Genomic DNA, 56,652 nt, shown 5'->3' on the forward strand with positions numbered 1-56,652 from the left:
GCTTGGCTGCTCGTCCCTTCCGTAATTGCACATGGGCTCTTCTCACCATTCTCCTCCGTTCTTGTAACGCGTCACAATAACTGTATGTTCAACAACCATTCCATTACACGGGATCCGACCGAAGGTGAACATGCTACTTTCGGACGTAGAACAACCTAAAATCGCAAAAATAGAGCGCGCCGTGCCATCTGGTCTACACGCACAGAACTTACTGCTTGCCGCGATCCGTCGGATTAGGTCCCGTTCCTTTTCCGCCACAAGGAGCGGACAACATGTGCGGGCGTGCCGATGGAGCGAATATACCAAAACGGTTTTCGTTGTTCCGCGGCAGTAGTATTGTCCATCATTCCGTCCATAGCCTCGGGTTTGTCCATATTGCTCCATTATATGGGGCTTCGCATTCGGTTGACTTCCACGAAGTCCTGGTCCGGGTGTTTGACCATCTTGGCTCCCCCCCAATATAATTTAATGAGTATCTAGTAGATTATTATTATGCGGGACAAGCAAGGCTTCAACGAGCAATAATGGCGAATGTGTCGGTTAACGAACACGTTTGGTCAAGGTGTCGGGTAAAATTTTCCGGGAAAATCGAGGGGGATTCGGATGATCGGGAACACGGCCGATCTGCGGGTGGTCCGCAGCAAACAGGCGATTCGGGATGCGCTGGTGGAATTGATCGAAGAGAAGGGTTTTGAAGCGGTTACAGTCAAAGACATTACGACGCGGGCCAGAATCAACCGCGGCACGTTCTACGCCCATTACCAGGACAAATACGACCTGATGGCCAAATGCGAAGAAGAGATCATGGTCGGGATGTCCAATATAGCGAAGAAGATTTTTCCATCGTTGAAAACGGAACTGCAGCAGTCACCGTCCCGATTGGCGATTTATCCGTTCGTTGCAGCCATCTTCGCTTTCATGAACGGGCACAGCCGATTCATGAAAGCGGCGTTGGGACCAAAGGGAGACATGTCTTTCCAGATCAGGATCAAAGCGTTCATGCAAGAGACGATGCTGGGGAAAAGCCCGGACGTGCTGATCAATGAAGAAAAAAGCCTCGTTCCGGCAAAGTATTTTGCTACGTACGTGGGATCGGCGCACCTCGGCGTGATTCAACAATGGCTGGAGAGCGGCAGGCAAGAGTCGCCCGAGGAAATGGCGCGCATCCTGACAACCATTCTGGTGCACGGTCCGTTGTATGCGGCCGGATTGAAGAAGCTGCCCGAGTCCTGAACGCTCGCTGCCGAATCTTACAATTTGGAGCACATCGATGGCGACGGAAAGTGGGCTCTCTCGAAGATTTCTGAAATATGGCTCATTCATTTACCCCCTGTTGATTAGAAACTCGCCGAACGCGAAAAAGCACACCCTCGCGTCCCCAAGACGCTTCCGGGTGTGCCTCACGACCGGCATTATCGAAAGATACTGCCATTATTGCGGATGGCAGACGGTTCTGTCAATCCTTTTCATTCGGGCAGTTCCACCGACACCTCGCGCCGATGCTCGGCCGAGCGCAGCACGCCGTCGATGACCGCCTGCTGAATCAAAATCTGCTCGCCGGGAATCGGCGCCGGGCGCCCGTCGCGCACCGCTTCCGCGAAATCGCGGACCTTTTCGTCGAACAGGTTGAGCGAATGGCCGATCAGCGGGACGGGCGTGTGCGTTTGGCCGCCGAAATCGTCATGGTAAAGCGTCATGCTGCCGATCGAGCCGTCCCACACGCCGGACCAAGGCCCGGTTCCCGCCGGCGTGACCTTGAGGCCGGCATCCGTGCCGAGGAACATCGTCGCGCCCAGCGTATCCATGTGCATTGCCCAGGAAATTTTGAACTGCAGGACGATGTCGTTTTCGAAGCGGACCATCGCCACGCCGAAATCTTCGACCTCGAAGCGGCTCGCCTCCGGATGATACAGCGGATTGGTGCCGAAATGATTCGACGTGAACGCCGAAACCGTCAGCGGACGCGGATAGCCGAGCGCGTTCAGCGCCAGATCGAGGGAGTAGCAGCCGATGTCCGCCATCGCGCCCGCCCCGGCCAGCTCCTTGCGGATGAAGGTGCCTCCGGGCATGCCGCGGCGGCGGCCGCCGCCCGTTTCGGCGTAATACACTTTGCCCAGCCGGCCGGACTGGACGATTTCCTGCAGCCGCTTCATGTTCGGGTCGTAGCGCGGCTGGAAGCCGATGCTCAGCATGGCGCCCGTTTCGCGTGACGTCTGCGCCATTTCGATCGCTTCCGCAAGGGTGACCGACATCGGCTTTTCGAGCAGCACCTGCTTGCCGGCGCGCAGCGAGTCGACGCTCGTCCGATGATGGGAGACGTTCGGCGTGCAGATGCTGACCGCGTCCAGATCGTAGGCGAGCAGGTCCGTGTGGCTGTCGAACGGAGCCGCGCCCGCCAAATCGTTCGCTTCCGCGAATTCGCGCGCCTTGCCGGGAATGACGTCGGCTACGGCGACGATGTCGACGAAAGGCAGCTTCCGGTAAGCGGAAACGTGAGCGCGGGCGATGCCGCCGGTTCCGATAATGCCGACTTTAATTCTTTTATCCATAATGCGTCTTCCTCCCCGATTGGAGCCCTTTCGGCCGGCCTTGCTTAAGGAACCGCGCGCTTATGCTTGCGGCGGTAGGCCGAGGGCGTCATGCCGAATTTATGCTTAAACACGGGATACAAATAGTTCGGATTGCCGAAGCCGTAGCTCAGTGCGATTTCCTCCACCGGCCGGTCGCTCTGCAGCAGCTCCGCGCTGATGCGCGAAAGGCGGGCATGCTCGACCCAATGGCGAAACGTCGTCCGCCCTTCGCTCCTGAAAATGCGCTGCAGCTGTCTCGGGCTTACGTGAAGCCGATCTGCCACCTCTTCCAGCGTAATCGTCCGGGCGCAGTTGTCGTCGATATATTGCGTGGCGAGCCGGAACCGGTGATCGTTCATATCCCGCTCCGGGATGCCCCCGTTCGCGTCGGACGAGGCGAACACGCGCGACGAACGGAGCAGGATTTGAATGACGATCTGCTTCATCGTCGTGTAAAACCCGGTAGACTGCTCTTCGAACATCCGGTACGCCTCCAAAAAACGGGGCATCGCATCGTACCGGTCCGGCACCGGAACGCTCGGCATCGAACGCAGCAAACGCACGCATTCTTCCGCCTCCCGCGCCTCGAGCTCATCGCCCCAGCCTTCCCGCGTTTCCCCGGTCAGCTCGACGATTTCGCAATGAAGGCACAGCTCGTGCATCGGTTCCTCCTCGTCCGACCGCTGCTCGTGCATGACGTCCGGACCGGTCAGATAGAACATGCCTTCGCGCAGCGGATAGACGGCGTCCCCGATTTTGACCGTGCCTTTCCCTTTCGGAATAAAGTGAAACTCGAATTCGGAATGCTTGTGCATCGGAATCAAATTTCCCGGGGGAAAGGAAGCCAGGTGGCAGCGCAGCACCCGGACGCCGAACCGCCCCCACCGGAATTGCAAGTCCAACCGGTCCATTCCGTAGCGTTTTTCTTCCATCCGCGCGTAGGGGAACGGAACCGTCGCTTTCCGTTCGTGCGCGTTCGGGCGCTCTTCCGCCTGCATGCCGCTTGCCCTCCCCCCGTTTTCGAATTCCGTTCCATTCCGACGATCGCCCGTCAGGCTTCCAGCTCCTCGATCCGGACCTGCCGCCTTTCCTCCCAGGAACGATTCGAAGCCTCCATCAGCTTCGTCAAATCGAGGGCAAGGGCGACGTTTTCTTCGGCTTCCGTGCCGTTTGCGATATGGCCGACCCACTGACTGTAAGCGGAAGGCAGCGTTTCGTTCCGCTCGACCTCGTACCAGCCGTCGCCCTTCCGGCTGCTGCGGACAAGCAGCTTTTCCTCCGGGAAGCCGAACAGAAGAGAACCTTCCGTGCCGTGCAATTCGATGGAAAACGGCGAATGCGGATTGACGAAGCCAGCCTCGACGACGCCGATCGCTCCGTTTTCATACTGGAGCACGCTGACCGCGTTGTCTTCCACCTCGCGGCCCGTTACGAACCCGAAGCTGACGGTTACCGCCTCCGGAAGCCCCAGGAACAGCCTCGTCAAATACATCGGATGGCAGCCGAGATCGATAAGCGCGCCGCCGGCGCATTGCTCCTTCGAATAAAAATGATCCGGGAGCCACCCCGCGATCGCCCCTCCGTGCGAAAGCCGCACCCGGGCGAGCGTCAGCTTGCCCAGCGTTCCTTCGGCCAGCACGCCGCGAATCGCTTGCGTGTAGCTGTCATACAATCGCGGCAGCGAGACGGTCAGCTTGACGCCCGCTTCCCGGACCGCGCGCAATATTTCATTCGCTTCCTTAAGCGTGGGAGCGACGACTTTTTCCGTAAAGATGTGTTTGCCGGCTTTGGCGGCCTTCACCATCACGTCCCGGTGAAGATTCGTCGGAGCGTCGACGACGACCGCGTCGAGATCTCCCCGGGCCAGCAGGTCGTCCAAAGATTCGTAAAACGGAACGCCGTACTTGGCCGCCTTCTCCCGTCCCCGTTCCGGCTGTTCGTCCCAAATCGCGGCGATTTCCGTACCGGGATGCTCGAGCACCTGTTTCGTGTAATCCTCCGCGTGCACATGCCAGTAGCTTAACATGCCAACCCGAATCATCTGCTTCGCTCCTCACTTTGAATATACGACACAAATTGAAGATACCATACTATTTTAACATGCATGAATGCATTTACGCGCCAACCTTACTATAAAAATACGACACCTTCGGGAGATGCGCCAGCGGAATCGTCCAAAAAACGAATTCCGTTCGAAATTGGAAAAATAGGCGGAACCTCCCTGTTGGAAAGAGCTCCGGCTTCCGATATATAGCGTAACTTCATGCCTGCGTTCGCTTACATCATTCGAGGAGAGTGGGTCCCCCGCATGTTCAGTCTCTCGCTTCGCGCGAAATTGCTCTTGATTATCGTGTTGCCGATTCTGTTTTTTGCTTTGTCCGTTATTTTTCTGATCAACATGAACTCGTCCAACATCGAAAAATTAAAGACGACTCTATATGAAACTTCATATCAAGTGACTTCCCACGTTTTGAACGCGGACCGGGATATGTACCAGGCGCTCGACGCCTACAACCGTTTGCAAGCGGAGGCGCTTTCGGAAGAGGAACGGAGCGCGATTTATGCCGAGTTCCAGGAAAACGTTCAGCAGGCCGTCGAACGAATCCAGAGCGCCGGCGGCATTTTGAACGCGGAACATACGGACAATTTGACGCACGCGGAATCCGGGACGCCCGTTTCGCAATACATCCAGGGATACCAGAACGATTTCGACAAATGGGTGCAGCTGGCGGAGAGCCGGATTCAAGCCGGACAATCGACGTCCGAGCAAACGAAAGCGCTGTTGGACCAGTTCAACGCGAGCCGAGATGAAATCGATTTGATCGGTCAAATCGTCAGCCAGTACGCGGAACGCGAAATCGAAGCCATTCTGGCAGAAAGAACGCAAACGAACTGGGCGCTGGGAATCGTTTTCGTTATCGAATGGATCGCGCTGATCGCGTTCGGTTCTTTCATGATCCGGAGAATCAGCTCGACCGCCTGCAAAGTGCTGGAGAAGACGACGCGGATTTCGGAGGGCGATTTGAAACATACGCCGGAATCGAAATATTCGAAGGACGAGCTGGGACAAATCGTTCACGCCGTCGATCTGATGACGATGAAAATCCGGGGATTGGTCGAGGAGATCGCGTCGTCTTCCAAAGCGGTGGCGGGCTCGGCGCAGGAACTGTCGATCGGGGCAAAAGAATCCGCCGCGGCGACGAACCATGTAGCGGAAAATATTCAGGACGTCACGTTCCAGATCGAGCAGCAGACGGCGATCGTGGAGCAATCGAGCACCGCGATGGACGAGATGGCAATCGGAGTCGGCAAAATCGCGGACAACACGACGGCGATATCGGAACAATCGTCCATTGCCTCCGGGCAGATCGACCATGGAAGCGACCGGGTTCAGTCGCTCAAAGAGCAGCTCGGCAATATAGGGGAAGCGGTCGGCATGCTGTCCGAGATCGTAAAATCGCTGACGGACAAATCGGAAAAAATCGGCGCCATTACCGAAAACATTACGGCGTTCGCCAACCAGACGAACATTTTGTCCTTCAATGCCTCGATCGAGGCCGTGCGGGCCGGGGAACACGGGAAGGGCTTCGCCGTCGTCGCCCAAGAGATCCGAAAGCTTGCCGAAAGCTCGCTCGAATCGGCCGACGTCATCAATCAGCTCGTCGCGGAAACGCGCAGCGAGATCGGAAACGTTTCGGAAAATATGCAATCGACGCTCGCCCAATCGCAGCAAGGCATGCGGCTCATGGAGGAGGTCGACCTCGCGTTCGCCGCGATTTTGCGGTCGGTGAAACAGGTCGTTTCCCAAATTCACGAAACTTCGGCCGTCACCGAGCAAATGTCCGCCAGCTCCGAGGAAATATCGGCCAGCATGGAGCAGGCCGCCAGCACGGCCCGCGAAGTATCGGGCAAAGCGCAAACGGTCGCGGCTTCGACGGAAGAGCAGCTTGCCCTGGCCGAGAATATCGCGACCGCTTCGGATCGCCTGCAGGAAATCGTCGCCCGGCTCAATCGTTCGGTCGGCTCGTTCAAATGGTAATTCCGAAACGCGAGAAAGGCTCCCTTGCGGGAGCCTTTCGGTTTGAAGCCGAGTCTTACATCATGTCCATGCCGCCCATGCCGCCCGGCATTGCCGGAGCTGCTTTTTCCTTCTCCGGTTTGTCGGCGATAACGGCTTCGGTCGTCAGGAACATCGAAGCGACGGAAGCGGCGTTTTGCAGCGCGGTGCGGGTCACTTTAACCGGATCGATGATGCCGGCGTCGAACATGTCTACCCATTCGCCGGAAGCCGCGTTGTAGCCTACGCCTACTTTTTCTTTCTTCAGGCGCTCGACGATGACGGAGCCTTCTTGGCCGGCGTTTGCCGCGATCGTGCGGATCGGCTCTTCGAGCGAGCGAAGAACGATGTTGACGCCGGTCTTTTCGTCGCCTTCCGTTTGGATGGAGGCAACGGCGTTGTATACGTTCACGAGCGCGGTGCCGCCGCCGGAAACGATGCCTTCTTCAACCGCGGCGCGGGTTGCGTTCAGGGCGTCTTCGATGCGCAGCTTGCGTTCTTTCAGTTCGGTTTCGGTTGCGGCGCCGACTTTGATCACCGCTACGCCGCCAGCCAGCTTGGCCAGGCGCTCTTGCAGCTTTTCGCGGTCGAAATCGGAAGTCGTTTCTTCGATTTGCGCCTTGATTTGGTTAACGCGCGCTTTGATGTCCTCGGAATCGCCGGCGCCGTCCACGATGATCGTGTTTTCCTTGTTGACGCGCACTTGGCGAGCCGTACCGAGTTGTTGCAGCGTCGTCGATTTCAGCTCGAGACCCAGCTCTTCGGTAATGACTTGGCCGCCCGTCAGCGCCGCGATGTCTTGCAACATGGCCTTGCGGCGGTCGCCGAAGCCCGGAGCTTTAACGGCTACGCAAGTGAACGTGCCGCGCAGACGGTTGACGACCAGCGTCGCTTGCGCTTCGCCTTCGACGTCCTCGGCGATGATGAGCAGCTGCTTGCCGGATTGAACGACTTTTTCCAGCACCGGCAAAATTTCTTGGATGTTGGAAATTTTCTTGTCGGTGATGAGGATGTACGGATTGTCGAGCACGGCTTCCATTTTGTCCGTATCGGTAATCATGTACGGAGAAACGTAACCGCGGTCGAATTGCATCCCTTCGACGACTTCCAGTTCCGTTTGGAAGCCTTTGGATTCTTCGACGGTGATGACGCCGTCTTTGCCGACTTTGTCCATCGCGTCCGCGATCAGTTGGCCGACTTCGTCGTCAGCGGCGGAAATCGCAGCGACTTGTGCGATGTCGGTGCTGCTGCCGACTTGCTTGGAGATCTTTTTCAGCTCTTCGACGGCGGCGCGAACCGCTTTGTCGATGCCTTTGCGAACGACCATCGGGTTTGCGCCGGCGGTAACGTTTTTCAGGCCTTCGCGGATCATCGCTTGGGCAAGAACGGTAGCCGTCGTCGTGCCGTCGCCGGCAACGTCGTTCGTTTTCGTGGCGACTTCTTTAACCAGTTGGGCGCCCATGTTTTCGAACGCGTCTTCCAGCTCGATTTCCTTCGCGATCGTCACGCCGTCGTTCGTGATCAGCGGAGAGCCGAATTTTTTCTCCAGTACGACGTTGCGTCCTTTCGGGCCGAGCGTTACTTTTACGGCGTTAGCCAGCGCGTCTACGCCGCGCAGCATGGAGCGGCGAGCGTCTTCGCTAAATTTGATCTCTTTAGCCATTCTTTAATACCCTCCTCGAGTTTTACGTATCCTTCGTTCCCTTGCTTATGTCGATATATCTCGCGTTCGCCGTCCGAATCAGCCGACGATGGCGTGGATGTCGCTTTCTTTCATAATCAAATACTCTTTGCCTTCATACTTAATCTCGGTGCCCGCGTATTTGGAGAACAGCACCCGGTCGCCGACCTTGACTTCAAGCGCGATACGCTCGCCGTCTTTCGTCAGAGAGCCGCTTCCGATTGCGATGATCGTTCCCTCTTGCGGCTTCTCCTTGGCCGTGTCCGGCAGCACGATGCCGCTTGCGGTTTTTTCTTCCTTGGCACTCGCCTCGACAAGTACGCGATCGCCCAAAGGTTTGATCATGAAAATAGCCTCCTTCTTAAAACGTAGCATAGTTTTGTTTGTTGTTAGCACTCAATTGTCTATAGTGCTAACAGCCAATTATTATGATACTGATTTTACCCCTGCTTTTCAAGTCCTTTTGCGTTAAAAATAGCGAATCCCTTTGTGTCGAAGGCGACAAAAAAAACGAAGCCGTTCCGGTTGCCGGAACGGCGCGAAAGCATGCCATACAGGATTTCCGACTGCGGCCAAGATCATTCCCGCGCGCTCCATTCGGGCTCGCGCGAATAGAAAAAGCGTCCTTTCAAGCGCGGTAATTGGCGGTCATCCCTTTGAGCCGGGAAGCCATGGAGCTCAGCTTGTGGGCCGTCCGGGCCATCTCCTCCGTCGAGGAAAGCTGCTGCTCCGTCATCGCCGACATCTGCTGCGAGAACGAGGCCGTTTCCTCCGTAATTTGCGCGATGTCCCGAATCGATTGCAGCACGGTCTGGCCTCCCGCCGTCATCTGTTCGACCGCCGCGGCCGCTTCCGTAATGTTTCCGCTGAATTCGCCCACTTCCGCGACGATTTCGCGGAACGCTTCCTCGGCGGTGCGCATGCCCGAAACGGCGCCGTACACTTGCTCCGCGCTTTGTTCGAACATGGCGGCGACGGCGCCGATGTCGCCCGACATCGTCTCCAGCGTATTGCCGATTTGCACGGCGGATTGCTGCGTCTGGTCCGCCAGCTTGCGGATTTCCTGGGCGACGACCGCGAAGCCGCGCCCGTGCTCGCCCGCCCTCGCCGCTTCGATGGCCGCGTTCAGGGCGAGCAGATGGGTTTGATTCGACACTTCCGAAATATAACCGATGACTTCCAGCACTTGCGAGGATTTGTGATTCAAGCCTCTCACCGTTTCCTGCAAGGAGCGAAAAGCCGATTCGACCTGCACGACGTCGGTCGCCGCTTTGCGCAGCAGCTCGGAGCCGCCTTCGGCGCGCGTTCGGGTCGACAAGGCCGACTCCGATACGCCGGTCGTCGTCCCGGCCACCTGGCTCAAGCCGTTCATCGTTTCCTGCATGACCGAGGAAATATGCTGCGATTGGTTCACCTGCGTTTCGGAACCGGCGGCGACGCGTTCGACGGCCCGGGTAACCTCCGTGCTCACCTTCGCGTTTTCGTCCGCCCCCTGCTGCAGCAGGATCGCCGCGGCCGCAAGCTCCGCCGTACTGTCCCGCAGCTCGCGCATCATGTTTTGCAAGCCGTCCAGCATATCGTTAGCCGCCCGAGCCAAATCCCCCACTTCATCCTGCGAACGAAAATCGATTCGCCGGGTCAAATCGCCGCCGGATCCGGCGATATCCTTCAAGGTCGAGGTCACGCGCCCGATCGGCTCGATGACGGTTCGGTTCAAATAGGCGATCCCGTAGCCCAAGGCGATGAAAAAGACGATTTCGATCGCAATCACCCCGACGATCAGAAGCTTATGCTCGGCCCAATCCATGCCGATCAGCATCAGGACAAGCGCGAACGCTTGCAACAATGCCGCTCCCCCGCCGCCGAACAGTCCGAGCTTTTTCCCCAATGTGTTCCCCGCATTCCCCATAGACATGGCTCCTTCCTCATAGGCAACTTGTCGAAATAAGGATGGGTTCGGGTCTTTTCGCTTATGTAATCGCTTCCATTCCTTATAGTTCAAGTTTACCATATGCGCCCGGATAAAAACATCGGGGCAGCGCAAATTTTTGTCGCTTTTCGCCCTTGCTTTTTTCGATTCGGCTGTTCCGCCGCTCCGACCAGCTCGCCTTCGTTCGGTTCGCCCAGCTCGCTCGCCTTCAGCGTCTGCGGCTCCGGAGCCGCGCAATTGTCGCCGGAAAGCGCCGTAACCGTGAACGGTTGTTCGAGGAATGTCATTGCAGCATCGTTTAGAACCTACAAAAAAGGAGCCGCTCTCTCAGCGACGCCGAGAGCGGCTCCCAACCGAAATAAAATTTCCCCGTGCGGCCGTCCTTCGCAATCACGATCCGCTTCCGGCCGCGCCGCTCGGCGCCTCGTTCTCCCACTCCCGCTCCCATTCCCGCTGCTTGGCCAGCCGCTTCCGGTAAGCCGCGGCGGACAGCATAATGCTCAGTTCGTAAAGCACGATGAGCGGCACGGCGACGAGAAGGTCGGAAATGACGTCCGGAGGCGTAATCACCGTTCCGATCAGCACCATGAGAAACCACGCGAAGCGGCGAAACTTCTTGAGAAAGCCCGGATTCAGAATGCCCAACTGGGTCAGAAACAGGATCACGAGCGGAAGCTCGAACAAAACGGCGAGAGGCAGCACAATATTGAACAAAAAAGAGAAATACTGCGCGGCTCCGTACGTTTGCTTAAGTCCGAGCGTCTCGGTCATATTTTCCGTGAACGAATAAGCCATCGGAAACACGACGTAATAACCGAACGCAATGCCGGCTACTAGCATAACAAGAGCTGCCGGCACGTACCGGAGCGTCGCTTTTTGCTCCTTTTCATGGAGGCCGGGACGGACGAACAGCCAAAGCTGAAGCATGGTAAAGGGGATCACGACGACAAAGGAGACGACGAAGGCGAATTTCATATACAGACCGATCGCATCCCAAGGCGAAAAGGTGTTCAGCTCGATGTTGTCCGCCGGCGCCGCGGCGACGAGATACTCGAACAGCGGCTTTGCGCAAAACAGGCCGCCGGCCAAACCGAGCACGAGAACGATCAGAATGTAGATGATGCGTTTCCGGAGCTCTCCGATGTGCTCCAGCAGGGGCATCCAGCCTTCGGGAGGAGCCGCCTCCCCCGGTCCTCCGGCGCGGTCGTTCCGATTGGCCATGTTACTCCGGCAAACGCCTTTCGGCCTTCGGCTGTTCCGCCTTCGCCTGTTCCGCTTCGGACGGGCTTACCTCGATCCTGCGCCCCTGGCCTTGGCGGTCTTGACCGTCGTCCATCAAATCGTTGGCGCCTCTTTTGAATTCTTTCAGCGTGCGGCCGAAAGCCCGGCCCAGCTCCGGAAGCTTGTTGGGGCCGAACAGCAGAAGCGCGACCACCACGAGCAAAATAATTCCTGTAGCGCCGATGCCTGACATCGATACGCCTCCTTCGCGAAGTAAAAATTTCCGTTATCGTTTCCGCTAACACGGGAAGCCGCCAAGCGTCCATGCCGTTAGCCGCGATGCAGCCCGCCGTATCCCATTCCGACGATATCTTCCTTGCCGATCGTATCTCCCGCGAGCACGCGGGCAGCAAGACGTCAAACGAAGTATAAGGGTCGTGCATGACGCACCCCGGCAAGCCGAAGATCGGCACGCCCTGCAAGTAGCCGAACAGAAGCATCGAGCCCGGAAGCATCGGCGTTCCGTAGCTGACGATATTCGCGCCCGCATCGGCGATCGCCCCCGGCGTGCGGTCGTCGGGATCGACGGACATCCCGCCGGTCACGAGTATCATATCATAGCCTTGGCGATGGAAGTAGAGAATTTCGTTGACAATTGTTTGTCGGTCGTCCGGCGCGAACCGCTGTTCGGCGACCTCGGAGCCGAGCGCCTCCAGCTTGGAGGCGACGGCGGGACCGAATTTGTCGGCGATCCGGCCGGAAAACACTTCGCTTCCCGTCGTCAGCAGCCCGGCTTTAAGCTTGCGCAGCGGGCGCACGCGAACCGGCGATTCGCCGTCGTGAAGCTCGCGGTACCGCTCGGCAATCCGCTCGACTTCGGTGACCTTCGCTTCGGGAACGATGAGCGGTATCGCCCGGGTAGCGGCCACCGCCTCGCCTTCGCGCACGACCGAATGGGTCGTCACCGTCGCAAGGGCGATGTCGCCCAGCGCGTTGATCCCGTCGACGACCTCTTTGGATATCGAGGCGAGACCCGTAATCGCCGATTTGAGCGTCACCTTGCCTTCGTGCGGCTCCCCGAACCGGGTCTCGCTTCCGCTTAACGCCTGCGCCATGCGGAGCGCCGCGTCGTCCTCATGCAAATCGCCCGGTCCGACTTCCATTACGTACAGGTGCTCCTTGCCGATATCCTTCAGCTTCGGGATATCTTCCGTCGTCACTTTGTGCCCTTTGCGGAACAGGCGGCCCTTGAACCGGCCCGGGACGATTTGCGTCAAATCGTGAGCGAGCAGCATCCCGACCGCGTCCTCGACCTTCACTTCGCGAAGCAGCGACGCGTTGCCCGCTCGGCGAATCGAATCGTCAGGCTTATTCGGCGGGTTCGTCATTCCTCCAGCTCCCTTCTCAGCCCTTTGACCTGAAGCAGGGCGAACGGGAGCTGATCGATAATGCCCATGAACAGCTTATGAAGGGCTTTCGGCTCGCCGGGCAGATTGACGATCAGCGTTTGCCCGCGGATGGCGCACACTCCGCGAAACAGCATCGCCCGGCGGGACCAGCTCATGGCCGAAGCCCGCATCGCTTCGGCCATGCCGGGAACGACGCGCTCCGTCACCATCATCGTCGCCTCGGGCGTGACATCGCGAAGGCCGAGTCCCACTCCTCCCATCGTAAAGATCAGGTCGGCCTGATAATAATCCGCCATTTCGATAAGGGCGGCGCGGATCTCGTCGTGCTCATCGGGCACGATCCGGTAATCGACGATTTCCCCGCCGAGTTCTTCTTCGACCAGCTCGCGGATCACCTGCGCGCTCGTGTCTTCTCTTTCTCCGCGCGAGCCCTTGTCGCTGGCCGTCAGCAAAGCCACTTTCCAACGCATGTCCATTCCCCTCCGCTCCCCACTCCGCCTTCTTGCCCAACTGTCAGGAACCTTGGTCTTCCTTGTCCGCCGCGGCGTAGTCGCCGTTTTTCCCGCCGGTTTTGGAAACGAGCCGCGTCGGGCCGATGACCATGTCTTTTTGCAGCGCTTTGCACATATCGTAAACGGTAAGCGCGACTGCGGAAACGGCGGTGAGCGCCTCCATTTCCACGCCGGTCTTGCCCGTTGTTTTGACCTCGGCCGCTATGTAGAGCGTGTCGGTCCCGTTATCCGCGAACGTTACGTTAACGCCGGTCAGCGGCAGCGGGTGGCACATCGGAATCCAGTCGGATGTCCGCTTGGCCGCCTGAATGCCGGCCACCTGGGCGACCGCGAGCACGTCTCCTTTGGCGACGGATCCTTCGCGAATCCGCTTCAGCGTTTCCGGGGCCATCGTCACCCGGGTTTCCGCCCGCGCCGTCCGCGCGGTGACGGGCTTGTCGGACACGTCGACCATCACGGCCCTGCCCTGTTCGTTGAAATGGGTGAGCCGATCCTCCGCGTCGTTCATCCGGTCTCCCTCCTTCCAAACCAGATCAGTCCGTTCTCGGTCGCCAGACCGTCCATCTCCAGATCGTGGCGTTCCTTCGGCAATGGATCGTCCGCCACCTGCAGTTCGAATGCGAAGCCGATCCAGAGCGAAGCCTGTCCGGCGGACGTTCTTGCGGCATACAAGCGATCGTAGTACCCGCCGCCATAGCCGAGCCGGCCGCCTTGCCGGTCGAACGCGAGGCCCGGAACGAGCACCGCGTCGACCGGCTCGCCGGGGTCGAGCGCCGGACACCGTTGCGGATCCGGCTCGGGCACGCCCCACCGCCCGGTCTTCCAGTCCGCCCGCGAGGCGACGGCCCGCAGCTCGAGCCCGCCTCCGTCATCCCGGACGCGCGTCGCCGCGATCCGGTGGCCGCGTTCGGCGCACCAGGCGGCGATTCCTTCCGGGTCCGCTTCGGAACGAAACGCTCCGTACGCGCAGACGGTAAGCGGTCTCGCCAGCTTCGCTGCCAGCGGCTCAAGCGCTTCCCGTAAGACCGCCTCGCACAATTGCCGCGACCTGCGCGCGCGTTCCTCCGGCGGGAGAGCGTCCCTTGCCGCCCGGAAACGCTCCCGCCATTGCCGTTTGTCGATCGTCATCTGCGCAAGCCTCATCTCCTGCCGGCCAACCGATTTGCTTTTTCGTTTAAAGTTAGCTCCAGTTTATCATTTTTCTTGATTTTCGCCAAACAACGCGCGCGGCATCGGACTTTACTTTCAATAAAATAGATTTCGCGGCGATCGCAAAGCGATGAAAGGAGAACCGGCGCGTTCAGCGAGCTACTGCGTGCAGACATGGCGGGCATCTTGACAAGATTTTTCGCCGCTCGGGAAAGCTTTGTTGAATTTTGTCCAATCAAGTTTCGTTACCGGTTTTCCTATGGAGCCGCCTTCCGCCCTTGGACGTTGCCGCCGATTTGCGATACACTTGAGAAAACCTGAGTTACCGCAACAACAGACGAGTCGGAGGGATTCCTCTTGCTTTTGCAAGCATCGGGCATTACGAAATTTTATGGCACGACTCCCGTGCTGAACGGAGTCGGCATTCAAATCAACGAGCGCGACCGCATCGGTCTCGTCGGCGTCAACGGCGCCGGCAAATCGACCTTCCTGCGCATTCTGGCGGGAGAGGATTCGGCGGATTCCGGCTCCGTGTCCAAACCGCGCGAGCTGCGCATCGGCTATTTGGCGCAAAACAGCCGCTTCGACGAGCAGATGACGCTCCAGCAGGTCATGCACGCCGCGTTCGGGCCGCTGATCGAGCAGGAACGGGAGCTGCGCGAATTGGAGCGGCGAATTTCGGATCCGGCCGAGCAGCGGGACGCCGCCCGGTACGAAGCGCTGCTCGGCCAGTACGCGGAACGGAGCGACCGTTTCCGCGAGGCGGGCGGCTTCGAGATGAACAACCGCATCCGCAGCGTCCTTCACGGCATGGGCTTCGGCGATTTCCCGCCGGAAACGCCGGTTTCCGCGCTGAGCGGCGGCCAGCGCACGCGGCTCGCGCTTGCGAGGCTGCTCGTCGTGCAGCCGGATTTGCTGCTGCTGGACGAACCGACGAACCATCTCGACATCAAAACGCTGAGCTGGCTGGAGCAGTATCTTCGCACCTATGCCGGAGCGATGGTCATCGTCTCCCACGACCGCTACTTCCTGGACGCGACGGTCACGTCCATTATCGAAATCGAACGCCATTCGGCGACCCGTTATACCGGCAATTATTCCCGTTTCATGGAGCTTAAGGAAGCCGACTTCGCGCAGCGCGTCAAGCTGTACGAACAGCAGCGCAAGGAATTGTCCCGGATGGAAGAATTCATTCAGAAAAATTTGGCCCGAGCGTCGACCACCCGCCGCGCGCAAAGCCGGCGCAACGCGATGGAGCGGATCGAACGGCTCGAAAAGCCCGGCCACCTGAAGCAGGCCAGCTTTTCCTTTACGACCGAGAGGCGGACCGGCAAGGACGTGCTGCAAGTATCCGACGTCTCGGCCGCTCCCGCCGCGGAGCTCGGTCCTTTGTTCCGCCAAGTCTCCTTTGAAGTCAAGCGCGGAGAGCGGATCGCCGTGCTGGGCCCGAACGGCGTCGGCAAATCGACGCTGCTGCGCGCGCTCGTCGGGGAGCTGGAGCTGCGAGGCGGAACCGTCCGTTGGGGGACGGGCGTCATGCTCGGCTACTACGACCAGGAGCAGCGCCAGCTGAACCCGGCCAACACGGTGCTGGAGGAGGTGTGGAGCGCCTACTCCCAGCTTCCGGAAGCGGAAATCCGGACCGTGCTCGGCAACTTCCTGTTCAGCGGCGACGACGTAAAGAAATCGGTAGGATCGCTCAGCGGCGGGGAAAAAGCCCGGGTCGCGCTTTCCAAGCTGATGCTGCGCAAGGCGAACGTGCTCGTATTGGACGAACCGACGAACCACTTGGACCTGTGGAGCCGCGAGGTGCTGGAAGCGGCCCTGGAAGAATACGAGGGAACGCTTCTGTTCGTCTCCCACGACCGCTACTTCATCAACCGCCTCGCCGACCGGATTGTCGACCTGCATCCCGACGGCGTCCGACATTTCCTGGGCAATTACGACGACATGCTCGGCAAGCAGCAGGAAATGGAAGAATGGGACAAACAAGCGGAAAAGGCTCCGTCCGGCGCCGCCGCCTCGACTCCCGCGAGCGACTACGAAGCGGACAAACGGGCAAAACGCGAGGAACGTTCGCGGCAGCGCAAGCGCGAGCAGGCGGAAGCCGACATCGAGCGGCTGGAGACGGAAATTGCCGCTTTCGAGGAAGAGATGGCCACGGAAGCCGTGTTTACCGATTACGTGAAGCTAAAAGAGATTCAGACGGCCGTCCAGAAGCTCCGCGAGGAACTCGAGGCCGCCTATGCCGTCTGGGAGCAATTGATGGAGTAATCGTCAGCGGACGCATGGCTTCCGTCTGGCCGGCATCGCCCGGCCGGCGATTGTTTCGGTCATGCATCTTTTGATGCGATATCGGCAAACGAATAAGCCGCACGAGCGAGGTGTCCGCATGAAAAACGAAAAAACCGCGGAAGGGCCTGACGAACGCGAGGAATCGAGCATTTGCGAAGTCCTGCGCATCCTTGGAGCCAAATGGGCGTTTTTGGTGCTGGACGAACTGCTCGAAGGGCCGCAGCGCTTCAATCAGTTGAAACGGAACATATCCATTGTCAAAACCCAGTCGTTGACGGACACCCTGCGCCATTTGGAACATAACGGGCTGGTGCGCCGTCAAGTATTTCCGACCGTCCCGGTAACCGTCGAATATTCGCTGACCGAGAAAGGAAGCGATTTTCAACTGGCGCTGAAGGAGATGGAAAAATGGGGGCAAAAATGGGGAGCGAAGGGTCATGCGGCCGAGACGCGGGACGCCGCTCCTTAAGAAGCTCGGGCGCCCGCGCAGCTGCGATCGTTTCGTCCTCTCCGCCCCTTCAAGCCTGAACCCGATCCGGATCCAGCGGGATCCAGCCCGGAACGCTCGTCAGCAATTCCAGCAGCGGATCGGGAATGCATAACTCCTCCCTGTTCTTCAGCGACAGCGCCGTTCGAATCTTTTCTTCCCGCCCTTGCCTGATCAGCTCGCTCCAATCCGGCTCCATGATCAGTTCCCGGCCGAGGGCGATCAGGGGAATGCCGGACCGCAACGCTTCGAGGGCGTCTTCCGGCGTATGAATGCTTCCCACGCCGATAACGGCCAAACGCGAGCCGACGCGCTCCTGAATGATCGCGAGCCGGGAGCGGCGATCCTCGACGCCGCGTCTAGGGACGGACCGGAAGTCTTTCACGGAGACGTGAAGGTAATCGAGCCCCGCAGCCGAAAGCGCGTCGATGAAAGCAAGCGTATCCGCCATCGTGACGCCCGGCGTCTCCGGCTCCTCCGGAGAAAGCCGGAAACCGACGATAAACGGCTTTTTCGCCTTCCCGCGAACCGTCCGGAGCACTTCATCCACAACGGTCAATGCGAGCTTCATCCGGTTTTCAAGGCTGCCGCCGAAAGAGTCCGTTCGCCTGTTCGTATACGGCGAAAAAAACTGCTGCAGCAAATTTCCGTTCCCGCCGTGAATTTCAACGCCGTCAAACCCCGCTTCGACGGCCCGTCCCGCCGCTTCGGCATACGCGCGCACGATTCTGTCCATTTCCGTCTCGGCCAGCGCGCGCGGGATGGCCGCGCCTTCCTTGTCCTCCGGGATCGTCCCGCTGCTTACGAATTCGCCCGTCCTTGAATTTTGTCTGCCCCCGTGAAAAATTTGCAGCACCGCCGCCGCTCCTTTAGCACGGATCGCCGCCGCGAGTTTGCCCAACCCTGGAATCAGCTCGTCCCGGTCCGCGCCGGGACCGCCGAACAGTCCGCCTTCCGCCGATACGTAAGTCGCGGCAGTAATGACCATGCCCGCGCTCCGGGCCCTGCGGGAGTAATAGCGAATTTCCTCCTCGGAAATCGATCCGTCCGCGTTCGAGCTCATATGCGTCATGGGGGCCATCACAACCCGGCTTTTCAGCCTGACGCCGGATTTGAAGGCAAAAGAATCGAAAATCGGCCGATACGCTTGGTTCATTGTTCTCAGCTCCTATGTTTGCCGGTTTGTAAAACCGATTATAGGGGAAGAAGAACCGTTGCGTAAGAACGCAAAATGGCCGGATCTAATCTCGTCATTTTGACTTACTTACTTTTTATCACCCCAAAGGGTTATCCACAGCTTTTAAATAATCGCACATCCGATCGGAAACGGGCCTCATGCGCTTTTTTTGGCGATCTGGACGCCTTTTTGTAAACCCAACATCATTGGAATATTAATATCCCCGATTTTATCCACATTGTCCACAAAATCCACAGATCGCCTGTGAAAAAGTAATCCCCGTTTCATCGAAACGCAACCCGAAGTCCCCCAACGGTTTCGCCGTTTTACCCACAATATGCACAACGGGTGTGGACAACTTTGTCCACACCCGTGACGACCTCTCGATTTACCTTTGTTGTCCGACGGGATTCGCCGCGGCGCTCTTTGTCGCCGGGTTCCCGTCATGCTCTCGCTGCCGCATCCTTGCGGTGCGAACGAAAGCCCGTTATTGACCGGCGGCGGCCTGCTTGCCCGGGCCCTGCGCCGCGCGCGCAGCCATGATGGCGCTGTTGCATGCCGACACGTAGGCTCTGGCCGCCGCGAAAATGATATCGCGGTGAATCGCCGTGCCCCGGTACCGCTTGCCCTGGAACACGACCGTCACGACGGCCTCTCCGAAGGCGTCTTCGCCCGTAGACAACGAGTGCAGCTCCAAATCCTCGAATTGGGCGTCGACCGGCATCGCCTCGCGGATGCAGCCGATGACCGCTTCGAGCGGCCCTTCCCCCGCTCCCGTATACGTCCGTTCGGCTTCGTCCGCCGCGGTCCGGATCGTGACGGAGGCGATCCGAGAACGATTGGAGCCCGCCAGCACCTGCAGCTCCGTCAATGCGTAAGGCTCGACGGACTGTTCGGTCGATTCGCCGATCAATTGCAGAAGCACGTCGTCCGTGACGACCTTCGTCTCGTCCGCCTTCGCCTTGAACCGTTCGTACACTTCGTCCAGCTCGCGGTCCTGCAGCTTGATGCCGTATTCGGAAGCGCGATGCTTGAGCGCGTGCCGGCCGGAATGCTTGCCCAGAATGATCATGCTGCGCGGAATGCCCATCGCTTCCGGATCCATGATCTCGTACGTGTTCCGGTTTTTCAGCAGGCCGTCCTGATGGATGCCGGACTCATGCTGGAAGGCGTTGCGGCCGACGATCGGCTTGTTGAACGCGATCGGAAAATGCATCGCCCGGCTGACCATCCGCGACGTCTCGAATATTTCCGAGGAGCGGATGTTCGTCGCAAGCCCGAGCGCCTCGCCGCGCGTTTCGATGACCATGACCAGCTCCTCCAGCGAACAGTTGCCGGCCCGCTCGCCGACGCCGTTGACGCTCACCTCGATTTGCGTCACGCCGTGGCGGATGGCCGCCAGGCTGTTGGCGACCGCCAGCCCCAAATCGTTATGGCAGTGCGTGCTGTAGACGACGCTGTCGCCTCCGCGAACGTTTTGCCGAATCCGCGAGAACAACGGGCCGAATTCCTCCGGCAGCGCGTACCCCATCGTGTCCGGAATGTTGATGATCGTCGCTCCTTCTTCGATGGCGGCCTCGACCATCCGGTACAGAAACTCCTCGCTGGCGCGCGAGGCGTCCATCGGGGAAAACTCGATCTGCTCCACGGATTGCTTGCCGTATGCGATCATCTCCCGCATCAAGGCGATGACCTCGTCTTCGGATTTGCGCAGCTGATGCTCCAAATGAATTTGCGAAGCCGATATGAACAGGTGCAGCCGGCGGCGGGCCGCATCCTGCGTGGCGGCGACGGCGGCGTCGATATCGGCCTTCACGCAGCGGGCGAAACCGCAAATTTCAACCTCCTGCAGCTCGCGGGAAATTTGCTGAATCGCCTGGAACTCGCCGGGACTGGAAATGGCGAAGCCCGGTTCGATCGTATCGACGCCCGCGCGCGCCAATTGTCTGGCGATAACGATTTTTTGCTCCGGTCTCAGCGATGCGCCCGGGGCTTGCTCTCCGTCGCGCAGCGTCGTATCGAAAATTTTAATTTGCTTTTTCATATGGATAACCTCCCTGATCTGTTGGCGAAATAAAGGGAAACGGCGTTGTCGTTTGACTTTGGCATCGATGCTTGCTCGCATTCGCAAAACGGTGCAGCCCGGTTCCACTTCCGGTGCCGCCCGACCCGATTTTCGAGACGGCAAAAAGCCCGCCGCCTCTTGTTCTGCAAGAGACGACGGGCCGTTTTCAGCCGCCGCGGTACCACTCCGCTTGGAGCCGCTTGCCGTTCGGACGGCAAGCCGCGCTCCCCCTTATGCGCCGGCGCCCGCCATCCGAATGGCGAACCCGGCGAGCGCCCTGTATCGGGGGCCGGCCGTAACGACGTACGCGCACCCGCCTTGCCGTGCGTTCCGCCGCTCCGCTCCCGGGCGAGTTTCGGATTCCCTTCGACTGCGTCGCACCGTCCCGCAGCTCTCTGTTTCCGGGGTGTCGTCCTACTGCTCCCGTTCATCGCGTTAGCTATTATTTATTCGTGATCTGCGAATGGTTCCGGACGGGCCGCTCAAAAATATAAAAGCCCGCCGTCTCCGTTAAGAGACGGCGGGCCGATCGGCCTTCCGCGGTACCACTCTTGTTGACGATCCCTCACCCTGCAACCCGGGAGGGAAGGTCCGCTTTACGCGACAGCGCGAAAAAAGTTCATCGCCTCTGCCGCACCCGGTTACGGGGGTTAACCGTAACGACGTACGCGGATGCCGCATTCGCTGCCGCATCGTTCCGCCGATCCGCTCCCAGGCGAGTTCGGGCTGCCCGTCTGCTGCGTCGCACCGTCCCGCAGCTCTCTGATTCGGGGTGTAAGCCTTACTGATCCTGTTCCTCGCGTTTGTTCGTTGTGGAATTGGCTTTTATTATATTCTCCTCGGAATGTTCTGTCAATTCGCTTTTCGAAAAAGTCAGTGTCAAGCTAGCGTGGGCAGTCATTTAAGATGCCTGGAACGCGAACCCCGAAGGAACCTCTTCCTTGTAAGCGCTTTGCTTCGTTCTTTCATCAAACACAAGTGATTTGTCAGAATTTTTTGCCGTTATCCGCGAAGTGCTTTGAGTGCCATACCCGTTGTGCTGCTTTGCTTCGGTCCTTGCAGCATGCGAATCATTCCAGCGATACAACCCTTGACCGGTTGCGTCACGTTCTTGAGCAATTGCCGCATGTTTATCGACTGCTGCGGCGTTGCCTGCTTACTCGCTTGTCCTTCAACCGTTCTTACCACCGTGCCCGCTTCTTGAATCCTCATCATCGTCCTCAGCATCGCCCTGACGCCTCGCTCACTCCAACTGTACCCGCCACGCTTCGTCCGCTTGGCGAATATACGCATCTGCGATTCCGCGCTTCCCATCGGGCGCATACCGCTTGTGTCGATCCCCTTCGCCTGGAGTGTTTTTCGGTAGTCGTCCAAATGCTTCTCATGCCGCTTTAGAAATCTTTTATACGGCTTCCAATCCTTCCGGTTCTCTTCCGCTATCTCTTGCTCCGACACGCCTTCCAGGACCGCCATAAGCGCGGCTGCATCCTGTTTGGCCAAAGACCGTCTCACGGTCTCCCACACCTGCGGCAAATGACCAACAAAGCGTTTCAAATCACGCGCCACATGAAAGCGGTCCAGCATGTACAGACATTGGTGAAAGTAGGATGTACATTCCCCGATCCACGCCGCGCCGTCTCCGTTCACCACAAGCCACGTGTTCTCGTCGATTTCGTAACGCTCCACCAGAAAGTCCCCGAACCCTTCCCAGAAGTCGCCGCCGCTCGTATGCAGGTAATGCTGTTTGTTCTTCAGCTGTACCCGCTTGCCGTTCTTCTCCCAGCCTTCGTGTACGACTGCAATTGCGTTCTCCATCCCGCGCTTTTTGCTCCGCTGCAGCTTCGTGTACAGCCCATCCACTTCCACGAACAGCACGCGGGCAGCGCGCCGTTTCACCGCTGGCATCGGCTGTTGCGCACGCTCCATCAGTTTTTCCCTGATCGCTTGGTGGCTCAGCACATTGTAGCCCAAAAGCTGCTCCAGCCTCTTTGCGCTGTCCCGGTACGACGGTCCTTGGCTTGCGAATGCGATTGCTGTCTCTTCCAAATGCGGACTGACTTTCCCGCGCCCTTCGAATTGCAACAGCTGATCCAGCAGATACACGTGTTTGCCGCTTCTACGGTCACAGTACAATCTCCGCTTAAAGCGCACATTCCCGAACACTGTGTTGACGCTTGTTTCACGCTCGTCCTTTACTCGATAACGCTCTCGGTCCCGTTGCTCCAGGATCTGCTGATCCAGCGCCTCCAGTACCTGCTTCATCGCACGAGCGAATTCCTCCTGCATTTTCCGGAAAATCCATTGCTCAATCTCTTTCATCGTCGGCATTGTTGTGGTAAAGTGGCTCACAGGAGCTTCCTCCTTCTTGGTGTGTTGTGCGCAAACATCACTTTACCAAGGGAGAAGCTCTTTTTCTATATCCGCTTTTTCCAATTCCTACACCCACAGAGATTTTACACTATCTTCGAAAAATGTTCCGGTCGGCGGGCGCGACGCTCAAATCCACTTGAAAAAACGGCCTTTGCGGATGACGATATCGTGCCGCGCCGCCCAAACGACGAGCGAGTTGCGATCCCTCGCGTCCGGGATATCGAGGCACAGCCGCACCGGCGCGATCCGGCGGCCCGCCGGCACGATGCCCACAATGCGGCCGTGAATGCGGATTTGCCCGATGGCCCCGGGGTCCAGCGCCATTCCGTTCACCTCGACCGTCCCGGGGAATAGGGCCAGTTCGGCCCTCCCTTTGACTCTTCTCAAAAACAGGTAAAAAAGCGCGAACAGACAGCAGCAGGCGAAGGCCGCGTTCGCGTACAGGCGGGTCCCCGCCGGCTCTTCGCGAAGCAAATTGCCCAGCGACATCAGGAGCAGGAACGCGAACCCGGCAAGGGTGCCGAGCTCGAGCGGAAATTTGGCGGAGATGAGGCGGCGCGTTTCGGCTTTCGAATCGGACACGACGTGTCCCCCTTTCCCGGACAGGCTGTCTTCTATCCTATTCCGCCGGTCCGCGAAACATGCCTGCCGAACGGAAACTCGATCGATCCGTCAATTTTCGTTTCCGCCGTCTTTTTCCGGGGAGCCCCGCTTCATGTTTTTGCCGTAAAAAATTTCGTCCATCTCCTGCTGAAGCTGCTCCGCGATTTGTTGCTGCTCGTCCTCGTCGAGCTTCTCCTTCGTATAGCCGAACAAATAGTTGTTCAGGTCGAATTGGCGCAGCTTGCACTTCGTATGAAAAATGTGCTCCTGGTACACGTTGACGTCGATCATGTGAAAATCGGCTTTGACGTTTTCCGGGATGTAATCCTGAATGGAGCCGATATCGTGGTCGATAAACAGCTTTCGGCCTTTGATATCCCTCGTAAAGCCCCGCACCCGGTAATCGATCGTCATGATGTCGGTATCGAACGAGTGGATTAAGTAATTGAGCGCCTTAAGCGGCGAAATCTCCCCGCACGTGGATACGTCGATGTCGGCGCGGAACGTGCTGATTCCTTTTTCCGGGTGATATTCCGGGTACGTATGAACGGTGATATGGCTTTTGTCCAGCGACATGACGACCGCGGCCGGCAGCGGACCGGGCGAGGCGTCGAACGATTCGTCCGGCGCCTCGTCGACGGGCCCCTCCGAGATCAGAACGGTCACGCTCGCCCCTTGCGGAACGTAATCCTGCCTGGCGATGTTGAGCACGTGGGCGCCGATAATGTCGGTTACGGATTTTAAAATGCCCGTCAGCCGCTCCGAATTGTATTGCTCGTCGATGTATTCGATGTAGGCTTCTCGCTCTTCCTTCGTTTTCGTGTAGCAGATGTCGTACATGTTAAAGCTCAGCGACTTGGTCAAATTGTTGAAGCCGTGCAGCGTCACTCTTTGTTCCGGTGTCAGCGTCATGGGCAGCCCCTCTCGTCCGGTTAACGTTTGGTTTTATATTGCCCAATCGCAGGGAGGGGAACACTTGAATGCGGGGAGCGCGGCGGAAATTGGAAATTGGCGCGCCGGGAGTGCCGATGAGGGCGAAAAATTTCCGGATTCGAGAAAAAGCGGCGGTAAGCGGAAAGTACGGCGGAGACATAAGAAAAACGCTTGGCGGTTTCCTTGGAAAGGCGGACCTCCTTGTTCCGAAAACGGAAGGTTCTTTTGGCGGGATTGAGCGGCTGAGCGGGATTGAGCGGGATTGAGCGGGATACCGAACGGTTCGATGCAGCCTGGTTGGATTTCATCCAACGAAAATCGGCTTTTTCGCGAAAATTTTCGGCTTCGTTGGATTTTGTCCAATCTGGCAAGGCTTTTTCGGCGTTTTCGCCCAAATTCCATGTTCCTCATTGGATAAAATCCACTCTAGACTGCGGTTTCTTCGTTTTCCGCTTCCTTGATTGGACAAAATCCAACCTGGGCCTCCCTAAAAATTGCGGTCTTTTCGATTCGGACCGTTATTCCCCGAATAAATCGGAGAGCGGCAAAATTGCGGTCCCAAACGGCCTCGTTATATGGCCGGTCCCCGTTTCTGCAAGCCGGGCTTACCGGGCTTCCCCGCCTCCGCCGACCGACCAGGCCTCCAGCGACAGCTGCGGCTCGGCCTGCATGTCGAGCGAGGTGAACTCGCCCCGCCGCCATTTCAAATCGGCGGCCGCGCCGATCATCGCGGCGTTGTCGCTGCACAGCGACAGCGGCGGAACGAGCAGCGGCAGGCCCGCCTCCGCGCACAGCTCGCCGAGCCGGCTGCGCAGCCCGCGGTTGGCCGCCACGCCGCCGCACAGCAGCATTTGGCGGACGCCGAATTCGGCGGCGGCCCGCATCGCTTTCGTCGTCACGACGTCGATGACCGACGCCTGGAATCCCCTGGCCAGCGCAGCGCCGTCCGGTTCCTCGCCCTTCATCCTGCTGCGGTTGATTTCGGCGAGCACCGCGGATTTCAGCCCGCTGAAGCTGAAATCGTACGAGTCCGCCTCCAGCCAGGCCCGCGGCAGCTCGATTTCCCGCTCGGCGCTTGCCGCCAGGCGGTCGACGTAAGGCCCGCCCGGGTACGGGAACGACAGCGCGCGGGCCACCTTGTCGTAGGCCTCGCCGACGGCGTCGTCCCGCGTGCGGCCGACAATGCGGAAGCTTCCCTCGCGCTCCAGCAGCACGAGCTCGGTGTGGCCGCCCGACACGACGAGCGCCAGCGCCGGGTATTCGATCTCGCCGATAAGCCGATTGGCGTAAATATGACCGGCGATATGATGCGTGCCGATCAGCGGCACGTCCAGCGCCATCGCCAGGCTTTTGGCGGCGACGACCCCGACGAGCAGCGCTCCGACGAGGCCCGGTCCTTGCGTGACGGCGACCGCATCGATGTCGGAAAGCGCGATGCCCGCCTCCTCCACCGCCTGCTCGATCATAAGCGTAATGCTCTCCACGTGCTTGCGCGAGGCGATTTCCGGCACGACTCCGCCGAAGCGGCGATGGGTGTCGATCTGGCTGGACACGACGTTGGAGAGCGCCTCGCGGCCGCCGCGCAAAACGGCCGCGGACGTCTCGTCGCAGCTTGTCTCGATAGCGAGCAGATGATAAGGCCGGCTCATTGCGCTTCTCCTTCCGACGTCCCGGCGGTCCGTTCTCCGTCCCATATTTCGGGAACGAGGTCCGCCCACATAATCAACGCGTCCTCCCGGTTGTCCGAATAATAGCCCGGACGGATGCCGGAAGGAGCGAATCCGAACTGGCGGTACAGCCGCTGCGCGCGTTCGTTCGAAACCCGCACCTCGAGCGTCATCCGCTGCGCTCCGAACCAGTGCGCGGTTTTCATCAATTCCCGAAGCAGCCGCTTGCCGTGACCTTGCCCCTGATATTGCTCGCGAATCGCGATATTGGTCACGTGCGCTTCGTCCACGATGACCCACATGCCGCCGTACCCGAGCACCGTCCCCGATTTTTCCATGACCATGTACTTGGCGAACATGTTGGAGGTCAGCTCGTTGCGGAACGCTTCCTCGGTCCACGGAGCGGCGAACGTCTCCTGCTCGATCTCCACGATCGTCCCGATATCTTCGATCGTCATGGCGCGAAACCGGAATTCTCCCGGCTCCGGCCTACCGTTATTCCGCATTACGCTTTACGCTCCTTCTGCGCCGCCAGCAGCTTGGCTTCCGCCTCCGCCAATTGCGTATAATTGGGGACGAACGCATGGGGTTCGTCCTTTTCTCCGCCGCGAATTCGCCGTTCGGCGAGCAAGCCGACGGCGCCGGCATCCATGCCGAAAGGGACGGCTTCGATCGAAATGCCCGCGTCGGCCAGCGCGCCCGCTGCGGCAGCGACGAGCTCCGCGAACGGTTCGGTTTGCCCGACGAAAACGATCGAGGACGGCCGCTCCCCGCCCGGGAGCTCCTCCGCAGCCTGCTTCAGCTTGTCGAGCCACGGCCCGAACAAACGGATGCCGTCCTCCTCCGTCCGCCGCCAGCTCCCGTCCGGAAGCGCCGCGAACCGCGCGCCATAAGCTTGTCCCCTCCGGCCGTCCATAAGCGGAACGATCCAGGCTTCGCCGCCGCCGTTGTTCGGCCCGATTTCCTTCCAGGCGCCGAACGCCAGCGCTTCCAGGCTGGAGATTCCGACGAGCGGCTTATTCCACGTCCAGGCCAGCGTCTTGGCGGCCGTCACGGCAATGCGCACTCCCGTATACGAACCGGGACCTTGCCCTGCCGCGATCGCGTCAACTTCGTTCCGGGACAGGCCGTTTCTTTCCAGCAGTTCTTTCAGTTCGGAGACGATCCGCACCGCGTGATTGCGCTCCGTAAATGAAAGGGAGGAATCGAGAACGGCCCCGCCCCTTGTGATCGCGGCCGCAAGCACCGCCGTAGACGTATCGAAAGACAGCACCGTCATGGGCGCCGCCTGGTTCTGCAAGTTCACTGAAGCGGTTCCTCCTCCATTTTCCGATCCCGTTCCGACCGAGCCGAAACGAAAACCCAGCCCGACCCCCGAGCCGAAACGAAAATCCCGCCGGTCATTCCCCGGACGGAACCATGCCGAGCTCCCGGCACCAGGCCGCATGCTTTGCGCCCCGCGGTTCGGCCGTAATCCGGCGGGAAGCCGGACCGGTCGTCTCCAGCCGGATATGCAACCGCTCATGCGGAAGCAGCGGCTCGATCAGCGAGGCCCATTCCACCAGGGACACGCCTTGTCCCTCGAAATATTCGTCCAGGCCGAGCTCGTCCGCCTCCTCCGGGGATATCCGGTAGACGTCCATATGATAAAAAGGCAGCCGGCCGCTTTCGTATTCCTTAATGATCGTAAACGTCGGGCTGCTGACGATTTCCCGCACGCCAAGGCCGTCCGCGAACGCTTGCGCGAACTTCGTCTTGCCGGCCCCCAGATCCCCGTCCAAAGCGAGCACGGTTTGCGGTTCGGACAATTCGGCAAGCCGCCTCGCGAAGCTTGCGGTCTCTTCTTCGGACCGCGCTTCCCAAACAAACGAGATTCCCTTCCGATCCCGTTCTTCCGTGTCGTCCCTATCGCTCATGCGTCTGCGACCCCCGGTTTATAATTGTCCTTATTATATCGGTGCGGGCCGGAAGTTGCAAAGATTTCGGCCAAGCGCAAACGGCGCGGGAGAGAGAGATTACGAACGCTTAAGCTCCCGTATGCCGCGAATCCGGTCCGCTCCTTCGTTCGCGGGCAAGGCCGCCCTTCGGTCCGAACCAGCGGGCCAGCATTTCGAAAACCGCCAGCCCCAGCGCCCCTCCGGCCAAATCGATCCAAATATCGGATACGAGCGACGTTCGGCCGGGAGTATACTGCTGGTTCAGCTCGTCCGCCGCCGCGACAAGCATGACGGCAAACAAGCAATATACCGCGCGCTGCGGGAACGAGCGCACGCGCCGCAGCGCGAGCCGGACGAGCACGGCCAGAAAAAAGTAGATGCCGAGATGGGCGGCTTTGCGAACAAGAAACTCGAGCCATGAGTAAGGGTTGCCGGCAGACGTACGTTTCGACTCCCAGAATTCGATCGGAAGGTCCGGCAGGGACCGCGAGAGCGATTCCGCGGACCAATGCTTTTGAAGATAGGGGATAAAATTTTGCTCGTCTCGGCTTTGCGAGGAAAAAAAGAAAATGACGCCGATCCATGCCGCAACGAACGCAAGACAGATGACAACCTTTACGCGCAACGGACGCCTTCCCTTCCAGCGAAGCGGCGGTACGCTTTTTCGCTTTTCTTTTTACTATCCTCCAAACCGCGGGCCTGCGCATCCCCCCTGGGTACTACTTCCGGGCGCTTGGCCGGCTTAAGCGATATCGGATTGGAACGGAATTTGGATGTGAAAAACGCTCCCCCCATTCCGGCCTTCTTCCATCCAGATGTCGCCGCCCATCAGCTCGACGAGATTTTTGCAAATGGCCAGTCCCAGTCCCGCTCCGTCGTAATTTCTCGCCATGGAGGAATCCACTTGGGAGAAAGGAAGGAACAACAGCTCCCGTTTGGAGGGGGGATTCCGATTCCCGTATCCGCAATCGAAAATTTGACGATCGTGAGCATGCCGGAGTTGGATTTCAGGCTTTCGACCCGAACGGCCTCGGCGCGAACGAAGCCATGATCCGTGAATTTGACGGCGTTGCCGATCAGGTTGACGAGAATTTGCCGCAATCTTACCCGGTCGCCGTACAACCGGTCGGGGATCGTCCCGTCGATCGCGCTTTCCAGCCGGATCCCTTTTTGCATGGCGTTGACCGCAAACAGGTTCAAACATTCCTCGACGCAGGCGCCAAGGTGGAAATCCGAATTTTGCAGGCCGATGCCGCCGGCCTCGATCCGGGAGAAATCGAGAATGTCGCTCATGATGCGAAGCAGGGCCTGGCTGCTTTTCTCCTGGAAACGCAACAGCTCGCGCTGGCTTTCGTTGATCGGCGAGTTCTGCAGCAGCTCGTTGATGCCGACGATTCCCGTCAGCGGCGTTCGAATTTCGTGGCTCATGGCGGCCAGAAACCGGTTTTTGGCGGCGCGCGCGACTTCGGCCTCCCGCTTTGCCCGAACCAGTTCCAGCTCGGTCGCCCGCTCCTCGGTAATGTCTCTTCCCGCAGCGTACAAAAGCAGCCGATTTTCCTGGATCAACGGGAAAAAGGTACCGGAAACCAGCATCTCGTTCCCGAACCGGTTGACCAGATGGAATTCCACTTGCTGGGGCTCGGACAGGCGGAGAGCCAGGCTCGATCTCAATTCCAGCTCCATCCGCTCCTGGGCGTCGTTCACGAGCTTGACCGGATCGATCCCCGAGAAATCTTCCTCCGAAAAGCCGAGTCTCTCGATCACGGCCGAATTGACATGAACGACGCGTTGAACGAGAGGATCGTAACAGACGACCATGACCGGCGAATTTTCGAACAGGGAGACGAAGCGGCTTTCGTGTTCGGCGGCTTTTTTAAGCGCATGCCGCTTGTCGAGAAACATGCTCGTCCAACCGGCCGCAACGACGAATAAAACGCTGGCGCCGATCCCGATCGCCGTTTGCCGCTCATGAAGAACGGCCGGTCCCGGCCAGGAACCGTCCTCCGGCACGAAGCGGGCTCCGGCCATGGAAACGTAATGGGTCGCAATGATTGCAAGACCGAGCAGAACCGCCCCTAATATACGGGACTGGATCGGGATGCCGCCGGGATAACGCGCGCGGAACAAAACGCGTACGGCCATATACGAAATGCCGAAGGCGAAAAGCGCGGAAATCGCGATCGAAAGCGGCTCGTATTCGATTTCCTTCGGCATTTTCATCGCGGAAAAGCTGATGTAATGGAGGACGAGGATATTGAACCCGATCTGCAGGCCGCCGATCGCCAGATGCCGCCGGCGGATCTCTTTTTTCGTCAAGATATGCATCGCCCAATAGGAGGAGAAAACGGACAAGGCGAAGGATAAAATCGAGGAAGACACGCAATACGCGACGGGAAAATCGATATGAAGGGCGCGCATGCCCGTATAATGCGTGAACCAAATAGCCTTGCCCATGACGAGGGAAGACGCCGACAGCAGAAGGCCTTTATTTTTTCCCCTTTTGATAAAAAGATGGAGGATGTTCAATGAAATAAAAGAAAAAACGAGCGCGATCGTTATGGAGAACAGCACCAAGAAATCATTGTAGTGTCCGGTATCGTGTTGCATAGGCGCAGCTCCTACAATATTCGTTTGTATGCCTAAATCTTAAAACGCTTATGGTTAAAAATCAAACCCCAAAGTTAGGCGATTCGGCCGGGTTGAATTGGAACGAAAAAAGAAAAAACCAGAGACTCGTGTCCCTGGTTTCGCGAAAGCGGAAAGATCGAATTTACGCTTGCTTCATCACGTCGTGGTCGACATAACGCTCGCCGTTCATTTCGCTGATCACGTTGATCGCGACTTTGGCCCCGTCCCCCGCCGTAATGATCGTATGCATGCTCGCGCCCGCAACGGTTCCCGCCGCCCAGACGTTGTCGAGGCTGGTTTTCCCCTCGGGAGTGGCATCGATAATCGTCTTGATGCGGGGCTCGGTGCCGGGCTTCGTGCGAATGCCGCTCGCCTCCGCGAGATCGGCGAACATGCCGGTCGCTACGATGACGTGCTGCCCTTCGTACGAAGCTCCGCCCTCGGTCTCGACGGCGATGAAGCCGTCGCCGGCGGTTATTTTTACCGCTTTGTCCGTGACGAATTCGGTTCCGTGCTGCGCCGCCTGCTTTTTGCCGGTTTCGACCAGATCGGGCCCGTTAATGTTCGCGGCTCCGTAGTGGTTTTCCAGCCATGCCCGTCTCGTTACGCTTTGATCGTTGTCGATGACGAGCGTTTTTTTCCCCGCTTTGGACGTGAAAATGGCCGCGCTCGCCCCCGCGGGACCTCCGCCGATAATGACGATATCGTACGACATAGTGAATTCTCCTTCCGCATGGTAATGAAGATTGAAAGATTGCTCTTCCTTATCATACCATTCGGAAAGACCGCTTTCAAAAGCCCGACGTTACGGCCGGCCCTCTTCCAGCCGTTCCACCGATACCGTCAGCGTATTGAGCGGGTCGGATCCGACCCGCACGGTCGCCATTTCGTTCGCGACGTCGACATTTTCGATCCATACCGATTTTCCGCCCAATTGCACGGCAAACATGTCTTCGGATTCGTAAATTTGCTTCGCCCGCTTGACGTCCATCAGGGTCTGTCCTCCTCCATCGTGTCGGTCGTCGTTTCCTCGATCAGTCCGTTGTGGACCGTCACTTGCCCGCCGCCGAGCCCTTCGTTGATCATTCGGTCGACATCCATGTCGTATTCGTCCTTGCCTTCGTAAATGGAATCGGTTTGCTGCGGATTTTCCGCCATGTCCTTTTCCCCTCCTTGAGCGAAACAATAAAAACTTGCTTTAAGTTCCCCCGAGGGGTTTGATTTGATGCAAACGCGGGGAGGATAACAAAATCAAAAACGTTTCGGATGGGAGTGAAATCGCGATGCATACCGTGTGGAAAGGAGCCATCAGCTTTGGCCTCGTTCACGTCCCGGTGAAAATGTTTACGGCAACCGAAGATAAGGACATTCACCTCAGATATATCCATAAGGAGTGCGGGACTCCCATCTCGTATACGCGCAGCTGCCCCCATTGCGACCGTCCGGCCGAATGGGAAGAAATCGTTCGGGGCTACGAATATGAGAAAGGGCATTTCGTGCTGTTCGAAAACGAGGAGCTGGAGGCCGTAAAGCCGGAAAATACGCGAACGATCAAAATTTTGGATTTTGTCGCCCTGGAAGAAATCGATCCGCTTTATTTTCAAAAAACGTACTATTTGTCGCCCGATCAGGCCGGCGCGGGAGCCTACAGCCTGCTGCTTGAAGCGATGCGGGATTCGGGACGGATCGGCATCGCCAAAGTGGCCATTCGGAGCAAAAGCAGCCTCGCCGCCATCCGGGCGGTGGATAACTGCATTTGCATGGAAACGATGTTCTACCCGGACGAAATCCGGTCGCTCCAGGCCGTTCCGAATTTGCCGCAGCAAGCGAACGTGAACGACCGGGAGCTCGATATGGCGAAAATGCTCATCGAGCAGCTGTCCGCGCCTTTCGAGCCGACCAAATATACGGACGATTATCGGGTGGCGATGCTTGAGGCGATCGAACGCAAAGTCGCGGGCAAAGGCGTGGACGTCGTCACCGCGCCGGCCGCCGAGAGAACCAATGTCATCGATTTGATGTCGGCGCTGCAAGCGAGCCTGGAAGCGGTGAAGTCCGTTCCGGCGGACAAAGGGGCAGCGAAGGATGGGGAAGCTCCGGCGGCCCCGAAGCGGCGGACGGCCCGTGGGCGCAAAACGAAGGAGACGGCTCCGTAAGCGGGCGTATGGCTGACGCTGCTCGCCGAGTTCTCCCGAAAGGTGGATGCCGTTTACTGCCTCGCTCTGACATAATAGCGGCCTCCAGGGGCCGCTATTTGCCCGCAGTTCGGGAAATTCCTCGAATAACGGTCTCTCGCGACCGTTATTTCGGATGACGCATCCGTACCCGGGGTCACGCTCAATCAAATGTCGCTGTGCTCGCTGCCCCGCGATCCGGCGATGCGCCCGAATTTTTCGCCCTCATCGCCTCGCTCGCCCCGCCATCCGGCCAATGTGCCCGAATTTTTCGCCCTCAGCGGCTATCCGGGACGCCATTTTGTACGCGGCGTCTTATTTTTCCTGCGCTTCCATACCATTATTTATAGAATGAAATAGAGTCGGAAGATTGATAGAATGTTAAGCGTTCCAAAGCCAAAGTCTGCAGAGCAGACGCGGGGGAACCAAGTTTTCGGGGTGAAGCCGCTAATCGAAGCTATTGCGGCAGGGGCGCTCTTTGACCCGAACCCGTCAGCTAACCTCGCAGGCAAAACAAAGGGAGGAATGCTTTTTGTTCAAGAAGGGAAGCAAACGTTGGGGTACTCTGGCTCTTTCCGGCGCTCTGGTTACGGCCTTGTCGCTGCCGGCCGGCGCTGCATCCGCAGCATCCAATGCCGACGTGAGCGTGCATACTTTCAAATATACGATCAATAGTTCCGATTTGAACGGTCTGCTTAACGGCATCGATCTGGACAGCTTGCTCGACCAAATCAAGCAAGGCCTGTCGCAAGGCACCGTGACGAAGCCGACGGCTCCGTCCGCGCCGTCCGCCGACAACGGCAATTCCGGCTCGAACGCCGGCTCCGGCAATGCGAGCGGCGGATCGAACGGCAGCGCCGGATCGGGTGCGGGCAATGCCGGCTCCGGCAGCGCGGGCTCGGGCAACGCCGGTTCCGGCAGCAACGGCTCCGGCACGACGAATCCGGGCACCACGAACCCGGGCTCGGGCTCGACCGTCCAAACATCGCAATACGCCGCGGAAGTCGCCAAGCTGGTGAACGCGGAGCGGGCGAAAGCCGGCCTCGGCGCGCTTGCGATGGACAGCAAGCTGTCGGAAGTCGCTCTTGCCAAAGCCAAGGACATGTACAATAAAAACTACTTCAGCCATACTTCGCCGACGTACGGCTCTCCGTTCGACATGATGAAGCAGTTTGGCGTGTCGTTCAACTACGCGGGCGAGAACATCGCGAAGGGCCAAAGAACGCCCGCGGAAGTCATGAACGCCTGGATGAACAGCTCCGGCCATAAAGCGAACATCCTCGGCCAAAACTTCACGAAGATCGGGGTCGCTTACTACAACGGCGTATGGGTCCAAATGTTTATCGGCTAATCGCCGCGACGAAAGCAAAAGGCTGCGCAGCCGCATGAGGCGGGGCGCAGCCTTTTTTTTCATGTCGGCTTAACCGAATCCGTTCGTCCGCTTCGCCATCGGCATCGAAATCCGGCTTTCGATTTTCACCCAATCCACGACAACCCCAAAAAGCCCGCAATTCCGCAAACGAGGGCTCCGATCCGATAAGGCAGGTACGTTCTTCCTTCGGGCTCCTTCGTTCCTCTCAAGCGATGCACCCAGCTCCGGAACCATTCCGGATGCACGGCGATGAACAGAGCCGTTCCCGTCCAGAACACAAGCAGAAGCAATACGGCGGCGGTCAGCGGATTGCTCAAGGCGTTCACCTCATTTTCGAAAACGTTCGGAAGGAAAAACGCGAAGCTCCGTCATCCGGCAAAGCCGCGTCCTTGCTCCCGCTATGTTCGGTTTATGCAGGCAAAACGCCGCTTGTGCATGCCGGCGAAAATGTTCCGGCGGATAAAACGGCCGATTTTGGCGTATATTTTCGGAAAAGGCCGGTTGCCGACAATCCGCCGGACAGACGAGGAGAAAGCGATGCCGCAAAACGTTACGTTAACGATGGGCAAGGACGAACTGAACGTTTCCCACCCCGACAAGCTGCTATGGCCGGAGTCCGGCATTACCAAGCTTGACTATGTTCAAACGCTGGCCCGCCTCTCGCCGTATTTGCTCCCGCACAGCCAGGGACGATATTTGACGACGATCCGGTATCCGGAAGGCATCGCCGGCGAGACGTCCTTTTATCAAAAAAATTGCCCGCGCCCCGCGCCGCCGTTCGTCCGCACGGCCAAAAACGGATCGATCGAGTACATCGTGCTCGATTCGCTGCCGACGCTCGTCTGGCTCGGCAGCTTGTACAGCCTCGAATTCCACGTGTCGTGCGAGCGGATCGGCGAGGAGCTGCCCGACCGTTGGATGCTCGATATCGATCCGTCCGTCGAGGAGGAGCCGCGCCTTATGGAAGCGACGGACGCCGTGCTGGACATGCTGTCCAGGCTCGGACTCGAAGCGGTCGCGAAGACGTCGGGAGCGACGGGCGTGCAGGTCGTCATGCCGATCGAGCCCGGCCCGACGTTCGACGAGCTGCGGGCTTTCGGCAAATTCGTGTCGGAATATTTAACCGCCATGAAGCCGAACATGTTCACGGTCGCCCGCATGAAAAAAGACCGCGGCACGTTGATTTATCTCGATTACTTGCAGCACCATCCCGGGCGCACGCTGCCCGTTCCGTACACGCCCAGAGCGCGTCCGGGCGCGCCCGTATCGACGCCGCTCACCCGCGACGAAGTCCGCCGGGACGTGAAGCCCGGGGACTTCCACCTGGGCAATATCGTGCGGCGGCTGGAGACGGTCGGCGACTTGATCGGCCGCTGCAAGCCCCAGCCGCTCGGGCGCGTGCTTCAGTCGCTTTCCACGTTGTAGCCCGAGCCGCCAGCGATTCGCGCCGCGCGCAGCAAAGGCGACAGCATTCGCGCAAGCGCCCGGGCCGCGAACCGCGTCGAAACGTTTCCGGATCGACTTCGCGGCTGTCCCGCAAATCCCGGACGAAATCCTCCTGCGATAATCGCGGGCCGCAAAATAATAGAACGCGAGGCCGGCGATATTCAAGCACAGAACGGCGTCGCCGACTGCAGTGCGAACAGGAGCGGCAAAACGCACAGCCAACCCCATCCGGCTCCCTATTCGGCTCGCCCCCCCTAAAGCGCTCCGCTCGCATAGCTTGGACTCGGGCCTGGCCGGCCTTCGTCGGCCTTTTCGAACAAAAACTTCAGGTATGTTCATAACCTTGCAAGAATAAATAGCAATAGAGCGCTCAAATCGGCAAATCCCCCAAATCTTCGGTCTGGAAAGGAGAGGAAATGGCCAAGCGTAAAAAAAACGTCAAATGGTCGCTGCTCGTCATTCCGGAACCGAGCCGTTCGGCCAAACAATATCATCTTTCCCGCAGGACGATGCTTCTGCTGCCGGCCGCGGCCGTTTTGGCCGCAGCCGGCTCTCTGATCGCCCTCGAGGCCCGCTCGGAGCTTCGCCTGCGGGCGCTCGAAGGCAAGCATGCCGAGGAAGCCGGCGCGCTGTCGTCCGCGCTCGCGGCCAAGGAAAAGGAACTCGCCCTGCTGAAGCGGGAGCTGGACCGCCTGGCCGGCGAAGCCGCCGCCGCAAAGGCTTCCATGCGGCTGCGGAGCGAAACGCCGCGGCCGGACGCGGCCTTCGATCGGCGCGACAGCGGGGCCTCCTCGGCCGCTGCAGCCGGCGGCGCTCCCGTCGCCAAGCTGTCGCTCGAGGACGCCGCCGCCGCGGCCGGTTCCGATCGGCCGCCGGACGAAACCTCGGAACCGGACGAAACCTCGTTTTCTCCTTCCGCGTGGCCGACCGATTCGAAGCGGCTATCGTCCGGCTTCGGGTACCGCAAGGATCCGTTTACGGGAAAATCCGCGTTGCATGCCGGCGTCGATATTTCCGGGGAAATCGGAGATCCCGTCTACGCCTCGGGGAGCGGCACCGTAAAAGAAACGGGCGAAGACGGCTCCCGCGGCCATTATATTATCCTCGCCCACGGCGGCGAAATCGAATCGTGGTATTTGCATTTGGACGAAATCGAAGTGAAGCAGGGGGATGCCGTACGGCAGGGCGAGCAGATCGGCCGGCTCGGCAACACGGGAAGGAGCACCGGGCCGCACTTGCATTTTCAGGTGGTCGAGGACGGCGAGGCGGTCAATCCGCTGCCCTATATCGCAAAGGAGGATTGACGGCCATGCTCAATAAGTCCAAAAGCCCGAAGGGCGCCGCCGATACGTTGATCGGTGCGGGCACCGAAGCGGAAGGCGCGCTCAAGACGCCGACCGGCCTGCGCATCGAAGGCGAATTTCGGGGCGAACTCGAAAGCGAAGGAAACGTGGTCATCGGAAAAACGGGCATCGCCCGCTGCAGCATTCTGGCCCGCGACGTCACCATTGCCGGCAAAGTGTTCGGCGACGTTTGGTCGAGCGGCAAGCTGACCATACTTCCCGGCGGGCATTTGGACGGCAATGCGCAGACGGCCCTGCTTATCGTGCACGAGGGCGGCTGCTTCAACGGAACCGTTCGAATGGAGCCGTCCGAAGGCGCCGCCGCCCGCCTTCAGCCCGCGGTTTCGGCGCCGGCCGGGCCGCAAGCGGACCCATCGGCGGAATCGTCGGGCAAACGGGACAAAAAGGCGGTCTGACCGCCGACGAAGCCAACGCGAAAAAGCCGTCCCGTTCGGCGGCGATTGCCTGCCCGAAGGGACGGCCGGAACGAATGGCTTTCCTTAGCCCGCCACGTCGCGTTTGCGGAACACGGTCCAGGAAATCAGGTTGAAAATGACGAAGTAAACGGCCAGCACGGCGAGCGAGAAGCCGAACGTTGTCGGGTGATTCGGCAGCGGCCCGTTGCCCCCGTCCAAATAATTCGTCAACTGCAGATGCGGGAACAGCACGAACTTGACCCAGGGTTTGTCCGTCAACGACAGCAGGCCGCTGAGCATGCTGCCCGACAGCAGCAGGAAAATCGACAAGCCGATCGCCAGCCCGCTGCTGCGGAAAGCCGCGGACAGCATGAATCCGAACGTCAAAATCACGAGCTGGGTAATGAACAACAGCAAATATCCCGTTGCCGCGTACGCCCACGGAGACCCGCCCGCCAGCGGCGACGATTCGGGAATGAATCCCGCCGGGGATGCTTCGTATCCGAAGATCGCCGCGTTGATGACAAACGTCGCGACAAAGCAAAGCGCGCTGAACAGCAGGGCGAACAGCACAAGCGAAATAAATTTCGAGAGCAGGATGGCCGAGCGGCTCCACGGGCGAATCAGCAGCAGCTTGATCGTTCCCCACGTGAACTCTCCGGCGACGGAATCGGCTCCCTTGACGACTGCGAAAATGGTGATCAGCTGGAAGACGACCGACGTTTCCACCATCATCATATCCCAGTTCGTATAGCCTTCGGTGCCGTCCATGAACGCGATCAGGGCGCTCATCAGCAGCGGCGTCAGCACGATGAAGGCCATCATGATCCACGTCCGGGGTCGCCGGTAAATTTTCATGTTTTCATTTTGCACGAGTTTCCAGAAATTAGCCAATCGAATCACTCCCCGTCACCTCGAGGAATTGGTCCTCCAGCGATTTCGTTTTCTTGCGGATGCCGTAGACGTTGATCCCCGCTTCCACCAAGCGGCGGTTGACGGCCGCGACCATGCTTTTGTCCGCCGTTACGCTAAGCAACCCGTCGACGATCGTTCCCGCGCCCTGGCCTTCGAGAACGCCGAGCGCCGCATCGGGATGATCGACCTCGAACAGCACGTCTTCCGCCGCTCCGGACGCTCCGGAAGCTCCTCCGATGGAACGGATGTCCAAAATTTTGCCCTGCTGCAAAATGGCGACCCGGTCGCACATCAGCTCCATCTCCGAAAGCAGATGGCTCGAGACGAACACGGATGTTCCTTCTTCCCGGGCCAGCACGCGCAAATAATCGCGCAGCTCCCGGATGCCCGCCGGATCCAGACCGTTCGTCGGCTCGTCGAGGATCAGCAGCGAAGGACGGTGCAGGATCGCCTGCGCTACGCCGAGGCGCTGCCGCATGCCCAGCGAATATTTTTTCACCTTGTCGTGAATCCGGTTTTTGAGGCCGACCAATTCGATCACTTCGTCGATCCGCGCCTTGGTGACGCCCGGATTCATGCGGGCGAAGTGCACCAGATTTTGATACCCGGTCAAAAATTTGTACATCTCCGGATTTTCCACGATGGCGCCGACCTTGGAGACGGCTTGCTGCCAGGACGATTTTACGCTGTGTCCCGCAATCGAGATATCCCCGCCGGTAATCGAAATCAATCCGACCATCATGCGGATCGTCGTCGTCTTGCCCGACCCGTTCGGACCGAGAAAGCCGAACACTTCTCCCGGATACACGTCGAGCGAAACCCGGTCGATGATCGTGCGGCCGCCGATGCGCTTGGTCACTTCCTGCAGCCGGACGACTGGTTCCTGAGACATCGTTTCCCCTCCATTTTCCTGCATGCGAAATCGATAGCACCTATTTAAAATAGTTCATTTATGCCCGACCGTCACTAGCCTTAGGGCTAAGTTTCGCGACTGGCCTCGGGGCTAATCGTCGGTTTCAGCTTTCTCCGGAAGCGAGCTCCTCACCCCTTTTGGCGCGTTCGACCGCCTCGCAGCTCAGGCAAACGCCGAGCGGAACGTGAATTTTGTAAAATCCGGTCAAAAACAGCCGATGGGCCGACTCCTTGGGCAAAGACTGATTGCACCGCACGCAAAAAAACCGAACCCCTTGCTTCATGGACCTTCTCTCCTTTTGTCCCCGCATGATCCGCGATACTAACTGTATCAAAGAAAGGGTAACGAGGAGAGCGAAATTTGTCAAGAAAAATCGAGCGAAATTGTCGTTTTTTCGGGAATAAACGTCGCCAAACGCGGTCGGCGATCGGAATCGCAACGAAATCGCATGCGAAAAGGAGGGGCGGGAGGGGAAAAACGCGGGGAATTAAACGGCGCTTTTTCGGGATGCCAAAAGAGCCGCTTTTCTCAGCGGCCAAGAAAGGATAGGAAACCGGACCATCGACCAGCTCCAAACGAACGCGAAGAAGCCGCTCGCCTTCCTGATGCGGCGGCCGCGGCGAATCCAAACGAGCTTGCCCAAAATTTGCCCGTCTTCGATCGGTTCGTCGTATTGAAGATTCGTGTCCCCTTTCAACCGATAGCGATAGGCATGTTCCGCCCTTTCGACGCGATGCAGCCGATGCCCGATCAGCCGGCCGTCCCCGGTCGCGAACAGCAGCACGTCTCCGGGCCGGCAGGCGGACCGGTCCGCCTTCTCCAGGGCCAAAAAACGGCACGAGTCGCCCTCCCGAATGTACGGGAACATGCTGTAGCCGCGCGATCGGATGTCGATCCATCCGTGAAGTTCGAGAAACCGCTTGCAAACCTCGATCCGTTTCTCTTCGTGCAGCATTTTCGGTCACCTGACTCTGGATTCGTTCAAATGGAAAAACCGCGGACATCGCAGCATGAAGCGATGAGGCGGAGCGCGCCTTGAGTTCAAGGCCGCTCGCGAATTCGCTCTGCTTGCGATGTCCGCCGGTCAACATCTTATTGCGTCAATCTGTATCATATTTTTATTCGTTAATTCGTTGATTCCCTCTATTGCGCATACTCGTTGTTTTTGAATTGGCCGCGGTAAACTTCCTGCCCGTTCTCGTCGTAGACAACGCCGGATCCGCTGCGAGCGCCGAACGCGAACTCGCCGACGTACTTCCACTTGTCGGGCCATACGTACTCGCCTGTTCCATGGATCATTCCGTCCAGGAAAGAACCGGTGTACGTCGAGCCGTCCGCCCAAACGATCGTCCCCTGTCCCGAAAACTTGTCGTTCGCAAACGAGCCGGTGTACGTATTGTCTCCCGTTTTCGCTTCGTCCTCGGCCAAGGGATTGCTAACGGCTTCGGCCTCCTCTTCCCGCCAAATGAACGTTCCTTTCCCTTCCCTTTTGCCCGCTTTATATTCGCCTTCGTATTTCAACGTTCCGTCCCCGTAGTACCACTTGCCGGAGCCGTCCATCAAGTTGTTTTTCCAGCCGCCCTCGTATACGACGAAGCCTTTGTCGTCGAAGTACTTCCCTTGGCCTTCCAACTTGCCTTTTGCGAAGTCGCCTTCGTAGAAGGTCATTCCGTTCGGATAGACCAGCCTTCCCTTTCCTTCCCATAGACCGTCCTTCTGTTCGCCGACGTAGGTGAATTTGCCGCCGTTAAAGGCGTCGACGAATTGGGAAAGATCCGTCGTCACGATATTGATCAGCTTCTCGCTTTGGTTCCAGCTGACAAAGCGGCCTGTCGCTTCGCTGATGAACCGGAGCGGAACCATGACATAGTTGGCGGAGGCGAAGGGGGCGGCCTCCAGCGTGAAGGAAACGCCGTTGACATAAGCTTCCGTCTTTCCGACGAACAGCTCGATCTTGTAGCCCGCCTTCTCGGCCGTCACTTTCCGGGCCGCGGCGTCCCACTGGACCGTCATGCCGAGTTCTTCGAACGTCGGCCTGAATTGAACGTAAGTTCGGTTCTTTTTGGAGACGGGATGGACTTCGTATTCGATCGCTTCGCCGTCGATCTTTACCTGAATGACGGGCCCCTCCGCCGCGAAGGCGGAGACCGGCAGCAGCAGCAGGAGCAGCCCCGCGACAATCGTGATGACCAGTTTTTTCAAACGCATGTACCTCCTCGTTCAATCGCTTTTCCGAATCGGCCCGGTCAGGCCGGATCAGTGCGATCCCATATCTCCCGACTTGGGCAGGAACGGAATCGTGTAGTCGACGCCTCTAAGCCGTTCCGGCTGGAACGGCGCGATTCCGCCGATCGGACCTGAAAATGCCGTTTCGAAACGAATGGGAACCACTTGCAAAACCGCAGGGGCCTCATAAGGCTTCTTCTCCATGTAGGTAACCTCCCGATCAAACCTTTTTAAGAACTCATGCCTTGCTTCGAACGAAACCGATTTCCGCCAGCTGCTGCAAAAAAAAAGGCAACGTCCCGTTCGGCGGCTTCGCGGCCAATTTCGTACCTTGCCTGCACGGCCTCCGTCAACTGCCCGATGTCCAGAGCCTGTTTCTCCAGGCATTCCCAGACAAACCCGCCGACTTCGTTTACCTGCGCAACCACTCCCCTCTCCGCCTCGACAATCATCCACTCGCCATCCATAACGACGGATTTCGCATGCTCCGTCCGTTCGAATGCAGCCGTCACGAAATCAACTCCCAAAATGCGTCGTTCTTTTGGAAAAACAAATCGTAGGATCGGACGCGGGAAGCCAGCGTTTCGATCAATCGGATAACCTTGACCGTTTCCTCGGGGGCATGCGGCCAGTAAAACACGGCGTTCATCAGCTTGCGAAAGGCGTCCGATCCGGCAAGCTCGGTCCGTTCGACGCGTTCGGACTGATTCAGAAAATGAACGGCGGCCAGCGGGTACGAGACCTCTCCGTTGTTCGCTTCCGAATCGCTTCGAAACGGAGAGTCATAGACGCGAACGTTCCCGTCTTCGGGGATGCAAACAAGAGACGCTTCATCCGACAAAACGGGACGCGACCGCGACATCAAGGCGACCGTCGACTTTCCGGCCCCCGAGCGGCCGGCGAACAAGTAGGCGTTTCCTCGATCCGCAACGCCGGACGAATGGATCAGCACCCCCCATCCGCGAAACGCGATCAACGCGCTGTACAGGTGAACCATCGCATGCTTGAGCGCCAACGGATCGCGCACCTCGAGCCAGGACTCGGCATAATCCTTCGCGACCCGAAGGCGATAATCGCTTCGCGTATAGGCGGTAACCGCGTTCGTCCGGTCGACCGCGACTTCGTAGCCCATAAAGGGCCGTCCGTACCCGTCGGCGACGTGCAGGACCGTATCCGGCTCCGCGGCGGAGTCGTCCGTCCGAAACAGCCCGCGAAACCAGTTCTCGATCCAAGCGGCCGAAGCGCGAATTCGCACCTTGTGCACGGCGATGGAAATCGTGAAATCGGACACAGTCGTTCTCTCCTCGATGTCCGGGATGGGCACCGCCCGGCAGGCGAGCGGAAAAATTTGTAACTATCATATGATACGTAATGTATCTTTGTCAAGCATGGTTTCATCATAGGCTCCGCGCATTAAATGCAGAAACCTTGCGCCCGTTACGGGGAAATCCCGGGCTGTTCGTTAGCCGCATTCTTTTTTTTCATCTGCTCGAGGTACATCAAACCGATCAGACCGACGACAAACAGCATATAGGCGGGTTCTTCCATCCATTGAAATACCGCCCCGTGAATCACGATGGTAATGACCAGGAACTTCGAATAATTATTAAAGCACAGCTTCCGATAGACGAAGAACCACATTGTGATGTAGATGATTAGTCCGAGTAGACCAAGATCGCCATATACGCCCATCCAAGAAAACAATAACGACCACATGCTAGATCCCGTTTGGGAATTGGTAATCCAGTCCGCTTGCTGAACTTCCCAAATGTAGCTCGTAGCCGGATGAATCGTAGCTCCCAGTTGGGATAGAAATCCGTAGTAATCCGGCATGATTTGCGCCAATCTTCCAACTGTGTGACCGGGACCAAGACCAAATAAGCCGTCTTTAAAGGATTGGTGGTATGAATGAATAATGTCGAATACTTGAAGCTTGGCCAGCAATCCCTGAAACGACTTATCGTAATCGGCCCAGTCCGCAAGTTGAGGGAACACCGTTTCCATCATCACCCACACAATGCCAACCAAACCGGACAGCGTGAGAAGGTAGATCATCATTCTTTTTACGCTATAGAAGTTGAAAACGGTCAATAAAGCGAGGCTGATCATAAATACAACCAGCGTTTGCTTATTGTCGACAAATGCCGTTACGAGCAGTTGAACGAGAATGAAGCCGGCTTTGAGTTTGATGGACTTTATGTGGGTAAGCGCATAAATGATGCTCGATAATGCAATGGCTCCGGCCACGTGGTGCCCTGCGCCCATGTTAAGAAATACGCCTTTCACATCGTCTTTTCTGAGGCCGAGCGCAAAGTATTCGACAAATGCGAATGCGGCGTTGATCAAGGCAAAGACAAAGAAGAATTGTCTTAGGCTGCTGATATGATGTTCGGACCACTCTCGATTGACCATGATATACAACAGAACAAACGGCTGAGATAACATGACGAATTCGAGAACGAAGTTTATGGCTCCCGCTCCTGAGTTTACGGCGCTAAGCGCAATCGATCCGGACAGTAAAAAAAGCATCATGTAAATCGGATACGCCGCTTTCGTTTGGATATTCAATAATACGAACGTAGCGATGATAGCGAAAAACGCATAATGCACGAAGTTGAATACGCCCGGAACCCCTACGGCCGTTACGATACGAGAATAGAACGCAAGGATTAACGAAAACATAAGGATTCGAACGTAAGTATCGCTCGTGTGCAAAGTCTGGTTGTCATTCATCGTCATGTAATGCAGCCGTGTCGATGCAGGATTCATATTCATCATCATTTTTCTCCCCGCATGAATGAATGAAAAGAGTCACTTTGTCGGTTGCTCTCTCGCTTTTTGGAAAAACGTTCGTTTCATCCATCGCAAAACCCAAAGAAACGGACGCAAGGGAAAGTAAAGAAAATGGAGTTTTCGCGGCAAAGGCAGCGTCAGGGCATCCTGATAGCTGGGATAGAGCAGTCTTCTGACGTACGCTGCCTTATGCCGGTTCGACAGCAATCGATACCAGTATCGATTGAATTCCTTGGACGAGCCTTCCGCCGCTGGCTCATTTATGAAAAAGAGCGCCTCCTGGGCCAATCGCCGGGAATGCCGTTTCGACATCATGCTCCTCATTTCCCTGACCGGGGAACCGAGCAACCCGGACGCCAGCAGCAAAGCCTGGCCGCCCAAATGCCGGCAATGATACTTTTTAAATAGCGCTTCGGTCCTGCTCCAGGCCAAACCGAGATGAATCATCCGGTCGATATCCACCAGCCAGCGCAGCCGAAACCAGGCATGCTTTGCTCCGTGAGCCACCAAATAAAAAAACAAGTCCTCTTTCCCGAGCGTGTAGACGGGATAGTTCGAAAATTGCTGCTTGTTTTTCCGTTCCCATAGTTCATCGAAAGAAGGTTCTTTTCCGAAATTCGCGTACAGTCTCCAATGAAGTTCGATTTGAATGCCCTTTTCAGAATGGATATAAGAGTCGTTTCTCCTTTTGATTTTCCATTCGTTCAATATCCGGGGGCCTTCCCCGAATCTTACGTAACCCGATTGAAGCAGGAGAGACTCCGCTTTTTCAAAGTCCTCCAGAGGAACCAGGATATCCAGGTCTTTGGAATTTCGAAAAGAGATGTCCCCATGGAGCAACTGCGCCAATGCAGGCCCTTTAACGACAGAGCTCTTACCCGGTTGTTTTCGAACAATTCATTCACTCGGTCCAGTTCGGCCGTTAAATAAAGCATTTGCAGCGTATTGGAAACGCACAAGCGATGGATTTCTTCCGAAACTTGCTTCGGGACGATTGTTCGGTTTACGGATTGGAGGATGTGGCGAATGGAGGGGTAAACCCGATGAAATTCCACGAGTTTGAGAAAGAGGAACCAGTCTGTTCCGTCGTCGATTTTTTGAGCAACGCGCTCCAATCTTTCCGGTCGATTCGATAATTCCAGCATTGCTACCAACAAATGAAGCTCTTTGGAAAACGAACCGAGGTCCAGTCCTGATTCAATAGAACTACTCACCGCTATCTTCCTCCTCAGCCGATAGCCCGTACGTTTGAATGCCGTGAACATCGAGATGCCTTCTCCGGCTTCCGGAATCGTTCACTTGCGTCCCCCCCAATCCCTCCCAACAGCACCTCGCGTTGGTCGGATATCGCGTTTAACGAAAAAAAAGTCCGGGGACCGGACAGACATGCCGTCATTCCCCAGACTTTGCTCTTCGGCTCAAACCGCAACGGTTTTATCCGCCCTGCTTTCCTGTTTGGAGGAGCCGACTCCCAATCCTTCGGCATCAAAGCCGATCTCGCGCAAATACAAATGGTCGAGGAAGTTCCGGGTATCGAGAAGATACGGGGTACGAACCTTGTTGAACATTTCCTTCCAATCCAAGTCCGCATACTCCTGCCAGTGCGTCAGCAGCACGAGCCCGTCGACCTGTTCCGCCACTTCGAGGGGATCGTCGCAATAGGCGATATCCAGTTCCGGATTCAACGCGCGGAACATCGTCATTCCTTGCGGATCGTGAACTTTGATCCGGGCCCCGACTTCGGCGAATTCGCGGATGATGACGGATGCCTGGGTATTTCTTGCGTCATCCGTGTTCGGTTTGAACGTAAGGCCGAGAATGCCGATCGTTTTGCCGTTCAGCGACTTCAACCGGCGCTTGATTTTGTCGGCCACGAAGTTGTGCATCTGCAGATTGGATTGCACCGCGGCCTCGATGACGCCCAGTTCGCACCCGTATTTCCGGCTCGTGGCCAACAGTTCGGCCGTATCCTTCGGGAAGCAGCTTCCGCTCCAGCCGCTGGAGACCTGCAGAAATTTGTTGCCGATCCGGGAATCGAGTCCCATTCCTTTGGACACGGCCGTCACGTCGGCTCCCAAAACCTCGCACAGCCGGGCGATTTCGTTGATATAGCTGATCTTCACGGCCAAAAACGCGTTCGATGCGTATTTGATCATTTCGGCGCTTTTGATATCCGTTTCGAAATAATCCGGCTTCTTGTTGTCGAGTTTGTAGTCGAATTGAAAATCGGCGCTTTTTTCGAAGTAATTTTCCCGTTGGACGATTCCTTGATAAAGAGCGCTCATCATCGCCCTGGCGCGTTCGTTGTCCGCCCCGATGACGATCCGGTCGGGGAAGAACACGTCCTCCAGGGCGTACCCTTCGCGCAAAAATTCGGGGTTGCTGACGACGGCAAAATGCTCGTTCGGAATCAGGCCGGAATTCTCCTCTATAATGGAGGAAACGAGATCGGCCGTGCCGACGGGAACGGTCGATTTATTGACGATGACCGTAAACCGTTCGGCATTCAAATGCTTGCCGATCCCCTGCGCCGCCAGCTTGATATATTTCAGATCGGCCGTGCCGTCCGGCTTCGAAGGCGTGCCGACGCCAATGAAAACAACATCCGCCTCGCGCACGACCTCGTAATGATCGACCGCGAAAAGCGTATTGCCGATGTAGGAAGAGATCAATTCGTCCAACCCCGGCTCGTAGATCGGGCTTTTCCCCGAATTGATGAGCTCCACCTTTTTCCTGTCGATATCGATCACGGTCGTCTTGTGCCCAAGCGTTGCAAATGCAGCGCCCGTGACGCTCCCCACATAACCCGAACCGATGCATACGATATTCATGATAAGCCTCCTTATTTTTCTTTTGAAATTAAACGTCCGCGGCCAGCAATTGCTCCCTGTATACGGAAATCGTCCGCTTCAGCCCTTCTTCCAGATCGATTTCGGGTTCCCAGTTCAACAGGCGTCTTGCTTTCTCGATGACCGGACGGCGGACCTTCGGGTCGTCCTTCGGAAGATCGTGAAACGTGATCCGGCTGGACGATTCGGCCAACCGCTTCACCGTTTGCGCCACTTCCAGAATGGTGTACTCTACGGGGTTGCCGACGTTGATGATTTCTCCGGTCGCCTGATCGGCATCCATGGCAAGCCGGAAGGCGCGAAGCGTGTCGTCCACATAGCAGAAGGAACGGGTCTGGCTGCCGTCGCCGTAGACCGTAATGTCCTGGCCGGTCAAAGCCTGGGTGACAAAGTTCGAGATGACCCTTCCGTCGTCGTTCCGGAGGCCGGCGGAGTACGTATTGAAAATGCGCACCACCTTGGTGCTCACGCCGTAGAGCCGGTTGTACTCGTAGCAATAGACCTCGCCCAGCCTTTTCGCTTCGTCGTAGCAGGCCCGGGGCCCCCACGTATTCACGTTTCCCCGATAGTCCTCCGGTTGGGGATGAACCTCGGGATCCCCGTAAGCCTCGCTGGTGCTGGCATATAAAATTTTGGCGCCGGTCCGTTTGGCCAATTCCAGCATATTTTGCGTTCCGATCGTGTTGACGCTGATCGTTTCCAACGAGGATGCCTGGTAAAACCGCGGAGAAGCTGGAGAGGCGAGATGGTAAATTTCCTCGACGTCCTGCAGCTCGGGCAAATCGAGCGTTTCGCGCCGGGACACGTCGGATTCGATAAACGAGAAGGCCGGATGACCGATCAGACCGTCCAGATTTTTGGATTTGCCCGTCGACAAATTGTCCATGCCGACGACCCGATCCCCTGCTTCGACAAGCGATTTGGCCAAATGGGAGCCCAGGAATCCCGCTGCGCCCGTAATCAATATTTTTTTCATTCGCTTTCTCCCTCCATATCATCCATAGGATTCTTCCGGCTCGTCTCCGGTCGGGCCTAACGCGGATATTCGCAAAATTCCCGTCCACTGGCCGAACAACGTCAACAAATACAACGGATTTAAATATAAATATCGTTTCCAAAGCCTTTTGGGCTCCTGGGTCAACCGGTAAAACCATTCGAGCCCTCTGCGCTGCATCCAGCCCGGAGCCTGCTTCAACGTGCCGGCATGAAAGTCGAAGGCGGCTCCCACGGCGAGAAGCGGCATGTTCAGCAGCTTCCGGTATTCGTATGCCCACACTTCCTGCCTCGGACAGCCCAATCCGACGAAGACGATTTTGGCGCCGCTCGCGATAATTCGGGCCGCGACCTCCCGTTTTTCGATTTCGTTCAGCCTTCTGAATTTGGACGGTTCCATCCCCGCAATGATCAGATCGGGGAATTTCTTTTTCAGGTTTGCGCTGAAGCTTTGCAGCGTTTCCAGCTTGCTGCCGTACAGATAGACCGGAAGTTTATGCCTCGCTGCGGCCTCCGCCACTTTTAACGTCAGGTCGGGACCGTAAACCCGCTCTTTCAGATTGGTCCGGTAGAGCAGATTCAGTCCCCATCTGACCGGCTGGCCGTCGGGAAGCACGAGATCGAGGCCGTTCAGCCTGCGCCGGTGAACGGGATCCAGGCGTCCGGTCATGACGCCGTGCACCGCAAGAGCCGAAACTGCAAAGGGGACGCCGCGTTCGGCCGCCGAAACGATTTTCTTGACGGCTCCTTCGTAATCCGCGGCATTGATGTTCACTCCGCCGATCGGGTATTTGCCTTTGTCGATCATACCGTGACTCTCCAGCGCTCTTTGTTTTCTTCGAAGATGCCTTCGATGATCAGCCGAATATGGTTGAACTGCTGCTTCCATTCCGGGTAGTGCGATTGAAACTTCGTCAAGTCCGAAACGTACCATTGGTGGTCGCCCGCGCGGGCCGTGTCCACGTACTGGTAGCTCAGCTTTCTTCCGCTGATTTCTTCGGTCAATTGAATCGCTTCGAGCATCGACACGTTCGACGCGATTCCTCCGCCCAGATTGTAAACTTCCCCGCCGCGGCGCGGCCGTTCGAAGAAAGCATGGAAGGCCGAAATCACGTCGCTGGAATGGATGACATCGCGCACTTGCTTGCCTTTATAGCCGAAGATCGTATAAGGCGTGCCGGTCATGACGCATTTGACCAAATAATTGATGAAGCCGTGAAGCTGAACCCCCGATTGCTTCGAGCCGCTAAGCACGCCGCCCCGGAAGCAAACGGTCTTCATATTGAAATACCGGCCGTATTCCTGCACCAGCACGTCGGCCGCGAGCTTGGAGGCGCCGAACAGGGAATGCATGCTTTGATCGACGCTCATTTCCTCAGAAATGCCGTTCTCGAACGGGTGGCCGGCCGCCACTTCCCAGCGCGTATCACTTTCGACGAGGGGCAGCGTATTCGGCCGGTCTCCGTACACCTTGTTCGTGGACGTAAAGATGAATACGGCCTCGGGGCAATGCTGCCTCGTCGCTTCGAGCAGGTTCAGCGTGCCGTTCGCATTCACCCCGAAATCCGTGAACGGATCGCGGGCGGCCCAATCGTGGGAGGGTTGGGCGGCGGTATGAATAATGAGGGAAATATCGCTTCCGTACTTCGCAAAAAGCTCGTTGACGCCTTCCTGATTGCGGATATCGATATTGTAGTGCTCGTATTTGGAGCCGAGGGTTGCCTCCAGCCGCTGCCGATTCCACACGGTCGAGCCTTCCGCGCCGAAAAACGTTTCCCGCATGTTGTTGTCGATTCCGATGACCTTGTATCCCGCTTTCGTGTAAAACTCCGTCGCTTCCGAGCCGATCAGGCCGGCCGATCCCGTAATGATGACGATGGACATGATGGTTCTCCTCCTGTTTATTGGCTTTTTTTAAGTTTTTTCGGGTAATGGGTCAAAACGCGATCGTAAATGTTCATGAGCAGGTCGTAATGCCGCTCCGCCGTATACTTGTTTTCAAATTCCTTTCGGGCATTTGTTCGCATACGTCGCAGCTTTTCCTCGTCGCTCAGCAGCGCGTCAAGTTTCATGGCCAAATCCGAAGCGTTTCCCGGCTCGAAGTAGCTTCCCGTCACCCCGTCGCGGACGATGCTCTCCATCGCTCCCAATTTCGAAGCCACGACCGGAGTGCCTTTCGCGTAGGCTTCGATGATCGTCCTCGGCAGCCCCTCGTACCAAACGGACGGAAAAACGAGCAGCCTTGCTTCCCCCATCACATCGTAAACTTCTTCGATCGATTTGGAGCCGACATACTCGATATTCGGATTCGTTTCGGCCGCCTGAAGCGCTAGTTCGGTGAGCGGCCCGTCGCCGGCGATTTTTAACCGGATCGGGTTTTTCAGCAGCTTCCATGCGGCCAGCAGCGTATCGATTCCTTTTTCCGGGGACAATCTGCCGACGTACAATACATAGTCGCCTTCGCCGCTTCCCTCGCCCGGATCGGGCACGAAATTCGGCTTCACCGCAATCCGGTCGGATGGAATGCCCCCTTGGATCAGCTTGTCGCGGGCGAATTCCGTCAACGCCACGTACATATCCACTTTATCCCGCCAGGTTCCCAAAGCGCGGTGCGTCGTCAACATCGCCGCGATCGTCGCGCTTCCCGCCAGGCTTTCCTTGTAGCATTTGTTTTTGACGCCCGGCCACGGCACGAACTTCCCCATGCAATCCTCGCAAACCCGGCCTTCGCGGAAAAACAGCGCGTTGGGGCATAGCAGCCGGTAGTTCCTGATGTTCTGGATGACCGGAACGCCCATTTCGTTGGCAACGTAATAGATGGAAGGCGAGATGAGGGGAAACGTGTTCTCGCATTCGATCAGATCGATCCGCTGTTCGGTCAGCAATTTTTTGAAATATTTGGAGGTTTCTTTCGACCAGATCGTTTTCGCGGCCGTGCGGATTTTTCCCAGCTGCTCGATTCTCGTATTCGATTCCGTATGAATGACGACGTGGTGCCCCTTATCCTTCAAAAGCTTGTTCTTGGCGGCGAACGAGCCGTCCTCTCCCCCCGAATCAAATACGTATTGTGAATCGACAAAATCTTAAGGGGCATAATTGACCACTCCGTGCTTTTCGACGTACCACTCGACGAATTTGGCGATTCCGTCCTTGATGTTCGTGCGGGGAGCGTAATGAAGCAGACGGGAGGCTTTGCCGATGTCCGCATACGTTTGGGGAACGTCTCCTAACTGATGGTCATGCTGCTCGATCAACGCTTTTTTTCCGCATGCTTCTTCAAGGGTGCGGATAAGCTCATTCAGGGTGACCGAATCGTTATTCCCCAGATTAATGACCTCGTATAACGATTGATCGTAATCCATGGCATGGCGAATGCCCGAAACGATGTCCTCGATGTAGGTGTAATCCCGACGGGTTTCTCCGTTGCCGAACTTCGGAATCGGTCTGCCTTCGAACAAGCAGCGCGTAAATTTATGTATGGCCAGATCGGGGCGCTGTCTCGGACCGTAAACGGTAAAGAAACGCAGGGCAACGAACCGGATGTTATACAGGGAACTGTAGACATGGCCCAGCAGTTCGCCGCTTACCTTCGTGCTTGCGTAAGGACTGATCGGGTTCAGGACATCATCGTCCTCGCGCCAGGGGACGTTCGGATTCACGCCGTACACGCTGCTCGACGATCCGAAGACGAACTGGGGAACTCCCCGCGTCCTGGCCCACTCGAGAAGCCGCTGCGTCCCTTCGACGTTCGTCCGGTAATAGCCGACCGGATCTTCGATGCTCGGACGGACGCCTGCTTTTGCCGCCAAGTGAACGATAACGTCGTAAGGGGCGTCCAGCTCGCTGCCGATTTGATCCAGCTGCAATAAATCGCCTTTCACGAATCGGAAATTTTCGTGCTTCAGCGCCTTCTCCATATTGCTCTCTTTAATGGACGAATCGTAGAACGGATCCCAATTGTCGAGGCAAGTGACCTCCCAGCCGCCTTCGTCCAGCAAGGCTTCAATCAAATGACTCCCGATAAACCCGCTGCCTCCCGTAATAAGCGCTCTTTTCAAATCGATACGCCTCCTCTAGGCTTGATTTTATTGGTCTTTCAGCACGCCTCCGTGCGCAGGGGAGCAGCTAATGAAGGCAGCTATTAATAGGTATTGCTTTTAAAAATAACCTTGACGGTTCGAAAAATGATTTTCAGGTCCATCGCGAAAGAGATTTGATCGATATAATAAAAATCATGATGCAAATTTTCGTGGATCGGCTTTTTCCGGTCCTCGCTCGTCTGCCAAAGCCCCGTTATCCCGGGCTTGACCAGAAAGCGATAGTAATCCTGATTCGAAAAATGGGCCTCGACGATCGATCTCTGCTCCGGACGCGGGCCGATAAAGCTCATGTTTCCCTTCAAAATGTTGAAAAGCTGCGGCAGCTCGTCAAGACTTGTTTTCCGGAGGAACCGGCCGACTCTCGTGATCCGCGGGTCGTTCCCCCTTTCCGGAGAACGCCCCTGCATGGGGACGTCGGCATACATCGTCCGAAACTTATAAATCGTAAACACTTTTCCTCCGGCGCCGATCCGCTCTTGCCTGAAAATTCCGTTCCCCTTCGAATCAAGCCGGATAAGCACATAGATGAGCGCTAGCAGCGGGGAAAGAACGACGATGAGCACAAAGCCGAGTACTCTATCCAAAGCGGGCTTGACGATTTTACAGTACGTTTTATTCGTCGGATGAATCCTTGGCAGCTCGAGAGGCAGATCCGAGGGATGCAACGGGGATGAATTTTTCAAGATTTCCATTGCCGCAATTACCCTCCCTTCTAACGATGGTTAAACGACAAACGCTTTTTCGAGCTCCTCCAATTCCGAATCCTTTGCGCCTGCCGGTTCGGAAATCCGTTCCTCTCCGAGGAGCAGCCCGATTAATCGATCCAGGTCCTCGTCCTGCTTGCTGGAGACGGCTTCGTACACTTCCCTTCCTCTTCTGGCGTACGCTTCGCGAATGTCCGAATCGAACAGGACGCTGATGATTCTGTTTTTCATCTCCTCGATGCTGAACGGGTTGAAATAGATGACCCCGTCGCGGCAAACCTCGGAAATGGAGGTGATGGAGGAGGCGATCACCGGCGTTTCGTGCCGCATTCCTTCGAGCGGAGGATAGCCGAATCCTTCGTTAAGCGTCGGATAAACGAAACAGAAGGCCTGACGGTAGAAAAAATCGAGCTGTTCCGAGCTTACGTAATCCAGGAACACGAATTGCTCCGGATTTCGGATGGCTTTTTTGTACATGTCGCTATTTTTCACGCCAAGAACGACCGTTTTGACATTCGTCCGGAACGCGCCGTAAATTTCATCGAGAGCCCGAGTCGCCCTGTATCCGTTCTTCAGCCATCGGTTGCCGCTGATCAGCAAAAAATAGCCGCGCGGCTCGACGCCATACGGCGACAAATCGAAAAACTTGTCGCTTTCCTCGGTTTTTCGGGGACTGTACATGACCTTCACGTTCGAGGCGTCGAACTCGGGAAAATAGTTGATCAAGCTGTATTTCGTATGGAAGGAAGGCACGACGATTTCGAGCGGGGCTTTCGACTTCAACAGTTTCTCGATCTGTTCTTTTTTGTGCCGGACGTAAGAAGCTCCGAACAAGCTTTTCAGAACGAACTTCATTTTTTCGGAAACGCCCTGGCGATACTTGCCTTCGTAGCGGTCGGTCGGAAGCTCGATTTCTCGCAGCCCGTGAATCGTATAAATCAGTTTGACGTCCGCCCGCTCGATCTTAAGATCGTGGTACCGATAAGGCAGGGCGCTGTAAAAGACGGAATAGTTCCCCTTGTTCAGCAAGCCCGACAGTTCCTCGTTCGTGCTGAGCGCGATCAGCTCGAGACGGTTGCGTTCCACCAGGCCGCGAATTTCCTCGTCCAATTCCAATCCGCTGTCGTAAAAGCAGGCCAGGCTGCCGGCGTCGGCTTTGGCGACAAGATGCTTGAATACGATTTTCGCGTACTCCCCGCCCCCGTGAAATTTCGATTCTCCGCAAGGCTGGGTCGCGATCAGATCAAACAATAGTTTCATGCAAAATCACCCTCTCTCGATTCGACACCTTCCGCATTTTGGAGGTGATGAGCCGCAAAGCGATCCATTGCGCGACCAACCGCGCGAAGCTTGACACCACCAGGGAGTAAGCGGCTCCTTCCACCCCGTAGGCCGGCACCAAAAAAAAGCAGGAGACGATGACGGCCGCGGTCCAAATCAGGCCCAAATAGGGCTGAACGCCGAATTTTTTCGTCGCGGAAAGCCCGTAGCCCCCGAATACCGCAACGTAATCGATCAGACCCGCTACCGTGACGATGAGGAATACGGTCGAATACTGCGCATACTCCGCGGTGTACAGGAGCGCAAGGATCGTCTTGCCGGCGACCGCGGCCGCGGCAATGCCCAGAAGCCCCAACGCCAATCCCAGTCCCATCAGCTTGTACGTGAGCCGGTAAAAATGCCCGAACTCCTTATCGTCCAGGCTTTTCGCCAAACGAAACGTCGCCGCCTGCCCTAAAGCGGAAACGACCGTGCTGCCCGCAACCAGAAGGTAGGAAACAGCGGTAAACAGCCCCAATTGCTCGACTCCGACCGAACGCTCGATGAAAAATCGGGGTATATTCGTGTTCAGCGAAGTCAGCATAAACACGATTCCCAGCGGCAAGCAGATTTTTACGACCCGGAGGCACTCTTTCCACCGAATTCGGGGAAATACGGCCTCGTAGCGTTTCGTTTTCGGCAGATCGTAAATGAACAGGGAGATCAGCCAGGAAACCATCCATCCGAACGCGGCCCACACGAGACTGCCGCTCGTTTGCAGGATCGCGGCGAATACCGGAATCGCGATCGTGCCCTTGATGATTTTCGAGATGGCCAGCGCTCTCATGTTCTCATGCTTTTGAAAGACGCCATGACTTACGTCGCTTGCGCTTTCCACCGCTTTGGCCAACAAGACGAACCCGAGGACCATTGCCGTTTCGGAATCGTAGCCGAACGCGAACACGGCGATAAGCGCCAGCAGAACGGAAACGACGATCGTAAGCAAACGAAGGCCCATCAAGTCCCGGAACAGATATTGATTCTGCGTATCGGTCGCTTGAACGACCCGAAGCTGGAGGTTGGTCAGCGTCATGATCGGCGTGACGATGGCAAGGCAGATCGAAAATTGACCGACCATCGCGGCGGACCCGAACTTGGCGATAACGACCAGAAGCAGCCATTGCGCTGCGGCGAAATACACATTTCCGATCAAGCTCCAGGACAAGCTTCGCCGCAAAGAGCCGAACTTCATGTAACGACCTCGGCCGCCCGCAGTTTCAATTGCTGAACGATGTCCTTCACTTTCTGGGACTGGCTTTTTTTGCAGATCAGCAAGAAATTGTCCTTCTCGACAATAATCAGGTCGTCCACGCCGATTAACGCCACGTTTCGATCCTGCTCCAAATAAACCAAATTTCCCGTCGAATCGATCAGCACTTCATCGGAAAACGTAATATTTCCGTTCTCGTCGGGCCTGTATTCGTCAAAAAACGAGTCGAAGCTTCCAAGGTCGTTCCACCTGACATCCATCGGCACGACGGAAACCCGTCTCGAACGTTCCATGACCCCGTAATCGATCGAAATGCCTGGCGTGTTTTCGTATTTTTGCTGAACGGACGGGAGGAGAAACGCATCGTAAACGTCGGGACAATGTTCCTTGAGCTCCTCCAAAAAAACGCCGGTTTGAAACGCGAAGATTCCGCTGTTCCATAGACAGCCTTCCAGGATCAGCTCCGCCGCCAGCGCTTCGGACGGCTTCTCCTTGAATTCCTCCACGCGGAATCCGATGAAATCGGGGTCTCCCGGCTTTATGTATCCATACCCGGAATGGGGCTTGCTTGGCTTGATTCCGTAAATGACCAGCCGTTGATCAGTGAGCGGCAGGGACAATTCGATTCTATCCGCGAATTTCCGATCGTCCTCGATAATGTGATCCGAGGGGAGGACCAGGGCCAATTGATTTCCTTTCGCGTGAATGTGCTGCGCAGCATAAGCGATCGCGGGCAACGTGTTTTTGCTCGATGGCTCGACCAGGACGTTCGGGGCCGGGATCCGGAACCCCATTTGCTCGATTTGCTGGTGTACGATTCCCGCATACGAGCGGTTTGTCACGACGTATACATTTTCAAGCGGGGCAAGCTTCAGACAGCGGTCAACCGTCATTTGGAAAATCGTTTTCGGCATACCCTTCAATTTCACGAATTGTTTCGGGAAGTCGGAATGGCTTAACGGCCAAAGCCTCGTTCCGCTTCCTCCGGCTAGCAGGATGATGTTCATCTGTATCCACTCCGTAATTTTTATAAAAAGCCTGACCTTTGTCTCCCTATCCTTGCAATAGAGCGGCAAAGGTCAAGCTTTCCCAAAGAAAGGGATAATCGGGGCATTTAACCCCCCCTCACGTCATACCCTCGACGATAAACGTCTAAGGTCCGATGAACCCACAGCATGACCGAGTAC

Annotated in this window: 56 protein-coding genes, 3 pseudogenes and 1 riboswitch (1 of these 60 running past the window's edge); of the genes and pseudogenes, 9 read left to right on the forward strand and 50 right to left on the reverse strand. The window is 57.3% G+C overall.

All coding sequences use genetic code 11. The features are described from left to right. A protein-coding gene (locus JW799_RS29500; protein ID WP_205428574.1) for an NHL domain-containing protein crosses the window boundary here: on the reverse strand, positions 1-31 show its start. 1,145 nt of this gene lie to the left of the window's left edge; 31 of the gene's 1,176 nt are visible here — the first part of the coding sequence; it begins with the start codon at positions 29-31; its stop codon lies beyond the left edge, outside the window. Positions 32-603: 572 nt separating this feature from the next. Here JW799_RS29500 and JW799_RS02500 point away from each other — a divergent pair. Beyond that, positions 604-1,233, forward strand: a complete 630-nt coding sequence (locus JW799_RS02500; protein ID WP_080836161.1) for a TetR/AcrR family transcriptional regulator — start codon at positions 604-606, stop codon at positions 1,231-1,233. Positions 1,234-1,466: 233 nt separating this feature from the next. Here the strand turns inward: JW799_RS02500 and JW799_RS02505 are convergent, their stop codons facing one another. From JW799_RS02505 to JW799_RS02515, 3 genes are read right to left on the reverse strand one after another with little or no spacing between them, the layout of a single operon-like run. Then, the gene (locus JW799_RS02505) at positions 1,467-2,549 is read right to left on the reverse strand and encodes a Gfo/Idh/MocA family protein (RefSeq protein WP_205428575.1); all 1,083 of its coding nucleotides are present in this window, start codon (positions 2,547-2,549) and stop codon (positions 1,467-1,469) included. 44 nt (positions 2,550-2,593) lie between these two features. Next, positions 2,594-3,568 (reverse strand): AraC family transcriptional regulator, encoded by a 975-nt coding sequence (locus JW799_RS02510; RefSeq protein ID WP_080836158.1) that lies wholly within the window; start codon positions 3,566-3,568, stop codon positions 2,594-2,596. Positions 3,569-3,621: 53 nt separating this feature from the next. Next, on the reverse strand, positions 3,622-4,611 hold the full coding sequence (locus tag JW799_RS02515) for a Gfo/Idh/MocA family protein (protein WP_205428576.1): 990 nt from the start codon (positions 4,609-4,611) through the stop codon (positions 3,622-3,624). A 267-nt stretch (positions 4,612-4,878) separates the two neighbouring features. On the opposite strand from JW799_RS02515, the gene JW799_RS02520 reads away from it, so the two are divergent. Further along, a complete protein-coding gene (locus JW799_RS02520; protein WP_205428578.1) occupies positions 4,879-6,609 on the forward strand; it encodes a methyl-accepting chemotaxis protein in 1,731 nt (576 codons plus the stop codon). Between the two features lie 55 nt (positions 6,610-6,664). Here JW799_RS02520 and groL read toward each other — a convergent pair whose 3' ends face one another. The 10 genes and pseudogenes from groL to JW799_RS02570 form a co-directional block, all read right to left on the reverse strand. Then, the gene (groL, locus tag JW799_RS02525) at positions 6,665-8,290 is read right to left on the reverse strand and encodes a chaperonin GroEL (protein WP_080836153.1); all 1,626 of its coding nucleotides are present in this window, start codon (positions 8,288-8,290) and stop codon (positions 6,665-6,667) included. A gap of 78 nt (positions 8,291-8,368) precedes the next feature. Then, entirely contained in the window at positions 8,369-8,653 is a 285-nt protein-coding gene (gene groES, locus JW799_RS02530; protein WP_080836151.1) for a co-chaperone GroES, read from the reverse strand. A gap of 283 nt (positions 8,654-8,936) precedes the next feature. After that, positions 8,937-10,223: a methyl-accepting chemotaxis protein gene (locus JW799_RS02535; protein WP_205428580.1), complete on the reverse strand. Its 1,287-nt coding sequence runs from the start codon at positions 10,221-10,223 to the stop codon at positions 8,937-8,939. 89 nt (positions 10,224-10,312) lie between these two features. Continuing rightward, positions 10,313-10,525 (reverse strand): hypothetical protein, encoded by a 213-nt coding sequence (locus JW799_RS02540; RefSeq protein WP_080836147.1) that lies wholly within the window; start codon positions 10,523-10,525, stop codon positions 10,313-10,315. A 103-nt stretch (positions 10,526-10,628) separates the two neighbouring features. Then, the gene (gene tatC, locus JW799_RS02545) at positions 10,629-11,399 is read right to left on the reverse strand and encodes a twin-arginine translocase subunit TatC (protein ID WP_240353482.1); all 771 of its coding nucleotides are present in this window, start codon (positions 11,397-11,399) and stop codon (positions 10,629-10,631) included. Positions 11,400-11,460: 61 nt separating this feature from the next. Further along, positions 11,461-11,712, reverse strand: coding sequence for a twin-arginine translocase TatA/TatE family subunit (locus tag JW799_RS02550; protein ID WP_205428582.1), 252 nt, complete (start codon positions 11,710-11,712; stop codon positions 11,461-11,463). 77 nt (positions 11,713-11,789) lie between these two features. After that, a pseudogene (locus tag JW799_RS02555) lies at positions 11,790-12,754 on the reverse strand (molybdopterin-binding protein). Positions 12,755-12,843: 89 nt separating this feature from the next. Continuing rightward, complete coding sequence (locus tag JW799_RS02560; RefSeq protein ID WP_080836139.1) at positions 12,844-13,338, reverse strand: MogA/MoaB family molybdenum cofactor biosynthesis protein; 495 nt, start codon at positions 13,336-13,338, stop codon at positions 12,844-12,846. A 43-nt stretch (positions 13,339-13,381) separates the two neighbouring features. Then, on the reverse strand, positions 13,382-13,888 hold the full coding sequence (gene moaC, locus JW799_RS02565) for a cyclic pyranopterin monophosphate synthase MoaC (RefSeq protein WP_080836137.1): 507 nt from the start codon (positions 13,886-13,888) through the stop codon (positions 13,382-13,384). Further along, positions 13,885-14,508: a 5-formyltetrahydrofolate cyclo-ligase gene (locus JW799_RS02570; RefSeq protein ID WP_205428584.1), complete on the reverse strand. Its 624-nt coding sequence runs from the start codon at positions 14,506-14,508 to the stop codon at positions 13,885-13,887. Before JW799_RS02570 ends, moaC begins: the two co-directional genes overlap by 4 nt. Positions 14,509-14,886: 378 nt before the next feature. Between JW799_RS02570 and JW799_RS02575 the strand changes: the two genes are divergently transcribed. Next, entirely contained in the window at positions 14,887-16,803 is a 1,917-nt protein-coding gene (locus JW799_RS02575; protein ID WP_205428586.1) for an ABC-F family ATP-binding cassette domain-containing protein, read from the forward strand. Between the two features lie 118 nt (positions 16,804-16,921). After that, positions 16,922-17,293, forward strand: coding sequence for a winged helix-turn-helix transcriptional regulator (locus JW799_RS02580; protein WP_205428588.1), 372 nt, complete (start codon positions 16,922-16,924; stop codon positions 17,291-17,293). A gap of 49 nt (positions 17,294-17,342) precedes the next feature. Here the strand turns inward: JW799_RS02580 and JW799_RS02585 are convergent, their stop codons facing one another. The 15 genes and pseudogenes from JW799_RS02585 to JW799_RS02655 form a co-directional block, all read right to left on the reverse strand. Beyond that, positions 17,343-18,467, reverse strand: coding sequence for an NADH-dependent flavin oxidoreductase (locus JW799_RS02585; RefSeq protein ID WP_080836129.1), 1,125 nt, complete (start codon positions 18,465-18,467; stop codon positions 17,343-17,345). Positions 18,468-18,975: 508 nt separating this feature from the next. Further along, the gene (locus JW799_RS02590) at positions 18,976-20,532 is read right to left on the reverse strand and encodes a 2-isopropylmalate synthase (RefSeq protein WP_080836127.1); all 1,557 of its coding nucleotides are present in this window, start codon (positions 20,530-20,532) and stop codon (positions 18,976-18,978) included. A 1,023-nt stretch (positions 20,533-21,555) separates the two neighbouring features. After that, positions 21,556-22,902: an ISLre2-like element ISTco1 family transposase gene (locus tag JW799_RS02595; RefSeq protein ID WP_080836672.1), complete on the reverse strand. Its 1,347-nt coding sequence runs from the start codon at positions 22,900-22,902 to the stop codon at positions 21,556-21,558. 147 nt (positions 22,903-23,049) lie between these two features. Further along, positions 23,050-23,505, reverse strand: a complete 456-nt coding sequence (locus tag JW799_RS02600; protein WP_080836126.1) for a hypothetical protein — start codon at positions 23,503-23,505, stop codon at positions 23,050-23,052. Positions 23,506-23,595: 90 nt separating this feature from the next. Beyond that, a complete protein-coding gene (gene speD / locus JW799_RS02605) occupies positions 23,596-24,438 on the reverse strand; it encodes an adenosylmethionine decarboxylase (RefSeq protein ID WP_080836125.1) in 843 nt (280 codons plus the stop codon). Positions 24,439-24,458: 20 nt separating this feature from the next. After that, a complete protein-coding gene (locus JW799_RS02610; protein WP_139787215.1) occupies positions 24,459-24,854 on the reverse strand; it encodes a hypothetical protein in 396 nt (131 codons plus the stop codon). Positions 24,855-25,064: 210 nt separating this feature from the next. After that, a complete protein-coding gene (gene tsaD / locus JW799_RS02615; protein ID WP_080836118.1) occupies positions 25,065-26,108 on the reverse strand; it encodes a tRNA (adenosine(37)-N6)-threonylcarbamoyltransferase complex transferase subunit TsaD in 1,044 nt (347 codons plus the stop codon). Beyond that, entirely contained in the window at positions 26,105-26,632 is a 528-nt protein-coding gene (gene rimI / locus JW799_RS02620; protein WP_080836115.1) for a ribosomal protein S18-alanine N-acetyltransferase, read from the reverse strand. The genes tsaD and rimI overlap by 4 nt, the downstream gene beginning before the upstream one ends. Beyond that, positions 26,632-27,432, reverse strand: a complete 801-nt coding sequence (gene tsaB, locus JW799_RS02625) for a tRNA (adenosine(37)-N6)-threonylcarbamoyltransferase complex dimerization subunit type 1 TsaB (RefSeq protein ID WP_245809739.1) — start codon at positions 27,430-27,432, stop codon at positions 26,632-26,634. The genes rimI and tsaB overlap by 1 nt, the downstream gene beginning before the upstream one ends. Before the next feature lie 94 nt (positions 27,433-27,526). Continuing rightward, the gene (gene tsaE, locus JW799_RS02630; protein WP_080836113.1) at positions 27,527-28,042 is read right to left on the reverse strand and encodes a tRNA (adenosine(37)-N6)-threonylcarbamoyltransferase complex ATPase subunit type 1 TsaE; all 516 of its coding nucleotides are present in this window, start codon (positions 28,040-28,042) and stop codon (positions 27,527-27,529) included. A gap of 109 nt (positions 28,043-28,151) precedes the next feature. Further along, positions 28,152-28,688, reverse strand: a complete 537-nt coding sequence (locus tag JW799_RS02635) for a VanZ family protein (RefSeq protein WP_080836111.1) — start codon at positions 28,686-28,688, stop codon at positions 28,152-28,154. Positions 28,689-28,805: 117 nt separating this feature from the next. Next, positions 28,806-30,670, reverse strand: a pseudogene (locus JW799_RS02640) (sensor histidine kinase). 163 nt (positions 30,671-30,833) lie between these two features. Then, positions 30,834-31,406, reverse strand: a complete 573-nt coding sequence (locus JW799_RS02645) for an FAD-dependent oxidoreductase (RefSeq protein ID WP_080836107.1) — start codon at positions 31,404-31,406, stop codon at positions 30,834-30,836. A 90-nt stretch (positions 31,407-31,496) separates the two neighbouring features. Beyond that, positions 31,497-31,682, reverse strand: a complete 186-nt coding sequence (locus JW799_RS02650) for an H-type small acid-soluble spore protein (protein ID WP_080836105.1) — start codon at positions 31,680-31,682, stop codon at positions 31,497-31,499. Then, positions 31,682-31,849, reverse strand: coding sequence for a hypothetical protein (locus tag JW799_RS02655; RefSeq protein WP_176220775.1), 168 nt, complete (start codon positions 31,847-31,849; stop codon positions 31,682-31,684). The genes JW799_RS02650 and JW799_RS02655 overlap by 1 nt, the downstream gene beginning before the upstream one ends. Positions 31,850-31,974: 125 nt before the next feature. Here JW799_RS02655 and ku point away from each other — a divergent pair, with 125 nt between their 5' ends. After that, positions 31,975-32,847 (forward strand): non-homologous end joining protein Ku, encoded by an 873-nt coding sequence (ku, locus tag JW799_RS02660; protein ID WP_080836103.1) that lies wholly within the window; start codon positions 31,975-31,977, stop codon positions 32,845-32,847. Between the two features lie 402 nt (positions 32,848-33,249). Beyond that, a riboswitch (cyclic di-AMP (ydaO/yuaA leader) is annotated at positions 33,250-33,391 on the forward strand. Between the two features lie 6 nt (positions 33,392-33,397). Beyond that, on the forward strand, positions 33,398-34,216 hold the full coding sequence (locus JW799_RS02665) for a CAP domain-containing protein (RefSeq protein ID WP_240353129.1): 819 nt from the start codon (positions 33,398-33,400) through the stop codon (positions 34,214-34,216). A gap of 125 nt (positions 34,217-34,341) precedes the next feature. On the opposite strand, the gene JW799_RS02670 is transcribed toward JW799_RS02665, so the two are convergent. After that, on the reverse strand, positions 34,342-34,554 hold the full coding sequence (locus JW799_RS02670) for a hypothetical protein (protein ID WP_080836100.1): 213 nt from the start codon (positions 34,552-34,554) through the stop codon (positions 34,342-34,344). 220 nt (positions 34,555-34,774) lie between these two features. Here JW799_RS02670 and ligD point away from each other — a divergent pair, with 220 nt between their 5' ends. From ligD to JW799_RS02685, 3 genes are all read left to right on the forward strand, one after another. Then, entirely contained in the window at positions 34,775-35,662 is an 888-nt protein-coding gene (ligD, locus tag JW799_RS02675; protein WP_080840841.1) for a non-homologous end-joining DNA ligase, read from the forward strand. Positions 35,663-36,099: 437 nt separating this feature from the next. Then, positions 36,100-36,987, forward strand: coding sequence for a M23 family metallopeptidase (locus tag JW799_RS02680; RefSeq protein WP_139787214.1), 888 nt, complete (start codon positions 36,100-36,102; stop codon positions 36,985-36,987). Between the two features lie 5 nt (positions 36,988-36,992). Beyond that, complete coding sequence (locus JW799_RS02685; RefSeq protein ID WP_080836099.1) at positions 36,993-37,442, forward strand: bactofilin family protein; 450 nt, start codon at positions 36,993-36,995, stop codon at positions 37,440-37,442. Positions 37,443-37,526: 84 nt separating this feature from the next. On the opposite strand, the gene JW799_RS02690 is transcribed toward JW799_RS02685, so the two are convergent. The 20 genes and pseudogenes from JW799_RS02690 to JW799_RS02790 all read right to left on the reverse strand — a co-directional run bounded on the left by JW799_RS02690 (position 37,527) and on the right by JW799_RS02790 (position 56,472). After that, positions 37,527-38,336 carry an ABC transporter permease gene (locus tag JW799_RS02690; RefSeq protein WP_080836097.1) on the reverse strand — a complete coding sequence of 270 codons (810 nt, stop codon included), beginning with the start codon at positions 38,334-38,336 and terminating at the stop codon, positions 37,527-37,529. Then, on the reverse strand, positions 38,329-39,249 hold the full coding sequence (locus JW799_RS02695; RefSeq protein WP_080836096.1) for an ABC transporter ATP-binding protein: 921 nt from the start codon (positions 39,247-39,249) through the stop codon (positions 38,329-38,331). Before JW799_RS02695 ends, JW799_RS02690 begins: the two co-directional genes overlap by 8 nt. A gap of 124 nt (positions 39,250-39,373) precedes the next feature. Next, complete coding sequence (locus tag JW799_RS02700; protein ID WP_080836095.1) at positions 39,374-39,553, reverse strand: hypothetical protein; 180 nt, start codon at positions 39,551-39,553, stop codon at positions 39,374-39,376. A gap of 204 nt (positions 39,554-39,757) precedes the next feature. Next, a complete protein-coding gene (locus tag JW799_RS02705; protein ID WP_080836093.1) occupies positions 39,758-40,225 on the reverse strand; it encodes a S24/S26 family peptidase in 468 nt (155 codons plus the stop codon). Between the two features lie 188 nt (positions 40,226-40,413). Beyond that, positions 40,414-41,472, reverse strand: a complete 1,059-nt coding sequence (locus JW799_RS02710; protein ID WP_176220774.1) for a copper amine oxidase N-terminal domain-containing protein — start codon at positions 41,470-41,472, stop codon at positions 40,414-40,416. Positions 41,473-41,526: 54 nt separating this feature from the next. Beyond that, entirely contained in the window at positions 41,527-41,700 is a 174-nt protein-coding gene (locus JW799_RS02715; protein WP_176220773.1) for a hypothetical protein, read from the reverse strand. 26 nt (positions 41,701-41,726) lie between these two features. Continuing rightward, entirely contained in the window at positions 41,727-42,008 is a 282-nt protein-coding gene (locus tag JW799_RS02720; protein ID WP_080836088.1) for a PqqD family protein, read from the reverse strand. Beyond that, entirely contained in the window at positions 42,005-42,787 is a 783-nt protein-coding gene (locus tag JW799_RS02725; RefSeq protein ID WP_080836087.1) for a hypothetical protein, read from the reverse strand. The genes JW799_RS02720 and JW799_RS02725 overlap by 4 nt, the downstream gene beginning before the upstream one ends. A 146-nt stretch (positions 42,788-42,933) precedes the next feature. Further along, positions 42,934-44,274 carry a hypothetical protein gene (locus JW799_RS02730; RefSeq protein WP_080836085.1) on the reverse strand — a complete coding sequence of 447 codons (1,341 nt, stop codon included), beginning with the start codon at positions 44,272-44,274 and terminating at the stop codon, positions 42,934-42,936. Positions 44,275-44,307: 33 nt separating this feature from the next. Beyond that, a pseudogene (locus tag JW799_RS02735) lies at positions 44,308-45,554 on the reverse strand (nucleotidyltransferase domain-containing protein). 153 nt (positions 45,555-45,707) lie between these two features. Then, positions 45,708-47,120 carry a UDP-glucose dehydrogenase family protein gene (locus JW799_RS02745; protein ID WP_205428597.1) on the reverse strand — a complete coding sequence of 471 codons (1,413 nt, stop codon included), beginning with the start codon at positions 47,118-47,120 and terminating at the stop codon, positions 45,708-45,710. Positions 47,121-47,148: 28 nt separating this feature from the next. After that, positions 47,149-48,114 (reverse strand): UDP-glucuronic acid decarboxylase family protein, encoded by a 966-nt coding sequence (locus tag JW799_RS02750; RefSeq protein WP_080836080.1) that lies wholly within the window; start codon positions 48,112-48,114, stop codon positions 47,149-47,151. Between the two features lie 18 nt (positions 48,115-48,132). Next, the gene (locus tag JW799_RS02755) at positions 48,133-48,939 is read right to left on the reverse strand and encodes a WecB/TagA/CpsF family glycosyltransferase (RefSeq protein WP_080836078.1); all 807 of its coding nucleotides are present in this window, start codon (positions 48,937-48,939) and stop codon (positions 48,133-48,135) included. Next, complete coding sequence (locus JW799_RS02760; protein WP_205428599.1) at positions 48,936-50,015, reverse strand: NAD-dependent epimerase/dehydratase family protein; 1,080 nt, start codon at positions 50,013-50,015, stop codon at positions 48,936-48,938. The genes JW799_RS02755 and JW799_RS02760 overlap by 4 nt, the downstream gene beginning before the upstream one ends. Positions 50,016-50,032: 17 nt before the next feature. Continuing rightward, positions 50,033-51,142, reverse strand: a complete 1,110-nt coding sequence (locus JW799_RS02765) for a glycosyltransferase (RefSeq protein WP_205428601.1) — start codon at positions 51,140-51,142, stop codon at positions 50,033-50,035. A gap of 72 nt (positions 51,143-51,214) precedes the next feature. Further along, complete coding sequence (locus JW799_RS02770) at positions 51,215-52,189, reverse strand: NAD-dependent epimerase/dehydratase family protein (protein WP_205428603.1); 975 nt, start codon at positions 52,187-52,189, stop codon at positions 51,215-51,217. Positions 52,190-52,272: 83 nt separating this feature from the next. Further along, positions 52,273-52,923 (reverse strand): sugar transferase, encoded by a 651-nt coding sequence (locus tag JW799_RS02775; RefSeq protein WP_080836073.1) that lies wholly within the window; start codon positions 52,921-52,923, stop codon positions 52,273-52,275. Between the two features lie 30 nt (positions 52,924-52,953). After that, a complete protein-coding gene (locus JW799_RS02780; protein ID WP_080836071.1) occupies positions 52,954-54,195 on the reverse strand; it encodes a glycosyltransferase in 1,242 nt (413 codons plus the stop codon). Further along, positions 54,179-55,447, reverse strand: coding sequence for an oligosaccharide flippase family protein (locus JW799_RS02785; RefSeq protein ID WP_080836070.1), 1,269 nt, complete (start codon positions 55,445-55,447; stop codon positions 54,179-54,181). The genes JW799_RS02780 and JW799_RS02785 overlap by 17 nt, the downstream gene beginning before the upstream one ends. Continuing rightward, a complete protein-coding gene (locus JW799_RS02790; protein ID WP_205428605.1) occupies positions 55,444-56,472 on the reverse strand; it encodes a mannose-1-phosphate guanylyltransferase in 1,029 nt (342 codons plus the stop codon). Before JW799_RS02790 ends, JW799_RS02785 begins: the two co-directional genes overlap by 4 nt. Positions 56,473-56,652 lie beyond the last annotated feature (180 nt).

The sequence above is a fragment of the Cohnella algarum genome (assembly GCF_016937515.1).
GTDB classification, from domain to species: Bacteria; Bacillota; Bacilli; order Paenibacillales; family Paenibacillaceae; genus Cohnella; species Cohnella algarum.

What these genes read in the sequence shown, in the direction of transcription:
- JW799_RS02500 (WP_080836161.1), top strand. Translation starts at nt 604, where the DNA reads ATGATCGGGAACACGGCCGATCTGCGGGTGGTCCGCAGCAAACAGGCG.
- JW799_RS02505 (WP_205428575.1), bottom strand. Translation starts at nt 2,549, where the DNA reads ATGGATAAAAGAATTAAAGTCGGCATTATCGGAACCGGCGGCATCGCC.
- JW799_RS02510 (WP_080836158.1), bottom strand. Translation starts at nt 3,568, where the DNA reads ATGCAGGCGGAAGAGCGCCCGAACGCGCACGAACGGAAAGCGACGGTT.
- JW799_RS02515 (WP_205428576.1), bottom strand. Translation starts at nt 4,611, where the DNA reads ATGATTCGGGTTGGCATGTTAAGCTACTGGCATGTGCACGCGGAGGAT.
- JW799_RS02520 (WP_205428578.1), top strand. Translation starts at nt 4,879, where the DNA reads ATGTTCAGTCTCTCGCTTCGCGCGAAATTGCTCTTGATTATCGTGTTG.
- groL (WP_080836153.1), bottom strand. Translation starts at nt 8,290, where the DNA reads ATGGCTAAAGAGATCAAATTTAGCGAAGACGCTCGCCGCTCCATGCTG.
- groES (WP_080836151.1), bottom strand. Translation starts at nt 8,653, where the DNA reads ATGATCAAACCTTTGGGCGATCGCGTACTTGTCGAGGCGAGTGCCAAG.
- JW799_RS02535 (WP_205428580.1), bottom strand. Translation starts at nt 10,223, where the DNA reads ATGTCTATGGGGAATGCGGGGAACACATTGGGGAAAAAGCTCGGACTG.
- JW799_RS02540 (WP_080836147.1), bottom strand. Translation starts at nt 10,525, where the DNA reads ATGACATTCCTCGAACAACCGTTCACGGTTACGGCGCTTTCCGGCGAC.
- tatC (WP_240353482.1), bottom strand. Translation starts at nt 11,399, where the DNA reads ATGCCCCTGCTGGAGCACATCGGAGAGCTCCGGAAACGCATCATCTAC.
- JW799_RS02550 (WP_205428582.1), bottom strand. Translation starts at nt 11,712, where the DNA reads ATGTCAGGCATCGGCGCTACAGGAATTATTTTGCTCGTGGTGGTCGCG.
- JW799_RS02560 (WP_080836139.1), bottom strand. Translation starts at nt 13,338, where the DNA reads ATGCGTTGGAAAGTGGCTTTGCTGACGGCCAGCGACAAGGGCTCGCGC.
- moaC (WP_080836137.1), bottom strand. Translation starts at nt 13,888, where the DNA reads ATGAACGACGCGGAGGATCGGCTCACCCATTTCAACGAACAGGGCAGG.
- JW799_RS02570 (WP_205428584.1), bottom strand. Translation starts at nt 14,508, where the DNA reads ATGACGATCGACAAACGGCAATGGCGGGAGCGTTTCCGGGCGGCAAGG.
- JW799_RS02580 (WP_205428588.1), top strand. Translation starts at nt 16,922, where the DNA reads ATGAAAAACGAAAAAACCGCGGAAGGGCCTGACGAACGCGAGGAATCG.
- JW799_RS02585 (WP_080836129.1), bottom strand. Translation starts at nt 18,467, where the DNA reads ATGAACCAAGCGTATCGGCCGATTTTCGATTCTTTTGCCTTCAAATCC.
- JW799_RS02590 (WP_080836127.1), bottom strand. Translation starts at nt 20,532, where the DNA reads ATGAAAAAGCAAATTAAAATTTTCGATACGACGCTGCGCGACGGAGAG.
- speD (WP_080836125.1), bottom strand. Translation starts at nt 24,438, where the DNA reads ATGACGCTGACACCGGAACAAAGAGTGACGCTGCACGGCTTCAACAAT.
- tsaD (WP_080836118.1), bottom strand. Translation starts at nt 26,108, where the DNA reads ATGAGCCGGCCTTATCATCTGCTCGCTATCGAGACAAGCTGCGACGAG.
- rimI (WP_080836115.1), bottom strand. Translation starts at nt 26,632, where the DNA reads ATGCGGAATAACGGTAGGCCGGAGCCGGGAGAATTCCGGTTTCGCGCC.
- tsaE (WP_080836113.1), bottom strand. Translation starts at nt 28,042, where the DNA reads ATGAGCGATAGGGACGACACGGAAGAACGGGATCGGAAGGGAATCTCG.
- JW799_RS02645 (WP_080836107.1), bottom strand. Translation starts at nt 31,406, where the DNA reads ATGTCGTACGATATCGTCATTATCGGCGGAGGTCCCGCGGGGGCGAGC.
- JW799_RS02650 (WP_080836105.1), bottom strand. Translation starts at nt 31,682, where the DNA reads ATGGACGTCAAGCGGGCGAAGCAAATTTACGAATCCGAAGACATGTTT.
- JW799_RS02655 (WP_176220775.1), bottom strand. Translation starts at nt 31,849, where the DNA reads ATGGCGGAAAATCCGCAGCAAACCGATTCCATTTACGAAGGCAAGGAC.
- ku (WP_080836103.1), top strand. Translation starts at nt 31,975, where the DNA reads ATGCATACCGTGTGGAAAGGAGCCATCAGCTTTGGCCTCGTTCACGTC.
- ligD (WP_080840841.1), top strand. Translation starts at nt 34,775, where the DNA reads ATGCCGCAAAACGTTACGTTAACGATGGGCAAGGACGAACTGAACGTT.
- JW799_RS02680 (WP_139787214.1), top strand. Translation starts at nt 36,100, where the DNA reads ATGGCCAAGCGTAAAAAAAACGTCAAATGGTCGCTGCTCGTCATTCCG.
- JW799_RS02685 (WP_080836099.1), top strand. Translation starts at nt 36,993, where the DNA reads ATGCTCAATAAGTCCAAAAGCCCGAAGGGCGCCGCCGATACGTTGATC.
- JW799_RS02695 (WP_080836096.1), bottom strand. Translation starts at nt 39,249, where the DNA reads ATGTCTCAGGAACCAGTCGTCCGGCTGCAGGAAGTGACCAAGCGCATC.
- JW799_RS02700 (WP_080836095.1), bottom strand. Translation starts at nt 39,553, where the DNA reads ATGAAGCAAGGGGTTCGGTTTTTTTGCGTGCGGTGCAATCAGTCTTTG.
- JW799_RS02705 (WP_080836093.1), bottom strand. Translation starts at nt 40,225, where the DNA reads ATGCTGCACGAAGAGAAACGGATCGAGGTTTGCAAGCGGTTTCTCGAA.
- JW799_RS02715 (WP_176220773.1), bottom strand. Translation starts at nt 41,700, where the DNA reads ATGGAGAAGAAGCCTTATGAGGCCCCTGCGGTTTTGCAAGTGGTTCCC.
- JW799_RS02730 (WP_080836085.1), bottom strand. Translation starts at nt 44,274, where the DNA reads ATGATGAATATGAATCCTGCATCGACACGGCTGCATTACATGACGATG.
- JW799_RS02745 (WP_205428597.1), bottom strand. Translation starts at nt 47,120, where the DNA reads ATGAATATCGTATGCATCGGTTCGGGTTATGTGGGGAGCGTCACGGGC.
- JW799_RS02750 (WP_080836080.1), bottom strand. Translation starts at nt 48,114, where the DNA reads ATGAAAAAAATATTGATTACGGGCGCAGCGGGATTCCTGGGCTCCCAT.
- JW799_RS02755 (WP_080836078.1), bottom strand. Translation starts at nt 48,939, where the DNA reads ATGATCGACAAAGGCAAATACCCGATCGGCGGAGTGAACATCAATGCC.
- JW799_RS02760 (WP_205428599.1), bottom strand. Translation starts at nt 50,015, where the DNA reads ATGTCCATCGTCATCATTACGGGATCGGCCGGCCTGATCGGCTCGGAA.
- JW799_RS02775 (WP_080836073.1), bottom strand. Translation starts at nt 52,923, where the DNA reads ATGGAAATCTTGAAAAATTCATCCCCGTTGCATCCCTCGGATCTGCCT.
- JW799_RS02780 (WP_080836071.1), bottom strand. Translation starts at nt 54,195, where the DNA reads ATGAAACTATTGTTTGATCTGATCGCGACCCAGCCTTGCGGAGAATCG.
- JW799_RS02785 (WP_080836070.1), bottom strand. Translation starts at nt 55,447, where the DNA reads ATGAAGTTCGGCTCTTTGCGGCGAAGCTTGTCCTGGAGCTTGATCGGA.
- JW799_RS02790 (WP_205428605.1), bottom strand. Translation starts at nt 56,472, where the DNA reads ATGAACATCATCCTGCTAGCCGGAGGAAGCGGAACGAGGCTTTGGCCG.